Here is a 57021-nt window from a genome sequence, read left to right as displayed (position 1 = left end):
ATATCTGGGAATTCCAAAATCATATAAAGCAAGAAGCGGACCAGCGTAGCTGCCGTGTTCCGCCCATCCGGCAAGAAGGAAGCATGCTGCGGCGCGTGGAAGCGCGCAGATGCCGGTGCGTCGCAGGGCTGGACCGGATCGCTGAATTCTGGTGTCGTGGCGCGCCTTCAACGTCGGTATCCGCATGACTTCCTTCAAGATCATTCGTGCCCGCGCCGAGAAGCGCAAGGGCGGGCCCAAGGCGCTCGACAGGCTGATGCCTGACAAGCCCGACCTGAAGGCGCTCGCAAAACTCGGCGACGATCGCATCCTCGCGGAGATGACCAGGCGGGTGTTTTGCGCGGGCTTCGCCTGGAGCGTGATCGACGCAAAGTGGGGCGGTTTTGAAGACGCCTTCCTGCGCTTCCAGCCAGCCAAGCTCGGCTTCCAGCCCGAAGATTATTGGGAAGCCCTGCTGCGCGACGCGCGGATCGTCCGCAACGGCGCCAAGATCATGTCGGTGCGCGACAACGCCGCCTTCGTGCAGGAGATCGCGAAGGAGCACGGCAGCTTCGGCAAGTTTCTGGTGAAATGGCCGCCGTCCAACGAGATCGGCCTGCTCGATCTCCTGACCAAGCGCGGCAGCCGGTTAGGCGGCAACACCGGCCAGATGCTGCTGCGCTTCGTCGGCTGGGACGGTTTCGTCACCTCGAAGGACGTCGTCGCCTGCCTGCGCGACGCCGGCCTCGACATCGCCGAAGAGGTCAAGTCGAAGGGCGATCTCGCCAAGGTGCAGGCGCAGTTCAACGCCTGGGCGGAAGAGACGGGGCTGCCCTACACCTATCTGTCGCGCATCTGCGCGCTCTCGGTCGGCGATGTCAGGAGCGAGTAGCGGATCATGGACACCGTGTGGCAATCTCGCGCCGTCGGCGCGGCAGATGCCACGCGCGATCACGAAATGCATTTTGGGGGAACATTTGTTCGCAGCACCCGTTCGGGAGATTGAGCCAGACGACACAGGGGAACGCGCGCTCCGGCTCAGTTCCATGAAACCGACATGACAGAAACGGAGCAGCTCATGAAGCTTACATCCGAACAGGTGAAGCAAACCGTCAATCAACTCGGCGCCCAGGTGCTGCCCGACGAACATCCCGCCATGCCCCAGCTCAACAGCATGTTCGGCGAACACACATTCTTTGTCGACGAGACGGGGTTGAAGGTTCTCGAGCCGACCCCGTCGATCAGCGCGGAGCGCGAGACCGGTGAAGTCGTCAGCCTTGCCGACTGGAGCGATGCGGATCTGACGCGCCTGATGGCGCACGAGCCCGAGCCGACCGGCGTGATCGTGGTGTTCGAGCATGTCAGGCACTGAGATCGCGAGGACGAGGGCCGCGTACGGCCCCCATCCGGATCGCCGGTGAGATCAGGAGCGGGTTGAGCGGACGGCGAAGGTCGCCGGGGCCGGCGAAGAGGTTGCGGAAAAAGTTGACAACACTGCCCCAGAAGCCGCCGCCGGCGATCGTCTCGAGCTCCGTCTCCGTCAATTCGCGAGCCATGTTCTGCAGATCGCGCGTACCATTCCGCGCGATGCGAGAAGAATGATGCCGGCCGGGCCGCCATGACGCGGGACACAGAAGAGAACAACCACCCTTCCAGTCCCCTTTGGGGTGCCGAAGGGTGGTCGGATCAGGCGTATGGTGCGTCGCTGATATCACTGGCGCGCCATGGCTGATGAAGATGGGCACTATTCCTTCATTCCTTCGCCGTGGCGCTATGATGCGGCGGCCCGGTTGCGCCCTCCAATCGCCAGGACTGCGATAGGCCGTGATCTGGCACTTCGCCTTCAGAGGCAGCTTTCCTCGCGCGGGGCAGTCACAGGCATTGCCAGGATCATGATCCGGTTTCATACTCTCGTAGAAGCTGGGGTCGCATCGCGACCAGTGCGACCAAGCCGACAAGAGAGCGGTGCCGGCCTATTGGAAAGCGGAGAGGCAGCGATGCTGTTTCGTCTCGCATTTGCCCTTGTGTCGATGGCGGCGCTGCTGGTTGATCCCATTGACGCCGTGTCGCAGGACATGCTGGGCAGCGTCGACCTCAACAGTCCCGAAATGTCAACATCTGAGATGACGCGCGCCGAGGTCGAGGCGCTTCTCAAGGCGGCGCCTCAAGGGCCCGCGGGCCAGCGCTCTGCAGATTTGCAGGGGAAGCGGCTGTCGCGCCTCGATCTTTCGGGGCTCGACTTCTCCGGCAGCAATCTCCGCCTCGCAAAGCTCAACCGGGCAAATCTGAATGGTGCGCGCTTCGACCGAGCCGACCTGAACCAGGCTTGGCTGATCGACGCGGATTTGACAGCGGCATCCCTTGCAAAGGCCTCGCTGCTCGGCACGCAGATGCAGCGCGCCAAGCTTGGCGGCGCCGATTTGAACGGCGCTCGCATCACCGCTGATCTTTCCGGTGCCAGCCTGATCGGGGCCAGGCTTGCCGGCGCCGACTTGAGCGCTGATATGCGCAACCAATCGATGGGCCTGATGCGTGGCGTGCTCAAATCTGCCGATCTCAGGAATGCGGATCTGAGCGGCGCCAATCTCTCGCGCGCCGATTTCGAATTCGCGCAGCTGCAGAACGCCAATCTGGCAAATTGCAACCTCAATCGCGCCAGTCTTGCGGGAGCCGACCTGTCCAACGCCAATCTCGCAGGCGCCGATTTCACCGAGAGCGATCTCGCATCGGCCCTCTTGCCAAGCGCAGCCGCGCTGGAAAAGGCTCGCAATCTGGACAAGGCCCGGAACTTGAACCTGGCGCGGCACCCGTCCGAGTGATCGCAGTGATCCAAAGCCTGGCATTTCAGCCAGCGACTGAAGCGATCTGCGCACCGGCGGCAATGCGCCGGCGACAAGCCCTCAGATCAGGAAACAACGGGTTGAACTGGTAAGCCGAGATCGAAGGATGGCGCACTACGGCCGATGAAGATGGGCACTACTGCTTCGCCGGATGCACAGGCTGGTCCGGTTTCGTTCGATCGCGGTCTTTCGATCAATCCGCGGGGCCGATGAGATGTGCCAGAAACAGGCCATCGCGGCCAAGGCGGGAGACTTGGGACCACTACTCCGGCAGTCCCGCCATCTTCAGACCTTCATAGAAGCGATTGCGCTCCTCCCAGAACGCAGCGTTGCGCGAGGGTTCCGACGCTTTCAGACTGCCGATCGTGTCGTCGGGATGCGTTTTCTGGTATTCGACCAGATTGTTCCTGGCTTGCTCGCCGCGACCGTGCAGGGCATCGATCGCCGCCAACCATTGCCAGGCAAAGCCATTTTGCGCACTACTGATCGTCGCCTGGCGCATGTGCGCGTAGGCTGCCTCATCATGATGCAGGTGGAATTCGGCCATTCCCAGCGTGAAGTGGCCAAGGCTCACCTGTTCGGCATTGAGAGGATCAAGACGGAGCGATAGCATGACCGGCGCGGCTACCTCTTCCGGACGGCCCTGTTGCAGCCTCAGAAAGCCCAGCCGCTGCAGCGCCCGCGGCTGATTCGGATACAGTGACAGCGCGCGTCGAATGGCTTGCTCCGCATCGTCGATCCGACCTTGCGCGGCTAACACCAGGCTTCGCACGTAATTCGCGCGGGGATCGTTTGGCTGCAGTGCCAATGAACGCTCGATCGCTTGCGCGGCAAGCGCGGTCTGGGTGTCCGGCGCCTTGCTCCAGCGGGTCAACACCTCGGTGATGTGACTGAGGGCAAGTCCGGCCAGCGCAGAGGCCGAGTCGGGGTCCATCTGTAGCGCCTGCTCGAACAGGGCGCGCGCCCGCTGCGGCGCTTCTTGCGTATGGAGCCGCTTCAGCAGGCGCCAGCCCTGAAGTGTGGGATCGATGGCGGCGAACGTACGCCCGGCATAAGGCCTGTCGAAGGGCATCTCGGCATCGTCAATGCGTACTTTCAGCTCGTTGGCGATACGGGCCGTAATGTCTCGGCGCCAATCCCATCCCGCCTGTTCAGCGTAGTCGAACCGCCCCGACCACAACAGCGCGCCGGTGGCACTCGTTTGCAGTTTCAGGGCGATCGAAACCGCTTCGCCTTGCCGCTGCAGGCTGCCACTCAAGATGTAGGCGACGCCCAATTGGCGGCCGACGCCTCGTGCATCGCTATCGGGACCGACCAGCGAATGCCCTGGTGGATATCCGATCACGAGCGTGTCGGGCAAACGCGACACCTCGATGGTGAGATCTTCGGTAACGGCCTCGGCAAGGTCAGCAGCGTTCTCTCCGCCAACACCGACAAGCGGCAAAACCGTGATCGTGTTCTTGCTGACGAGGGCGGCATTCTGTCCGCGATGCGGAACCCCGAACCAGAGCGCTCCGGCAAGCGAGACCGTACATACGGCTACCACTGCAGGCAGCCACGGCAACGATCTACGGCGAGAGGGCCTCAGAGGCGATGAGCCCTGCGGGTCGATGGTGCCCGCACGGCGTTCGACCGGTTCATCGGCCGGAGGCGTATCGACAGGGAGGGCGTCCAGCAAATAACCACGGCGAGGCACGGTTTTGATCAGGCGTTGGTCGCCGTCTCCAAGCGCGGCTCGCAGTTCGCTGATGCACTGAACCAGGGAGTCGTCGGTCACCGCCACATCGGGCCAGACCGCTTCAATGAGTTCATCCTTGGTCAACAGCCGGCCGGGATGACGGGCGAGGTAAACCAACAGTGCAAAGCTCTTCGGGCGCAAGGCCATCACGGCGCCGCCGACACGCAATTCGCCACGCTCGAGGTCGACGTCAAAATCGGCAAAGTGAAGCGCGCCACGGGGAATCGGGGCTGGCTCGTCGCCGGCCTCCGCGCTCGGCTTGGTTTTCGTTCCAATTTCGGGGTTCATTCGGCACTCTTTCGGGTGTCGTGGAATCCATGCGCCTAGGCTCGGCAATCGACACACAACGGCGGCGATGCCGACGTCATGCTGGGCCCGCGATGCTAGTCGAAATCGGGGAGCGCGGAAATGGCGGGCGCATCGGCGCGGAGGGAACTAACCAATGACAATGAACCGACGTTTCCTTTTGGGGGCAGCCGCCAGCACCGTCGCAACCGTGACCGCGACACAGTTCACCCCGGCTTTCGGCCAAAAAGCCGCGCACTCGTCCGCTTCCGAGCAACGCCTGGACTACGCCAGTGTGAGCGAGCTGCGGGCCCTTCTGGACGCGCGCAAGATTTCCGCGGTCGAGTTGCTCGAAAACACCCTCGCCAGGATCGGATCGCTCGATTCCCGCATCAATGCCGTCGTGGTGCGCGATTTCGAGCGGGCTCATTCCGCCGCGCTTGGGGCGGATGCCGCGCTCGCCCGCGGCGAACGCCGACCCTTGCTCGGCATCCCGATGACAGTGAAGGAATCCTTCAATATCGAAGGCTTGCAGACCACCTGGGGCTTCCCGTCGGGCCGTGGATGGCGGGCCGCCGAAGACGCCGTTGCGGTCGCCCGCCTCAAGGCGGCAGGAGCGGTGATCCTGGGAAAGACCAATCTCGCCACCGCGATGGCCGATTGGCAAAGCTTCAATGAGATCTATGGAGCAACCAACAATCCCTGGGACCTCACGCGCACGCCCGGCGGCTCATCCGGCGGATCGGCGGCCGCGCTGGCCGCCGGATACGTGCCGCTCGAGCTCGGCTCCGACATAAGCGGCTCGCTGCGAGTGCCGGCACATTTGTGCGGGGTGTTCGCTCACAAGCCCACATCCAATCTGGTCCCGCAGCGCGGCCACGCGCCGCCCCATTCGCAAGCCCTGGCAACCGACCTGACCAACGGACTGGGCGTTTGCGGCCCGATGGCCCGCACCGGTGCCGATCTGTCAGCGGCGCTCGACATCCTCGCCGGCCCCGACGAACAGGAGGCCACCGCCTATCGACTGGTGCTCCCTCCAGCGCGCCACGAGACGCTGAAAGACTTCCGCGTTCTTGTGCTGGACAGTCATCCTCTGTTGCCGGTGGCCGGTGAAATACGCGGGGCACTCGATCAGCTTGCGAGCCGCCTGGCGAAGGCAGGAACAAAGGTTGCGCGGTCCAGCTCGCTGGTGCCTGATCTCGCCGAGTCGGCACGCCTGCATACCCGCATGGTGCGCAACTTTGGCGCGTTCGGCCGGCCTCCCGAATTCTTCAAGACGATTCAGGAGAATGTCGCAGCGCTGAAGCCGGATGACGACAGTCTCAAGGCATGGCGAATGCGCGCGCCACTGCTTAGCCACCACGAGTGGATGGCTGGGGAAATCGCGCGGGCCCGCCTGCGCCAGCAATGGGCTGCCCTGTTCAGGGAATTCGACGTGGTTCTGTGTCCGCCGTTTGCCGTGACCGCGTTCCCGCACGACCAAAAGCCGGATCAGGAGGACCGAACGATCGATATCGACGGCGAGATGCACCCTTATCTGTCGGTGATCGTCTGGGCGACGCTTGCGACGCCTCCGGGCTTGCCCGCGACGGTGATGCCGGTAGGCCGATCGAAGGCAGGGCTTCCTATTGGCGTACAGATCATCGGCCCCTTGTTCGAGGACCGCACGCCACTTGCGTTCGCTCAACTGCTCGAAAGGGAGTACGGGGGATTTGCAAGGCCGCCCGAAATCCCGATTTGATCTGCCCCGCGAGAACGGGTCGGCGCTGGCCTCGAAAAGAATATTAGATCGACATGGCCTGCTGTCGCTTCGGCTTCTTCCACTGATTGCCAGGAGAAAATGCGATGAAAAGGTTTGCTCTACTCATCTACTGCGTATTGCTAATCGGAGCAGCTGTCATGCCGGCTGAGGCCGCGCCGGTTCTGCCTGATGCGATTTCGTTCGAATATTTCGGGCTAAATTTCGCTGGCAACATTAGGACGAGTAGCACGATAGGAACGCTCGACTACGCCGGACAACCCGGCTGCGGTGGTGTCTGCAGCGCAATGACGCAGCTGGGTAGCAGCCCTTCGGTGTCGGCCACGGTTAACGAGGTCTCATTTCAAAGCACGGGCGGCGGAGAGGTTCAAGCCAAGCTGGGTTACTATGTCGAATACACAAATCCAGTCGCCGGAACTTACGCCGTAAACTTGCACTCGACTGACAATCTCTCCGCGCCGGATCTGTCGGCGGTTTCGGCCTCTTTACTTTTTGGACAGGCAGGAGCTTCGACAACTTCTTTCAATAACTTTGCAACTTTGACATTCCAGGAAACGCAGTGCGTTAATAGCTGCCCTTCCGCCGCCCCCAATCCCACAGGAGCGTTTTTACCTGACAATCTGGTCCAGATGGTCGCCAACACACCTTATTTTGTTCAGATGACGGTGTTGCTCGATCCCCGTTCAAGCGGAATACCAATCAGCGGATCGATTGACCCGGTGTTCACAACGGAGAGTCTTGGAGGACGATTCATATTCAGTCCCGGCGTTTTCGACGTTAGTTCCGGCGTCCCCGAGCCTTCCACATGGGCAATGATAATCCTGGGTTTTGCTGGCGTGGGCTTCATGGCGTATCGTCGTCGAACTCACACATTGGCTGCCTGACAGATGGAAATAATCAGCACCTGCATTGACTGTCTGCCGGCCTCTACAAGCCTCGCGATCGACGTATGTATCGCAATGGTCGCGCTTGGAATGGCAGTTTATCGATCCCCGGCTATCCTGCATGTCGTCGAGCCAGAGTTAGCGCTATCTACGCCGGAATCCTTCAAGCTACCGCTTTGAGGTCTTGCTTCCGGTAGGCGGACAGGTTCGATCGATGAACCGGCCGATTTCTGAGCGTTGATGGTGTATGCCAAAATGGCGCGCCACGGCCGATGAAGATGGGCACTACTGTTTTGCCGTGGCGCTATGATGAACCATCCGAATTTGCGAAAAGGCCATCCCAACTTCGCTGTGCCTTCTCGCAAACACTACGCTTGAGGCGCATGGCAGCGAGGTCATGCTCATGTGATCGCCTTAGAGGACTCGATGTTTGCGAACCCTATCCGCTTCGGCGCCAGCGCTCTTGTGATCTCCGGAATCCTGTTCGTGATCTACCCGGCACTTCGCCCGTTCTCCGACGAGAGTTCGCTGCTGGGCGCCGCAGCCTTTGGATCTGGGGCATGGTTAGCTGCGCATATGCTTGCCATTGTGGCGTTTACCCTGTTGCCGCTGGGTCTGCTCGGGCTGCAACGCTCTCTACTCGGGACGTCCGCGGAACGCCTGCTCTTTTTCGCCCTCGTCCTGAGCATAATTGGCACAGGCTTTACGCTGCCGTTCTATGGCGGCGAAGCCTATGGCCTTCATGCGCTGGGGCAGGAAGCGCTGCGGCAGCGCTCTGCCTCTCCGCTCGACCTGGTCGAGGTCATCCGTTCCGGCCCCGGCCTCGCCATGTTCCTTGCCGGCCTGCTGCTCCTTGCCGCCTCCGCAATTGCGACCGCAACGGCGCTTTGGCGCTCCTGTCGCTATCCGAAGGCAAGCGGCGTGCCCTTCGCCGTCGGGATGTCCTTGTACATTCCGCAATTCTTCGGCACACAGCCCCTCCGCATTGCGCATGGATTACTGGTCGCAGTTGGCTGCGTGTGGATCGCCGCGTGTCTTTGGCGGCAAGAGCAGTTGGATCCGGATCGGCAGGGACTCTCCGAGGCGAGGCGGCAATGAATTCCCGCGTAGATTGGCGCGGCACGGCCGACGAAGGTGGTAGTACAGTGACAGCGCACTCAGCTCGACAACTTGCCCGGTTAATCGAAGAACCGGCCGAATTTGGCGGCGATAGCGTATTCCGAAGTGGCGCGCCGCGCCTGGCGATGATGAGAACTACGCATACGCTATAGCCCTCCTTTAAGAAAGTTCGCATCCTAGGTGTGCCGCCAAATCTGCCGATAGCCTCATGGCACGAAGCGGTCTGACGAACGGTGGAATCCCAGCTATCTCCCAACGTTTAAAGGTCTGGAAGGGGGCCGATTCCGGCCTGACAGATTATCGAAACCGCAATGCCAGAGGTGCTGCGCCCCTTCCATGCCCGCGTCCAGAGCGACGAACTGTTAGGTCCAATCGTCGATGCCGATGGACATGATTGAAACGAGCATCTGGATCGCATCGGCGATTTTTGTCTATGGAATATGGAGGTGATGCCGCGTCGCGAACACGATGGCATTGGCGTCTGGACCGCATGACCAAGCGTACGACGTTTGTCGAGGAAGATACGGTATATGTCGAGAACGAGTCGTCTATTTGAACTTATAAGCGTGCTACGGGCACGAAGGATGCCCGTCACGGCCCTCGATCTTGCGCGCGAACTGGGTATTTCGCAGCGGAGCATATATCGAGACATTGAAACGTTGCGTTCGTTAGGAGCGCCTCTCGATGGACAAGCGGGTATCGGCTATTGTTTGAGAGAAGGCTTTTTCCTTCCGGAATTCGCATTTTCATCGGACGAACTGGACGCGTTGATCCTTGGTCTAGGCTGGGTGCGGCAGCGGGCCGATCCTGCCTTGGCACAAGGCAGTGAAAGCGCTTTGGCAAAAATACTTTCCGCCAGAAACAACGGTCCCGCGACAAGCCACGAGCCGCCTGCTCTAGTAACGGCGGCCTCAGCGTCTGAGCTCGTGGACCCTCCGCAGGCCGCACTATTGCGAGATGCGATCCGCCGGCAACGCAAAGTCGCGATCAGTTATGAAGACGCTCAAGGCTCGTTGTCGGATCGCACCATCTGGCCGATCGCTATCGTCTATTTCGACGATGTGCGTGTACTAGCGGCCTGGTGCGAACGCAGATCGGCCTTCCGCCATTTCCGCGTCGATCGTTTGCATGTGAGGACGATTTCGGAGGAGCGCTACCCCGGGCGACGCCAATCGATCATGAAGCAGTGGCGGCAACAGGATCGTGACTGGCGTTCGATCCTGACAGTTTCTGACACGTCGAGACGCTACCAATAGACGCGCGCACTTACTCCCGGCGCCATGTCGAAGGAAAGATAGATGGCCTCATTTTCACCTGTCGCGTTCGACGCCTTCCTGACCGAAGACGCCGATCCACCAGCCGTGATGTTGAATCACCCTCGATTCGAGCCCGATGGCGGCGCGCCTCCGCGGGGGCATGATTTTGCGTAACGCAACCATCTTGGCAGGTTTGGTGGCTTTATCGATCTCGGTTTCTGCACAAGCAGCTCCGGATCCGGCGAAAAGAGGAGCATCAGTTGTGACTAATCACGAAGCCTGGAATTTGTACGAAAAATATCTGAACGCATGGAATACAACTTCGATCGAACAGCGCTTCAAAATAGCCGAAAAAGTCTTGAGCGATAACATTGAATATCTAACTGTCAGACATGATTTGAGCACCGGTCGATCGCTAGTTATTGAGGATATGGCGACGTTTCATGAAAAATTTCCAGGAGGCCATTTTGAAATAGGCGATGTCTCATCGCACCACAATGTAGCTCTATTAACTTGGGTCATCATTCAGGCCGATGGCACGGAGTTTGCTCGAGGACATGACCAGCTCACCGTTGATCGCGACGGAAAGATCTCGAAAATTATTACCTTCGGACCATCTGCAAAAGATCCAAATTAAACTCTAAGAAATAACGCGAGGAGTTTGGTTGCCGCGCCGATCGAACATAAACGGTCGCGCGGCACTTCAAACATCGTGTGTATAAAGGGCATCCCGTCAGGTGGGAGCATCGGAGAAAGCGGCTGCGAAATGATCGCGGTCTATATTGACGCAACCAGCATCCTCTTTGGAGCGTCAACTCTGGAGCCATCAATGCCGCGAGCGGGATTGGCGCTAGCCGCTCAATGATCGCTTGCCAGGTTTTCGGGCCGGAAGCGGTCGGGCGGCAAAGTCCCAATTGCGGCCACTCTGCCGCCGATTGTCGAAACCTCGACCAATGACCGTTTGCCGGATAGCCGCTGACCGCGCTGAACGACTGATATTGGGGCGCAAAGCGGCCACCAACGGTGGACCATGCGTAGGGGCTAAAACGCGGCATTAGAGCCGCAAGCGATACGAACTTTCTATTCGCCGATTGCCGCCGTTTCTACTCTCCTTCACCGCAGGCCGTTTGTCGGGCGCTTTTCGTGCGGGAAACGGCGTAGTTTGGCGTTCTTAAATAGGGCGATTCAGGGGTATTTGGCGCGCTACGGCCGATGAAGATGGGCACTATTGCTTCGCCGTGGCGCTATGATGCCGATGCCAAAAACGCGAGCGGCACGGTGTTCATGCGCGGCGGCTGCCAGCAGCACTGCGCCAATCGGAGGGTTGTGCTGACGAATTAGCAATGGCATAATATGCCATAGCTGTTCCATATTCTCGAATTATCCAAGCGGACGCCAATGCCAACCAGAAACGTTGTGCTGACGAAACGTCAGGAAGAACTCATTGAAACCCTCGTCGAGTCCGGCCGCTATCAGAATGCCAGCGAGGTGTTGCGCGATGGGTTGCGACTGGTGGAGCAACGCGCAGCCGAGGATGCGAGCAAACTGAAAGCCCTGCGGGCAGCCGCTCGCGTCGGCGTAGCTGCATTGGATCGAGGCGAGTTCAAGGAATTTGAAACCGCAGAAGACCTGCACGCTTATTTGAATGATTTCTCAGAGAAGATTATTTCCCGAACATCTGAATAGTCGCCTCATGGCTGAGCAGAAATGGCGTGTTCGTCTCGGCGCTGCCGCAGAGCTCGATTTTGCGAATATCCTGAAATGGACCACCGAGAATTTCGGCCACCGACAGTCGCGAATTTATCGAGACGCGCTCGTTCAGGCGATCGGCGAACTTGTCGAAGGTCCCGACATCGCGAGCTCCAAGGCCCGAGACGAGATCATGCCGGGCCTCCGCACGCTCCACGTCGCGCGACACGGACGTCGCGGAAGTCACTTCCTGATGTATCGGGTAGCAACCAAAAGGGCGATCGAAATCGTCCGCATCCCGCACGACAGAATGGACCTTCAACGCCATATTCCATCGGCCACCGACGAGAGCGGCAAATAGCCCGCCACGCATTGACTGCCGCACGAAGCCCCGCGCAAATCCGAATATCCCGGAGCGCTCTCGCGTAGAGGCATAGAATGGCGCGCCACGGCCGATGAAGATGGGCACTATTGCTTCGCCGTGGCGCTATGATGCCGCAGCCCGGCACGCGCTCCAATCCGCCAATACGCTACAGCCCACGATTTCTCGCTCGGCCGTGGAGGTAGTCCGCGCTTTGCTTCGACAACGATCGTTTGGACCTGATGCCCACAGTGACGCCATGGGCCGGAAAGCAGACAGTTGGGATGTCCGCTTGCTTAATCCGGCGCTCACGGTCAGCCGTGCAGACGGCTGAGCAGGTGAACTCTCATCGCAGCATCCCTTGAGGGAAAGGCTACGAGGCCACCGCCAAACTGATCGGCCGTGTTCGCGTGACGGACGCGCCGTTGCGCTTGCACAGAGAATGGCACGACCCATCCAGTATCGTGATCTTGTCGGGAATCGGGTGGCGTACCGCGGCAGGTTTGGATGAAGATGTTGGATATCTGGTTACTGAGGCGACTACTCGGCTCACGAGCCTAATGCAGCGGCAGGGGATTCAATCAGGAGTAAAGGAGGACGCCGATGCCGAACCCTGTCACTGGCAAGCGATATGGAACTGTCAGTACCGAGAGGCAAAAGGAGATGAGCGGGCTCGAATTCGTCCAGGGGCTCGCAGACGGGACGCTACCCCTTAACATGATCGCCCAGACCTTGGGCTATGACGTGATCGAGGCGACAAAGGGACGTGTTGTTGTCACCGTCGAACCAAGTGATGCTCATCTGAATCCATATGGCACGGTGCACGGTGGTCTTACCGCCACGCTGCTCGACAGCTGCATGGGACTAGCCGTGCAGTCGACTCTCGACAAAGGCTTCGGGCAGACGACGGTCGAGTTCAAGATCTCACTTGTGCGGCCGATTACACAGGCAACAGGGTGGATCAGGGCGGAGGGCATCGTGTTGAACTGCGGCCGCCGGATTGGCACGGCCGAAGGACGGCTTACCGACCGCAACGGGCGCTTGCTCGCTCATGGTACGACCACGTGCCTGATATTCGAGAGCTGACAGCGCCGGCGCGCAGCCCCAAAGGGCCGCCATCCCGGTATCTGTTGAACAGGACATCGCGCTCTCGCTGCAACGATATGACCTACCGGATTCATCACTATCCTACGGAATTGATGGACGTGGCTTACCCGATCGGCGGCGACCGCGTCGTTATCCGGCCGGCCTTGCCGCAGGATCAGGAACTGCTGGTCACGTTCTTCCTTGATCTTTCCGCGGAGGACCGCTGTAGCCGCTTCCTGCACCCCGTGAGCGAAGTTTCACCCGAGTTGCTCCAACAGTTCACGCAAATCGACTATGCCAGCCACCTCGCGCTCATTGCCGAAACATTCAAGAATGGCGACGAGACCATCATTGGTGAAGCGCGCTACGTCCGTGCGGCTGAGCCGTCGTCAGTAGAGATCGCCGTTTCGGTTGCAGCGTCCTGGCGAGGCAAGGGGATCGCCAGGCTAATGCTCACAAAGCTCGAATACCATGCTGCGACCGCAGACGTTTGCCGAATCATCGGCTACACGTTGGACAGCAATGAGAAGGTACTGTTTCTTGCGCGCAAGGCGGGTTTTGCGATCTCGCAGGGCGTGCGCGGTGTGATCCGGCTTGAGAAGGCATTGGTACCGGTCTGCATACGCCCGGCACGTCTGTCCTAGCACCTTGCGTCCGCGATTAGGCGACAGCGAACTCAATTCGACAACTGACGATCAAGGAACCGGCCCATTTTTTGGCGCCAATAGCGCATTCCGAAATGGCGCGCCACGGCCGATGAAGATGGGCACTACTCCTTCGCCGTGGCGCTATGAGATAATCTCCCGTGCGGCGCTGCGGTGCACAGAACTGCGCGGCCACTCGATCCCATGCGGTGCCTAGAGCATGATCCGGAAAAGTGTGCCGCGGTTTTCCGAAAAGATCATGCCCCAAACAACACCTAAGGCGCGATGACGATTCATCCTAATCTCATCGCGCTTTAGGTCACGGATGTAAGTGCAAGCGCTTCACGCTGGCTGCTGCGAAGGTGATGAATTTCTTTACACGCGCCGCCACGAATTTCTGGGCGGGGTAGGCGAAATAGAGTCCGGTCAGTGGCGAGCGAAGAGCTGGCAACACGCGCACCAGCCGCAGCTGGTCTGCGAAGAAAGCCGGCAGAAATCCGATCCCGAGGCCCATGGCGACAAAGGTTCTAACAGTCAGCAGGTCGTCGCAGGTAAGGTCGCCCGACAAATCGATGCCGATCTTCCGGGTTCCCATCAGCATGGGCAGTGGATGGGCCCACGGCTTGCCGAATCCAATCAGGTCGTGGTGCTTGAGGTCTTCCAATTGGGCCGGGACGCCGCGTCGGTCGAGATAGTGTTGGCTCGCGAACAGACCCGACGGGCCCGTCACAAAAGACCTGGTCACCAGGCTTGAATCCCGCAATGGACCGACGCGGATGGCGAGATCGACGCCATCTGCGATCATGTCGACGATCCGGTCGGTGACGATCAACTCGATTTTCACCGTCGGGAAGGCTTCCCGAAACGCGCTGATGATTGGCGGCAGCAGACTCTGCGCGATATCGACAGCCGCCGTAAGCCGAAGCCGTCCTGTCGGGCCTTCTGCCTCTGCCTTAATCTCACCTTCGGCTGCCTCGATCTCACGAAGGCCCAAGCGGCACCGTTCAAAATAGGTCTGGCCCGCTGGGGTGATACGGAGCTTGCGGGTCGTGCGCTGGATCAGGCTGACGCCAAGGCGCTGTTCCAGCGCTGCCACTTTTGCGCTCACTGTGCTTGCGGGCATGCGGAGCCTTCGTGCGGCGCCGGCAAAGCTGCCCGCCTCGATCACCTGGACGAAGACACAGATCTCATCGATGCGCATGGCCTCATTATGCAGAATTATGGATTATAATTCCAGATTATGCCACTTTATGGCAAGACGGCTTCTGCGCAATCTGCTTCACCGGGCAAGGCACTGCGAAGGAGCTGAAGATGAACGGACAGATAGCGCGGGTGACCGTTGCAACCGAGGGCGAGCCGATCGATCCGGGTGTCCGCGTCGGGCACGTCCATCTGAAGGTTGCAGACCTCGAGCGATCGCTCAAATTCTATTGCGGGGTGCTCGGTTTCGGTCTTCACGGGCGGCTTGGTGATGAGGCAGCGTTCCTCGCAGCAGGCGGCTATCATCACCACATCGCGATCAACACCTGGGAAAGCCGGGGCGGTTCGCCGCCGCCAAAGGGATCGACGGGCTTCCACCATGTTGCCTTCGTCTATCCGACGCGGGCCGCGCTCGCCGGCGCACTCCGCCGCCTTCGGGCAGCGGGGATACAACTCACCGGCGCCAGCGACCACGGTGGTACGGAGGCGATCTATCTCTGCGACCCGGACGGCAACGGCGTCGAGCTCTACTGGGATCGACCAGAAAGGGAATGGCCGCGCAATCCCGATGGCTCGTTGAAGATTGTCAGCAAGCCGCTTGATGTCGAGAATTTGGCCGCGGAGGGATTGTCCGAATCCCCGCTTCAGCAAGGATAATCTCAGCCAGTCTCACTCAGGCGTCCGTTGGAGGTCAGCGGCCAGCAAACGTCCCTGAGCCGGCCTGACCCATCGACTGGCAGCGCAGAAACGGACCCTGACACGGGCCGTAGCGTGCTCTGGCGCAAATGGCGCACCCGACACGATTCGAACGTGTGACCTTTGCCTTCGGAGGGCAACGCTCTATCCAGCTGAGCTACGGGTGCAGCGAGGGTTCATGTAGCCGATTGGCGAGGGGTGGGCAACCGGTCTTGCCGCGGCAATCATCGCGCTTTAGGCCGATTTGCGCGGGGCTAGGCCAGGAACTTGACCGCCAACCGGCACATTGTCCCGGCCGAGGCCTGCGAATTCGGCCAGCACGCGCTCGGAGCAGACGACGCGGTTGCGGCCGAGCCGTTTGGCGGCATAGAGCGCCTGGTCGGCCGCACCCAGCAGCCGGTCGGGGCCGCCGTCGGCCCCGCCGGGGATGTGACTGGCGACGCCGACACTGAGGGTCACGAGGCTACCGGCCCCATGGGCGCCATGGGCGATCCGTAACGCCATGACGGCACAGCGGATCTCCTCGGCGATGGCGCAGGCATCGTCGCAACTCATGTCGGGCAGGATCAGCGCAAATTCCTCGCCGCCATAGCGGCTGGCCAGGTCGAGCGGGCGCACCGCATGGCGGCTGACGACGCGCGCGACCTCGCGCAGGCATTCGTCGCCGGACTGGTGGCCGTGCGCGTCATTGAACAGCTTGAAATGATCGACGTCGACGAACAGCAGCGTCAAGGGCTTCTGCGTCCGCTGCGCGCGCGCCCATTCGGTCATCAGCATCTGGTCGAACGAGCGGCGGTTCGACAGTCCGGTCAGCCCGTCCTTGGTGGCGAGCTCCTTCAGCGCCATCTCGGCGCGCTTCTGGTCGGTGAGGTCGCGCAGCGTCTCCACCACGGCGATCAGATTGCCGGCCTCGTCATGGATAGGGCCGGCGTCGATCGCGAGATAGAGCTGGCTGCCGAGCTTTGGCATCACGCACCAGTTCTCCGCGCTGAAGCCGAGCCCGTTGTGGCCGCGCGCGGCGTACTCCGAATAGAATTCCGGCAGCTGTTCGGGCCGGTCGAGCGCGACCAGATCGGCGAGGCAGGGGCGCTTGGTCTCGTAGAAGGCCTGCCAGTGCTTCGTTGTGCCGATCACCTCGGAGGCGGCAACGCCGGTCAGCCTCTCGCACGCCCTGTTCCAGATCACGACGCGGCGCTTGGGGTCGATCACGAAGGTCGGCACCACCAAATGCTGCATCAGCCGCACCGCGTAGGAATCCGCCACGTCGACGGTTTTGGCAGGAATCTTTCCAGCAAGGGTCTTGATGGGTTTTGCCATCTCAGGCCACCGCCGCCACAGGCATGGCGTCGCCCGGGCCGAACAACCCGCGCACTTCGGCCGCAGGCTTCGGTTTGCTGAACAGATAGCCCTGCATCTCCGTGCAGCCGAGCGCGCGCAGCATCTCGCGCTGGGCCTCGGTCTCGACGCCTTCGGCCACCGTGGTCATGTTGCTGGCGGAGGCGATGTTCACCACCGCCTGCACGATCACAGGTGATCCGCCGGAATCGGCGATGTCGGCCACGAAGCAGCGGTCGATCTTGATCTTGTCGAACGGGAAGCGCTTCAGATAGCTCAGCGAGGAATAGCCGGTGCCGAAATCGTCGAGCGCGATGCGCACGCCGATCGAGCGAAGCTGGTGCAGGATCGAGAGCGCCGCCTCGTCGTCGCGAATCAGCACGGCCTCGGTGATCTCGAGCTCGAGCCGCCGCGGCTCAAGCCCGGAGGCGGCCAGCGCGCCCGCAATCCGCAGCGCCAGCGTGTCGCATTTGAGCTGCACCGGCGAGACGTTGACGGCGACGCGTATATGGGCGGGCCAGGTCGCGGCTTCGTTGCAGGCCGTGCGCAGCACCCAGTCGCCGATCTCGTTGATCAGGCCGGTGTCCTCGGCGATCGGAATGAATTCGGCCGGCGAGACCATGCCGCGCTCGGGATGGCGCCAGCGCAGCAGCGCCTCGCAGCCGGAGACCTCGCCCGAATGCAGATTGACCAGCGGCTGGTAATGGATCTCGAAGCCGCCATCGATCAGCGCCTGGCGCAGATCCTGCTCCAGGGTGAGGCGGGCCTTGGCGCATGCATCCATCTCCGGCACGAAGAAGCGGTAGGTGCGCCGCCCTTCCGCCTTGGCGCCGTACATTGCGAGGTCGGCGTTCTTGATGAGCTGGTCGAGATCGGCGCCGTCCTGCGGCGCCAGCGCGATGCCGATGCTGGCGTCGGTGGAGAGCTGGTGGCCGAGGCAGTGATAGGGACGGCGGATCGCTTCATGCAGCCGCGTCACGAAGGACAGCACGTCGGCGGACGATTCGATGCCGGTCTGGATCACGGCAAATTCGTCGCCGCCGAGCCGCGCGATCAGATCGTCCGGCCTGAGGCAGGCGCGAATGCGGCCCGCGATCGCCTTCAGCAGCTCGTCGCCGACATGGTGGCCGAGTGAATCGTTGATGCCCTTGAACTCGTCGACGTCGATATAGAGCAGCGCGAACTGCTCGCCGCTGGCGACCTTCTCCAGCTCGCGCTCGATCTGTTCGCGGAACAGCGTGCGGTTCGGCAGGTCGGTCAGCGCGTCGTAATGCGCCATATGCGCGATCTTGTCATGGGCGCGTCGCCGCTCGGTGACATCCTCGACGACATTGATGAGGTAGCGCGGCTCGCCGGACGTGTCGCGAATGCCGATCCGGGTCGAGGTGATGTAGCGCAGCCCCACGGTCAGGCTCGGCCAGGGATGTTCGTCCCTGAACGATCCCTCGGTCGTCTGCAACGCCTTGCTGTCGTCTTCGTTGACAAGCCTGGCGGTGTCGCCCGGATATATGTCCAAGGGGGTCTTGCCAACGACGGCTTCGCGCGATTGGCCGAACTGCTCTTCGGCGGTACGGTTGATCAGCAGATATTGCCGTGTCCGGGCGTCCTTCACCGTGATCTGTGACGGGATGTGGTCGATGATCTCGCGGAGGAACGTGTAGTTGCGGTCGCGCTCCTGCTCCAGGTTGAGCCGCTCGGTGATCTCCTCGATCGTGGCGACCCATCCGCCCTGCGCGAGCGGCGTGTTGATGACCTGGAAGGCGCGGCCGTTGGGCAATTGATGCGTTCTTGTGGCGACCTTGCCTTCGGCGACGCCCCTCATGACGTCGGCGCAAAACGCTTCGACGTCGCCGCTGAACGCGTTGCGCTCCTTGCGATGGTACATCGCCTGGTGAATATGACAGCCAGGCTTGATGACGTCGTGGGAGAGGCCGAACATGTCGGCATAGCGGCGATTGCAGGTGACGATGTATCCCTCGGCGTCGTACAGGATCAGCCCCTGGGACATGTTGTTGAGGGCGGTGTCGAGCCGGAGTCGCTCCGCCTCCAGCCGCTGCTGGGCCTCGCGGTTCTGCCGGTTGATCTGGCGGATGATCATGAACAGGATCAGCGCGATCACGGCCGCCGAAAGCGTCGCGGTGGTGACCATGAAGCCGGTCTGCTGCCGCCAGTCGGCAAGCGCGGACGCCATGGTGTTAGTGGCCACGATGACCAGCGGGAAATGCGTCAGCGACGCAGCCGAGCCAAGCTTCTCCTCGCCGTCCACGGGGCTCTTGACGCGCAGCGTGTGTTGACCGCCCCGGGCCAGTACCTTCTGCATCAGCGGCGCGCTCTTGTAGCTGGTCCCGACCATCGATTCGACATGCGGGTAGCGCGCCAGCATCACGCCTTCGCGGTCGAACAGCGAGATGGCGGCGCCTTCGGCCAGCGCGACCGAGGCGAAATAGTGTTGATAGCTATCGGGATCGATCCGCCTGACCATCGCGCCGACGAAAGTGCCGTCCGGCAGGCTGAGCCGCCGCGCCACGATCGTGGTCCATTTACCGATCAGGAAGCTGCGGACAGATTCCAGCAGCACCGGCTCCGACATTGGATTCGATTTGAAGGTCTGGAAGTAAGCCCGCGACGACACGTTGATCTTGGGCAGCGGCTGGGCGCGCGACCAGTTGATGATCTCGCCGTCGGCATCGTAGATCGCGATGTCGCCGAGATAGGACACCGCGCCGATCTTGCTCCGCAGCATCCGGTTCGCCTCGGGTCCCGACATGCGCTCGCGGAACATCTGCTGCGAGGTGATGTCCGGCAGGTGCATCTGCCCGATCAAATCGGCGGCGATGACATCGGAATCTTCAAACTGCTGATCGAAGTGCCGTGCGATCAGCTGCACGGTGTTTTCCAGCTCGCGCTCGCGATTGGTCAGCGTGCGCTCGCGAAATTCGCCGACCGCCATTGCGGTCACGGCGAAGATGCCGGCAACCAGCAACGCGCCTGAGAGTGTCAGCCACAGCACCGGGCCGCGCCGCAGGGCAGCGTCCCAGCCGCCTTTCGCGGCCAGGAACATCGCAGCTGCCATCCCTGAAAAAACCTGGCGCATCCCACTCCCCTGGAGGAACAGAAATACTACGGACAGATGGCGCAATGCTTAGGAAAGCCGGTTACCCATGGCTTAAACCGGTTGCGGATTTATACGGATATCCACCCACGCGGGAATCGCGCAGCATCACGCCATGGTTGTACGTCGCTTGCACAAATCGCTGCGCTGCATCGTTAATCGAAGCTTAATGCGAGGCGCCCGCACTCTTGTCGCCGCCGCCATGGCGCAGCCGTCCAACCACGCCGGTCGGGAAGAAATAGACGCTGGCAATGAAGAGTAGCCCGAGCCAGAGCAGCCAGCGGTCGGGATGGAGCAAGCCCGGCAGCAACGGCAGACCGGCCTCGCTCGCTGCCTTGGAGGCGACGCCCATCAGCGATTGCAGATAGTTCTGCGCGAGGATGAAGATGGCGGCGCCGATGATCGCGCCGTAGATCGTGCCCATACCGCCGATCACGACCATCAGGAGAATGTCCAGCATGATGGAGAAGCTCAGCGAGGTGTCCGGGCCGGCATAGCGCAGCCATAGCGCATTCAAGATACCGGCGCCGGCAGCGACCAGCGCCGCGAGGCAGTTGGCGTAGGTGAGATGGAACACGGTGCGGAAGCCGAGCGCCTCGGCGCGAAAGCGGTTCTCGCGGATCGCCTGCAGCACGCGGCCGAACGGTGAGTTCACCACCCGCAGCAGCACGAGGATCATCAGGGCCGAGATCGCGAACACCAGATAGAAGGTCAGGATGCGGCCGTTGATCTCGAAGCCGAAGACGCTTTTGGAAATCAGCACCGTGCCGGGGCGCAGCAGCTCCGGCAGTTGGAAGCTGCGCCCGTCCTCGCCGCCGGTCAGCCAGGAGAGCTGTGAGGCCAGCACCTGGAAGGCGGAGGCGACCGCGAGCGTGATCATGGCAAAGAAGATCGCGGCGACGCGCAGCGAGAACAGGCCGATGGCGAGCGCCAGCAGCGCGGCCAGCGGCAGGCCGACGACGATGCCGGTCGCGACCGCCCCCCAATTCGGACCCATGCCATACAGCGCGATCGCGATCGCGTAGCTGCCGATGCCGTAGAACATGGTATGGGCGAACGACACAGTGCCGGTATAGCCGAGCAGCAAATCGTAGGAGGCGACCAGCGCGGCGAACACGCAGATCTTGGCCGCGACGTTCAGTGCTTTCGCGCCGGGGAACAGGAACGGGGTCGCTGCCAGCGCCAGGATGATGACGAGGAGAACAAGCGTAAGCACGCGGCTCCGCGGCGGATCGCCCGACAGGATCATCATCGGCTGGTCACCGCATAGAGGCCGCGCGGCCGCCACATCAGAATGGCGACCATCAGCAGGATGTTGGAGACGAGGGCGAGTTTCGGCACCAGGAAGCCGCCGTAATTGGCGACCATTGCGACCAGGATCGCGCCGATAAAGCAGCCGCCGATCGAGCCAAGCCCGCCGATGATGACGACGACGAAAATCAAGACCGTGAGCTCGTCGCTCATGGAGGCGTGGACCTGCTCGCGATAGAGCGCCCACATCACGCCGCCGAGGCCCGCGAGCGCTGATCCTGTCATGAACACGCCGAGGAAGAGCCGGCGGATGCGATAGCCGAGCGCCTCGACCATCTCGCGGTTCTCGACGCCGGCGCGGATCAGAAGGCCGAGCTTGGTGCGGTTGAGTACGAGCTGGATCGCGATGAAGACGGCAAGCCCGATCAGCGTCGCCAGCACGCGGTATTTGGCGATCGCGACGTCACCGAAGATGAAGGAGCCGCGCAGCGAGGTCGGCAGCGGCATCGGAATGATCTGCGGCCCCCACAGCGCATAGAGCGTCTGTTCTGCAACAATCAGGCCGCCCGTCGTCATCAGGATCTGCTTCAGGTGCTGGCCATAAACAGGCAGAATCAGCACGCGCTCGACGACCAGGCCGAGCGCGCCTGAGACCGCCATCGACAGCAGCGCCGCCGGCGCCAGCACCGCGAGATTGACCCACAACGAGTCGGCCTGCACCGAGGCCACGAACGGCGCGAACACCAACGTCGCGACATAGGCGCCGACCGCGATGAAAGCGCCGTGACCGAAATTCAGCACGTCCATCAGGCCGAACACCAGCGTCAGCCCGGAGGCCATGATGAAGATCATCATGCCCATGGCGAGGCTTGCCGCGGTCAAGGTCAGCCAGGTGCTGGGCGAGCCGATCAGCGGGATCATGAGAAGCGCGAGCGCGATCGGCAGCAGGATCGGGGCGATGTCGCGCTTCGGCTTCGGCAGCGGATCGGTTGCGGCGAGTTCAGTCACTGATGCGCCTCCAGGCTCAGGCCCAGCAGCCGCTCCTGCAGCGGCACGTCGGCAGCGAGCGCCGCCATCTCGCCGCGATGGACGATGGTGCCATTGTCCATGACCAGCACGCTGTCGCCAAGCTCGCGGGCGGCAAAGAAATTCTGTTCAACAAGGAGAATGGTCGCGCCCTTGCGCTTGATCTCCTTCAGGCACTCGATCAGCGCCATCACGATGGCCGGCGCCAGCCCCTTGGTCGGCTCGTCGATCAACAAGAGCTTGCGCGGCTCGATAATGGCGCGCGCGATGGACAGCATCTGCTTCTGGCCGCCCGAGAGGCTGCCGGCGCGCGACAGCCAGAACCGGCGCAGCGCCGGGAAGAAGCCAAAGATCCAGTCAAGCTGGGTGTCGTCGAGCGGCCCGTCGCGGGCGGCCAGCATGAGATTCTCTTTCACCGTGAGATCGGAGAACACCGCCATGCTCTCGGGTACATAGCCGACGCCGAGCCGGGCGATGTCAGGCGTGGCGCGGCTTTCGATGCGCTCGCCGCCAAGCGTGATCTCGCCGCTGGAGGCCTGCCACAGACCCATGATGGTGCGCAGCGTCGTGGTCTTGCCGGCGCCGTTGCGGCCGAGCAGCATCGTGACCTGCCCCTGCGGGACGGCGAGGTCGATGCCCTGGAGGATGTGGTAGCGGCCGATATGGGTGTGCACCCCGGAGAGCTTTAAGAGGTCGGTCATGCGGCGCTCTCTGAAGCTTTCTTGGGCGCAACGCCAAGATAGGCTTCCTGCACGATCGGCGAGGCGATCACCTCGGCCGGCGGGCCGTCGGCGACAAGCTGGCCGTTATGCAGCACGATGATGCGATCGGCGAGCGAGCGCACCACGTCCATCTTGTGCTCGACCAGCAGGATGATCTTGCTCTTGTCCTGCTTGAGCTGCGCGATCAGGTTCAGCACGACCGGCACCTCGTCAATGCTCATGCCGGCGGTCGGCTCGTCGAACATGAAGACTTTCGGCTCCAGCGCGATCATCAGCGCCACCTCGAGCTTGCGCTGGTCGCCATGCGACAGCGCGGTTGCGGCCACGCCGCGGCGGTTGCCCAGCGCGACCTGGTCGAGGATGGCGTCGGCGCGCGCGATCAAATCGCGGCGGACCATCCAGGGCCGCAGCATGTCGTAATGGGTGCCGTTGGCGGCCTGCACCGCGAGGCGGACATTCTCTTCCACCGTCAGGTTCGGAAACAGATTTGTCAGCTGGAACGCCCGTCCGAGACCCGCACGGGTCCGCAGCGGCGCGGAGTGCTGGGTGATGTCGGTGCCGTCGAACAGGATACTGCCGTGTGAGGCGCGCAGCTGGCCCGAAATCAGGTTGAAATAGGTGGTCTTGCCGGCGCCATTCGGCCCGACGATAGCGGTGAGCTCGTCCGGGCGAAACGTGCAGGTGACGTTGTTGACCGCGACATGGCCGCCGAAGCGGATGGTGAGGTCGCGGGTTTCGAGAGTCGGCGGCATAGGCAGTCCGGCGAATGATGGGGGTGCGACATGTCCACGATCACGCTGCGCTCCCTCCCCCGCTTGCGGGGGAGGGCAGGGGAGAGGGTGTTTCCGCAGGCGAGAACCCCCAAGAGGAGAAAACCCTCACCCGGATCGCATCTGACGATGCGATCCGACCTCTCCCGCAAGCGGGAGAGGTGAAGCACTCAGCGCTTGTTGCGGACGGGAACGTCCATGTCCTCGATCTTCAGCTCCCGCACCGGCTCGAGCACGGCCCAGGCGACGTTCGGGTCGACCTTGACCTTGAAGTGATACATGCTCTGCAGCGCCTGATGGTCTTCCTTGCGGAACACCATCTTGCCCTTGGGCGTGTCGAACTCCATGCCTTCCATCGCCGTGATCAGCTTCTCGGTGTCGGTCGACTTCGCCTTGGTCACGGCGGCGACGACGGACATCGCGGCCGCAAAACCGCCCGCAGTGAAGAAGTCCGGCGGCGCGTTGAAGCGCTTCTGGTGCTCGGCGACGAGCCAGTCGTTCACCGGGTTCTTCGGAATGTCGTAGTAGTAATAGGTCGCGCCTTCCATGCCCGGCAGGCCCTTATAGGCCGCGAGCGCCGGCAGGATGTTGCCACCGGTGGAGAGCTCGATGCCGTAGCGCTTCGGGTCCATGTCCTGGAGCTTTGCCAGCGGATTGCCGGCACCGGCCCAGATCACCCAGATCACCTTGCGGCCGGGCTTGTCCTTCAGCGCGTCGAACAGGCGCTGGCCGACCGCGGTGAAATCCGTGGTGCTGGTCGGAGCATATTCTTCCGCGCCGAGCGTCGCGCCGGTCTTGGCCAATGCCTCCTTGAAGGCGGCGACGCCGTCACGGCCGAAAGCGTAGTCCTGCGCCAGCGTCGCGACGGTGACGCCCTGCTTGCCGATCGCGACTGCGTTCGAGATCGCGTCCTGCGACGAATTGCGCGCGGTGCGGAAGATGTAACGATTCCACTTCTCGCCGGTAATCTGGTCCGCGACCGCCGGCTCAACGATCAGGATCTTCTTGTTCTCCTCGGCGACCGGGAGAATGGCGAGCGCAGCCGCCGACGAGGTCGTGCCGATCGCGATATCGGCCTTGTCGTCCTGATAGGCTTCAGCCAGCGCGGCCTTGGAGAGGTCCGGCTTGCCCTGATCGTCCTTGGTGATGATCACGATCTTGCGGCCGTCGATCGTCATCGTGCCCTTGGTGGCGTATTCGAAGCCCATTTGCAGGCCGGTCGCGGTCTGCTTGGCATAGGCCTCGAGCGGGCCGGTCTTGCCGTAGATCAGCGCGACCTTGAGGTCGTCGGCCTGCGCGGAGGTGGCCGCTGCGAGGGCGAGAATGGTTGTTGTTATGATGAATGGTCGGCGCACGATGGTCCCTCCTGACTAGGATTTATTGGCAATAGCGATTTGCACAGCCCGGCCAACATTGCAATTCGACCTTCCGGCCAACGCTCTGCATGTAAGGCTCTGCATGTAAGGCTCTGTATCATCTTTAAGCCTGCCGCGCAGCGTGTGGCGCACCGCTTTCGGATACTGCGCCCTCGACCTGGCGCCAATCCGACTGCGCCTCCTCGGCGCTCTCGAAAATATGCGGCGCGACGCCGCGCCGCTCCAGCGCCTCGCCGAGCTTGATGCGCAGGAAGCCGGAGGTGGTGTAGCGCGATACGCCGGCATAGAAGCGGTCGACCAGGCTGCGCACCATGGCCGAATAATCGTCGAGCAGCTCCGGCAGGATTGAGAAATTGTCATAATTGACGATGGCGTAGACCCTGCGGCCGAGCGGCGTGAGCTTGGCTTCGACGATGCGCGCGATCTCGTCGATGTCGGCCTTGCTGCGCAGCGGATAGCGCTCCAGATTGACAAAGAACAGGTTCTGCTGCGCGTCGAGCGCGAAGCGCTGGTCAAGCGGGATGGTCAGCAGCCGTTCGCGCAGCTCCATGGGACCGTCACGGAATATACGTGCATCCATCGTCGCGGGATCGCGCGGGATCAGCGGCTTGAAATCCATCAGGCGCAGGACGTCGCGCTCGATGTCGATGCCGGGCGCAACCTCGATCAGTTCGAGCCCGTCGGGGCGCAGTGCAAAGACGCAGCGTTCGGTGACGTAGAGCACGCGCTGCCCGCGCGCTGCCGCAAACGGGCCGCTGAAGGTGACGTGCTCGACCCTGTCGACGAACTTGCGGGAGTGCGCTTCCGCCACGATGGCGAGCTTGCCGCCATCGACCGCGATCTGCTGCTTGCCGGCCGCGAAGGTGCCGACGAACACGACCTCCTTGGCATTCTGGCTGATGTTGATGAAGCCGCCGGCGCCGGCAAGCTTCGGCCCGAACTTGCTGACATTGAGATTGCCGGAACGATCGACCTGGGCGAGCCCGAGAAAAGCAGCATCGAGGCCGCCGCCGTCGTAGAAATCGAACTGATAGGGCTGGTCGATCACGGCCTGGGTGTTGATCGCCGCGCCGAAATCGATGCCGCTCGCTGGGATGCCGCCGATCACGCCGGGCTCCGCCGTCATCGTGATCAGGTCGATGATCCGCTCTTCATTGGCGACCGAGGCGATCCCCTCGGGCATGCCGATGCCGAGATTGACGACGCTATTGGCCTTCAGCTCGAAGGCAGCGCGGCGGGCGATGATCTTGCGCTCACTCAAGGGCATCACCGGGAGCGATGCGGCCCGCACCCGGATCTCGCTGGAATAGGCCGGGTTATATTGCGTGCCAAAGGTCTGCCAGTGGTGCTCGGGCTTGGCCACGACGACGCAGTCGACGAGGATTCCGGGAATCTTGACCTGGCGCGGATTGAGGCTGCCGCTCTCAGCGACGCGCTCGACCTGGGCAATGACGATGCCGCCGGAATTATGCGCCGCCATGGCGATGGCGAGCGCTTCCAGCGTCAGCGCCTCCTTCTCCATGGTGAGGTTGCCGTCGGGATCGCCGGTGGTGGCGCGGATGATGCCGATGTGAATCGGAAACGTCCTGTAGAGCAGGCACTCCTCGCCGCGAAGCGTGATCAGCTCCACCATGTCTTCGGTGGTGCGCGCATTCAGCTTGCCGCCGCCGTGCCTGGGGTCGACGAAGGTGCCCATGCCGACGCGGGTGATGTGGCCCGGCCGGTGGGCCGCGATGTCGCGGAACAGATGCGTGATGACGCCCTGCGGCAGATTGTAGGCCTCGATGCGGTTGGCGATCGCGAGCTGCTGCAGCTTCGGGGCAAGGCCCCAATGGCCGCCGATCACGCGCCGCACCAGGCCTTCATGCGCGAAATGATTGAGGCCGCGATGCTTGCCGTCGCCCTGGCCCGCCGCGTAGACCAGCGTCAGATTGCGCGGCTTGCCCTGCGTGTAGGGGGCGTCGCCTTCGTTGGAGAGATAGAGCTCCTCCAGCGCCAGTGCGATCTCCTCAGCAAAGCCGATGCCGACAAAGCCGCCGGTCGCGACCGTGTCGCCGTCGCGGATCAGCATCACGGCCTCGGCCGCGGTGACGATCTTGCCCTTCTCGGAATGGGGCAAATAGGCCAAGGCAGGATGCTGGCTCACGGCGTTCCCTCCCATGTTTGTCGCGGGCCGCATGCCCTGTTTGTCTTTGCTTGGCTGTGCGGCCGTCGCGGGAGCGGCTCAGCCGCTCCCGCGCCATGATAGTCGCGATCGGCCCGTCAGGCCTGTGCGATCTTGCGCGTTTCCGTCGCGAAATAGACCGATACGATGGTGATGAACGCAAGCGCGATCATGTAGGCCGAGATCGGCCAGGTCGCGGGCGCATAGGCCGTCATCAGGCCGGTGGCGATCAGCGGCGACAGCGCGCCGGCGAAGATCGAGGCGAGGTTGTAGCCGAGCGAGACGCCGCTATAGCGCACCTTGGTGCCGAACAGCTCGGACAGGAAACTCGCCTGCGGGCCGTACATCGCGGCATGGCCGACGGCGAGGCCGAGCACGATCGCGATCCAGGCGTATTGCGGGTTCTTGGTCGCCAGCAGCATGAACAGCGGGAATGACATCAGTGCCGAGAACACCGCGCCGAAGATGTAGACCGGCCGCCGCCCGATCCGGTCGGACAGCGCGCCGAAGGCCGGAATGGTGAAGGTCTCGATCGCGGCTGCGATCAGGACGCCGTTGAGCATGTCCTGCCTGCTCATGCCGAGCGACTGCGTCGCATAGGCGAGCACGAAGGTCGCGTAGATATAGAAGAAGCCGTTCTCGGCAAAGCGCGCGCCCATCGCGAGCAGGATGTTCTTGGGGTACATCCTGATCGCCTCGAGGATCGGCATCGCCACCTCCTCCTCGGTGTCCTTGACCTTCTGGAACTCCGGCGATTCCGCGATGGTGAAGCGGATCCACAGGCCGACCAGCACCAGCGCGATCGAGAACAGGAACGGGAGGCGCCAGCCCCAGGCGAGGAGCTGCGCGTCGGTCAGCATCGAGGACACCACCGAGAATACCAGTGTGCCGAGCACGAGGCCGAGCGGCGCGCCGAGCTGCGGCCAGCTGCCATAAAAGCCCTTTTTGTCCTCCGGTGCATGCTCGACCGCCATCAGCACGGCGCCGCCCCATTCGCCCCCGAGCCCAAAGCCCTGGACCAGGCGGCAGGTGACGAGCAGGATCGCGGCCCAGATGCCGGCGGTCTCGTAGGTCGGCAGGAAGCCGATCGCCGCCGTCGCCACGCCCATGATCAGGAGCGTGAGATAAAGCATGGTCTTGCGGCCGATCTTGTCGCCGTAATGGCCGAACACGAGCCCGCCGAGCGGGCGCGCGATGAAGCCGAGCGCATAGGTCGCGAATGCCAGCAGCGTGCCGACCATCGGGTCGAAGGTCGGGAAGAACAGCTTGTTGAAGATCAGCGCGGCAGCGGTGCCGTAGAGAAAGAAGTCGTACCATTCGATGGCCGTGCCGATCAGGCTCGCAGTTGCGACCGTGACATGGGACGGCTGCTTTGCCCCGAGCTCATTGACGGTGATCGCTCCACTCATTCGGCGTCCTCCCTGTTTGCGAATGCGCATGTGCGGCATGCGTCATTTGTGCAAAGCGAAGAGCAAGGTCCGCGCCAGATGCAGCCGTTTTACGCAAAATGGCTTAAAACCCGGCAATTTCGCTGCCGGCACCGGGACAGAGGCGCATTGCGCGCTGTCAGGAATCCGAGACTCCAGACAAAATGAGTCTCGAAACTCAGACGGAACCTGGCCCCGAATCAAGCCCGAACTTGGCGAGCTTCTTGTAGAAGGTCGCACGCGAGATGCGCAGCATCTTGGCGGCTTCGGAGATCTGCCCGTTGCTGGCGGCGAGCGCCTGCTCGAGCGTGTGCTTCTCGAACTCCGCCTCCGCCTCGGCGTAGGGCACCACGATGCCCGCTGTTCGCACCGTCGAAGCGGGCCTCGCATCCGTGCCGACGGGGAGGATGCGGGCAAAATCATCGCCGGTCAGGCGCCCGGAATCGCTCAGGATCAGTGCGCGTTCCAGGATGTTGCGAAGCTCCCGGACATTGCCCGGCCAGTCGTAGCGGGCGAGCGCCGACAGCGCGCTCGGCGTGATCTTCGCGCTGACATAATCGCCGGAGGCGCTGATGTCGTCGAGCAGCCGGGCGCTGATGTCAGGGAGATCGCCAAGGCAGTCGCGCAGGGGCGGCAGGTCGATCGAGAGCACGTTGAGGCGGTAATAGAGATCGGGCCGGAACGCGCCGTCGCTGACGCGCTTGCGTAAATCGACATTGGTGGCGGCGACCACGCGCACGTCCACCTTGGAGATCTTGTCCGATCCGAGCGGCTCGATCTCGCGCTCCTGGAGCACGCGCAACAGCTTGGCCTGCAATTGCAGCGGCATCTCGCCGATCTCGTCAAGAAACAGCGTGCCGCCGTCGGCGATGCGGAATTTGCCTTCGCGCCCCTTGCGATCGGCACCGGTATAGGCCCCGGGCGCCGCGCCAAAAAACTCCGACTCGATCAGCGTGTCGGGGATCGCAGCGACGTTGACGCTGACAAACGGCTTCTCGGCGCGGGATGATGCGTTGTGAATGGCTTGCGCCAGCATCTCCTTGCCCGTTCCGGTCTCGCCGGTGAGGAGCACGGTGACGTTCTGCCGGGCGGCGCGGCCTGCGAGCTGCTTGGCCTGCGCGATTCCCGGCGTGGCGCCGACGAAGTCGGCAAAGGTGAAGCGTGCCGCGCGGGGGTTCGACAATTGCCGCCGCGCCAGCCGCAAATCGCTCTCGAGCTGCGCGACGCGCGCAAGCAGCGGTTTGAGGCTTTCGAGATGATCATAAAGCACGAAGCCGATTGCGCCGATGATGTTGCGATCCTCGTCCTCGATCGGCATGCGCGTGACCACGAGCTGCTCGCCGCCGAGCTCCATGATGTCGAGCAGGATCGGCTCGCCGGTCTCGACCACCTTCCGCATCAGGCTGTTCGGAATGATCTCCTCGATCGGTCGGCCGATTGCTTCCGCGGTCTGCCTGAGGCCGAGCGAGGCGAGGTACTTCTCATTGACGTAGATGACCCGCCCACCGCGATCGATCGCGATCGCGCCCTCGCACAGATGCTCCAGCCGCTCGAACAGCGTCACCATCGCCCGCGCGCGGACATAGGCGGGATCGCTGAATTTGGAGGAAGAAGGTGACATGGCGTGCCTCGGGGAGGTCCGCCTGTTTATTACAAAAAGCGCAGCAATTTCAAAGGAGGAATTGGAGGCTTGAAACTGGCCCAACTCAGTCGTCCTGGACAAGCGTAGCGAAGCGGAGCGCGGATCCAGGACCCATTACGCCGGGGGGTGGTTTGGCGAAGACTCGTGGTGACCATCTCGCGCCACATCACGCTCTGGGGTAATGGGTCCTGGCTTTCGCCAGGACGACATCGAGAACGAGGGCCGTCTTCGCGCCTCTACCGCCGATGCTCCGCATGTCTGTGATCTATCGCCGTCATCCTGAGGTGGCCGCTTCTTCAGCGGCCCTCGAAGGGCGACGGCCCGGCTGCATCCCGGCCGTTCATCCTTCGAGGCTCGGCCCACGATGCGTTCGCATCGCAGGCTTCGCACCTCAGGATGACGGATCAGGAGCACATTGCGTGATCGAGGAACGCACCCTACCGCCGATACCCGCTCGCCCGCGAATAGCCCTGGCGGTTCTGCTGCATCGGGCGGGCGGACAGGCTGGCGCGGGACTCGCTGGAGGCGGGGGTCGCGAGCTTCAACTCTTCCAGGAAGATCGGGCGGGCGAAATAATAGCCCTGCGCATAGCGGATCTTGGTCGCGGCCTGGAGATAGGCGAGCTCTTCGTAGGATTCGAGGCCTTCGGCGATCACGGTCATGCCGAGCGCTTCGCTCAGGGATTCGATCGCGCGCAAGATGCCCTGGCTGCGCGGGCGCTTATGGATGTCGGTGATGAAGGAGCGGTCGATCTTGATCTCGTCGGCGGTGATGTCGGCCAGCGCCGACAGCGACGAATAGCCGGTGCCGAAATCGTCGATGGAGATGCCGACGCCGAGCTTGCGGAACATCGGCAGGATCTCGGTCTGGAAATGATTCTTGGCGACGAAAGCGTCTTCCGTCACCTCGATCATGAAGCGCTGCGGAAAGCTGGTGTCCTCCAGCGCCTGTGCGAAATTGCGCATGAATTCAGGGGTGCCGGCCTGCTTGGCGGCGACGTTGATGCTGATGGTCGCTTCGGCGCCAAAGGTGTCGTTGATCAGGTCGATCGATTTGACAATCTCGGCGAGCACGAGATGGGTCAGCTCGTCGATCAGCCCGAGCTCGCTCGCGAGATGGATGAATGAACCCGGCGCCTGGATCACGCCCTCGTCGTCACGCAGGCGAACCAGGGCCTCGATGCCCGTCACGGCCTGCGTCCTGATGTCGACCTTGGACTGGAAGGCGCAGCAGAAGCGCTTTTCGAGGATGGCCTGTCGCAGCGACTGCTCGATCTTCATCCGCGCCAGCGCCTCGCGCTCCATGCCGGCATCGAAGAAGGCGGCGGATCCCTTGCCGTTGTTCTTGATACGGTACATCGCGATGTCGGCGTTCTGGCGCAGCATTTCGAAGTTGCGGCCATGGTCAGGATAGAGGCTGACTCCGACGGAGGTCGACGCGAAGACTTCCGAACTATCGATGAAGAACGGTGCGGTCAGCCGCTCCAGAGTCGATTGCATGAATTCGGCGACTTCGTTCTGGCTCTGGATCGGGGAGAGCAGCAGCAGGAATTCATCGCCGGAGATGCGCGACAGCATGTCGGAATCGCGCAGGTCGCGGCCGAGCCGCTTCGACAGCTCGACCAGCAGCGCGTCGCCGACGGCATGGCCGTAATAGTCGTTGATGTGCTTGAAATTATCGACGTCGAGAAAGGCCAGCGCAAAACGCTCACCGCCGCGATCGTGCGCGAGCAGGCTGTTGGCGCGATGCTCGATCACGCGCCGCGAGGGCAGCCCGGTCAGCTCGTCGAAATAGGCCGAGCGAAACAGTTGGTCCTCGAAATTCTTCTGCTCGGTGATGTCGGCGGAGGCCGAGATCAAGAGCTCGCGGCCGTCGAGCTGGACCGGCCGATGGGTGGTCAGCAGCACCTGGCGTGCAGCGCCGTTCTGGTGCGCTTCTTCGGAGATGACTGGCTGTCCGGCCCGCAGCGCGCGCTCACAGGCCTCGCGGCGCTGCGCGAGATCCGGCGACGGTCGGCTGCCGTCCATGCCGAGCTGGGCGGCCGCGACATCGTTAACCAGGAGAAGCTTGCCTTGCGCGTCCTGCACGGTCAGGCCGGCAGGCAGCATTCTAACGATTTCCTTGAGAAATCCGAGCTCGGCTTCACTCGCGCCGTTATATGCATTGTCGTTCATAGAAGTCATGAATCTTGTTGTTTCAGCGCGCCTTTGCAATGAGCGCGATCATGCGCAGTTCCCTCTTAGGTTTGGTTAAGGGGTCGGCAGAAATACGGGGGTGTTGTGGGAGAAACCTGTGGCGTTGCGAGGTACGCAGCCGATCGTCATTAACAGAAGGTCAACAGCGCTTGCGAAAGCGCGAGCGTAGCACGCTAGTCTCTTTCGTTCGAATGGATGCGAGCTGTCGTCGACACCTCTCCCCGCTGGGGAGAGGTGACAAACGTCATTCGCTCTTGGGAATGCGACATTGCATGATGCAATGCAGCCCGGTCTTCAAATACGAGACCTCGGTCTTGCCGTCGAAAGCGGTCAGCGCCGACTTCAGCAGCTTGGTGCCGAAGCCGGGCTCCGAGATCTTGTCGACGCTCGGTCCCTCGGTCTCGTCCCACGTGATGATCAATCGATCGTCGCTGACGGTCCATGACACCTGCAACAAGCCGCGCGGTGAGGAGAATGCACCGTATTTGCCGGCATTGGTGGCGAGCTCGTGAAACATCAGCGACAGCGTCACCGCGAGCTTCGGGGGCAGGAACAGCCGGTCGCCGTTGAGGGTGAAGCGGACATGGCCGTAAGGGCCGAGCTCCGAAATCAGGAGATCACGGATATCGCAGCCGGCCTTGTCGATCTTCGAGATCAAATCATCTGTTGCGGCGAGTGACCGTAGTCGCGGGTCGATGCGGGCCCAGACCTGCGGCTCGTCGTGCAGCACCTGGTGCATCACGGCATGCACGGTCGACAGCTTGTTCTTCAGCCGGTGCTGCAGCTCGTCGACCAGGAGCTTGCGATAGTCTTCCTCCTCGATCAGCCGCTTGGAGATCCGGCGCTGCTCCGCCAGCATCGCGCGATAGTGCTCGACGCCCCAGATGGTCAGCGCGGAGACGCCCCAATAAAGTGTCAGAAGAACGAACCGCGCGCGATCGGCAAACGCATGGTCGAAATTCACGACGACGCCGAGCACGCCGCCGACCAGCGCGGTCACGACGCCGATCCGAAGGCCTCCGAAGGCGGCTGCAAAGAACACGGCCGGGAAGTAGGGCGTGAAGTAGACGTCGGGGCGCACATGCGCGAGCCCCCAGCGCGCCAGGGTCGCGACCAGCACGCAGGCCACCGCGAACGCAATGCTCAGGCCGAGCGATGGCGCCGTCACGCCCTGCCAGCCTTTTCGGAATTCGTCGATCAGCTTCCCCATGCGTGGCCTGGTTGCGATAGAAGTTCGAAAATCGAGAGGTGAGCCATGATGTTACGCATCTCGCATGCGCAAGCAAAGCTTGCCTTGTCGCCAGCCGGCAGGAATAGTGATTGTTGCGGCGCCGATTGTCGTCGTGACGTCATCAATCGGTATCCGCCATTTGGCTTCAACTCATTCGAAAACAGGGACATTCCATGGGCAGGCTTGACGGCAAGGTTGCGGTGATCACGGGTGCGACGAGCGGGATCGGATTGCGCACCGCGGAAGTCTTCGTTGCCGAAGGTGCCAAAATTGTGATCGCAGGCCGCCGTCTACCGGAAGGCGAGGCGCTGGCGAAGCAGCTCGGCGCCGCCTGCGTTTTCCGCCAGACCGATGTGACCGTCGAAGCGCAGATGCAGGCGCTGATCGCGCTTGCGGTGGAAAAATTCGGCCGGATCGATTGCCTCTTCAACAATGCCGGCGGCCCGGCACAGACCGGCGGCATCGAAGGCCTCGAGGTCGAGCGCTTCGACGCGGCGATGGCGACCCTGGTGCGCAGCGTTATGCTCGGCATGAAGCATGCCGCGCCCTATATGAAGAAGCAGGGGTCCGGCAGCATCATCAACAATGGCAGCATCGCCGGCCGTCTCGCCGGCTTTTCGTCGTCCGTCGTTTACGGTGCGGCCAAGGCGGCGGTGATCCATCTCACCAAATGCGTGGCGATGGAGCTCGGCGAGTCCAATGTGCGGGTCAATTCGATCTCGCCCGGCGCGATCGCGACCGGCATCTTTGGCAAGGCGCTGGGGCTATCGACGGAAGCTGCCGAGAAGACGCCGGCGGTGATGCGCGACGTCTACAAGACCGCACAGCCGATTCCGCGCGCCGGCATCCCCGACGACATCGCCCACGCCGCAGTGTTCCTGGCGAGCGACGAATCCAGCTTCATCAATGGCCACGACCTCGTCATCGACGGCGCCATCACCGGCGGCCGCAACTGGAGCCAGCAGCAGCAGGGGTACGTCGCCCTGCGCAAGGCGTTCGATCAGGGGACGTAGCGGCTCCCGGGGGCGGGTGGGGTAGGGTGGGTTAGCGACGCGTAACCCACCAACTTCGTCACCGCGGAGACCAAAGAGGTGGGTTACGCTTCGCTAACCCACCCTGCGAGAGCGAAGCTCACACCGCCTTCACCCGCACCCTTAACCCATCCTTCGGCTTCGGGATCGGCCACATCTGCCAGTCCGGCTTGTAGCCGGGCTCCAGCGACACCTCGATGTTCTGGAGGAAGTGCCGGGCAAAACATTTCGCCTGCATGTAGGCAAAGTGCAGGCCGAGGCACATATGCGCGCCGCCCCCGAACGGCACCCAGGCGAAGCGGTGACGGTTGCGCTGGGCTTCCTCGGTGAAACGCAAGGGATCGAAGCGATCAGGCTCCGGCCAGATGTCCTTCATATGGTGCGTAAAGAGCGGGTTGACGCCGACCGCGGTGCCGGCGGGGACCGTATAGCCCTTGAAGGTGAAATCGCGCATCGCGCGGCGCGGCATCGAGGGCACTGGCGGCTTGATCCGCAGCGCCTCCTTGAACGCCATCTCCGTCAACGGCATCTTTTCGAGATCGTCGAAGCTGCTCGGCGCACCGGGAGCAAGCCCGAGCGCGAGAACTTCCGCGCGCAGCTTGTCCTGCCAGTCCGGATTGGCGGCGAGCTCGCCGATGAAGGACGTCAGCGACGAGGTCAGCGTGTCGTGCGCCGCCATCATCAGAAAGCTCATGTGGTCGATGATGTCCTGGTCGGACAACAGCGCACCGTCCTCATGGGTGGCGCGGCAGAGCTGCGAGAACAGATCGTCGCCGCCGTGATTGCCGCGGCGGAGCGGAATCTGCTCGCGGAAATACGCGACGATGCGCTTGCGTCCGTTGACGCCGCGCGCCATCTGGGTGCCCGGCAGGGGCTTGCGGATCGGGGCAACGGCGGCCGCGACCATGTCGACGAAAGCGCGGTTGATCTCGTCGACCGCCGGCCCGATATCGGCGCCGAGGAAAGATGCTGCAGCGAGATCGAGCGTGAGCTGCTTCATCGCCGGATAAAGCTGCATCTCGCCGGGCTTGGCCTTCCATTGCGCGACGCGTCCGGAGATGCCGCGATCGAGATCGCTCAGATAGGATTTCATCGGCCCGGATTTGAACGCGACCGAAAGCGCCTTGCGGTGCAGCCGGTGCTCCTCGAAATCAAGCAGCATCAATCCGCGCGGAAACAGCAGGCCGAGCACATGGTTCCAGCCATGCGTCGACGAGAACAGCTTCTGTTGGTCGAACATCACGAGCTCGTTGGCCTCGGGCCCGAGCAGCACGATATTGGTCTCGCCGAAAATGTGGGTGCGGTAGACCGGACCGTATTTGGCGCCGCTACGTTCGATGTGGCCTTTGGGATCGGCGAGCACCTGAAAGGTCTTGCCGATGATCGGCCAGCCTTCGTCACCGGGGATGTGCGTCAGCTGGTTGCGCCTGGGCGCGGTGTACTGAAGCACAGGCGAGGCCACATTCTGCATCGACATGACGATTGCTCCGGTTGGCTGACCGAACGGCGCGCGAGCACGACAGAAATGCGGCCCGCGGCAGCTGATCGGGTCAGCATAGCACAGGCCGACATGTTTTGCTTGTGAACGTGGTTACGAGCGTAACGCCGATAAGACCTATTGCTTCGCCGCTTCCTTCTGCAGATCCGGTGCGTTGACGGCGGGAATCGCGACGCGGCCGGGGCCGGTCACCTTCAGCGCCTCGGCGGCCTTCTCGTTCTGCATGATCTTGGCCATCACGGCCTGGCCGGCACGTTCAAAGATCGCGCGGTTCTCGATCACGAACTTTTGCGACTTGCGCAAGCCGTCGATGTAACCGTTGATCTCCGGCACGACGTAACGCGCCACCATGTCCCAGCTCCGGCGCGTCGCTTCCGGATTGGCCCAGTCGTGCACGAAACCGATGATGGCGCCGACGCCGCCGGACACTTCCATCACATTCTTGATGGTTTTGACGAGATCGTCGGGCGTGCCGATGGTGGAGGCCGCGCCTTCGACGAAGGCGGTCTTGTCCACGGCCTCGTCCGGCGAGGAGAACGCCGTGAGGCCCGGCCGCTGCAGCGTGCCGACGTTATACTCGTTGTGCCATCGCATCAGCCCGGCACCGGCTTCCTTGCGCGCCTGCTCGCGGCTCTCGGCGATGTGGAAGGTCAGGAGCACACGCCAGTCGGCGCGGCTGACCGTGGTGCCGTGCTTCCTGGCAGCATCCTCGGCGAATTGCCATTGTTGTTGCAGCGACATCAACCCCTGCGTCGTCATCGAACCCAGCGAGATGATGCCGATGCCGTATTTGCCGGCGAGCGTCATGCCGGACGGCGAGATCTGCGAGGCCACGACGAAGGGCATCTCCTCCTGCAACGGCAAGATCTGCAGCGCGGCGTCGTTCATCGTGAACCAGTCGCTCTTGGCGGTGACGCGCTCGCCATTGAAGAGGCGGCGGATCACGGCGATCGCCTCGTCCTGGCGGTCACGCTGCGTCATCGGGTCGATGCCGAGCGTGTGCGCGTCCGAGGCCAGCGCGCCCGGGCCGGAGCCGAAGATGGCGCGGCCACCGGTCATGTGGTCGAGCTGCACCATGCGCTGGGCGACATTGTAGGGATGATGATAGGGCAGCGACACCACGCCGGTGCCGAGCTTGATCCGCTTGGTGCGCTCGCCGGCCGCGGCCAGAAACATCTCGGGCGAGGCGATCATCTCCCAGCCGGAGGAATGATGCTCGCCGCACCAGAACTCGTCGTAGCCGAGCGCATCGAGCTGCTCGACCAGGTCGAGATCGCGCCGGAACTGAAGCATCGGATGCTCCCCGATCGGGTGATGCGGGGCAAGGAAGGCTCCGAATTTCAGGCGCGCCATGGGGTTCTCTCCGGCTGAATTTTCTGTTTGTTAGGTAGGCGGAGGCTACGTGCCCGATGCCGCGAACGCAATCGCGCGATGTCCCGCATGGCGGAATGCAGCTATGTGCCTGAGAGGCGACCAGGGCCCGCATGGTTCGAGACGCCCGCTTTGCGGGCTCCTCACCATGAGGGTCTGAAACTGCGCCCGCAAAACCAGACCTCATCCTGAGGAGACCGCCGAAGGCGGGCGTCTCGAAGGATGGCCGCAAAGGGACTGCTCGGCCAATTTCGCGAGAAGCTTGCCCTACCGCGTCATCCTGTTCCACGCATCGAGGCCAGCGATCTTGTAGGCCTCCGCCAGCGTCGGATAGTTGAACGTGTTCTGGATGAAATAGTCGATCGTGCCTTTGAGGTTCAGCACCGCCTGGCCGATATGGATCAGCTCGGTGGCGCCTTCGCCCAGAATATGCACGCCGAGCAGGTGACGGGTCTTGGTCGAGAAGATCATCTTCATCATGCCGCTGTTCAACCCCATGATGTGGCCGCGCGAGGTCTCGCGGAAGCGGGCGATGCCGACCTCGTAGGGAATGCCGCGCGTCCGTACCTCTTCTTCGGTGAGGCCCGCGGTCGAGATCTCCGGCACCGAATAGATGCCGTAGGGAAAGAACTCCGGCGGCGCGAGCGGCTCCATGCCGAGCGCGTGGCAGGCGGCGACGCGGCCCTGCTCCATCGAGGTCGAGGCAAGGCTCGGAAAGCCGATCACGTCGCCGGCGGCATAGATATGCGGCACGCTGGTCTGCAGCGTCACGGGATCGACCGTGATGCGCCCGCGATGGTCGACCACGATGCCGGCGGCTTCGAGATTGAGCCGGTCGGTGGCGCCGACCCGGCCCGCCGCGAACAACAGCATTTCCGTGGTGACGTGGCGTCCGTCGGACAGGTTCGTGACGATGCCGCCCTGCGCCGTCTTCTCGATCGAGATCACCTTTGAGCCGAGCCGCAGCGCGACGTTGCGGTCACGCAACTCGTGCATGAACTCGTCGATCAATTCCTTGTCGATGAAGTCGAGGAAGGTCGGTCGCGGCTCGATCAGGGTCACCGGTACATCGAGCGCGCTGAAGATGGTGGCATATTCGACGCCGATCACGCCGGCGCCGATCACAGCCAGGCTGCGTGGCAGTTTTTGCAGTTCGATGATCTCGTCGCTGTCGAGCACGGTCGCGCCATCGAACGGCACATAGTCGGGGCGGAACGGGCGCGTGCCGCAGGCGATCAGGATGAAGGCCGCCGGTACAGTCTTGGTCTCGCCGATCGCGCTCGTGATCTCGACCTCGTGCGGCGAGACCAGACGTGCCTCGCCATTGGCTGTGCGGACCAAATTGCGGCTGAACTGATGCTCGAGCACTTCGACTTCGTGGTCGAGTGTCTTCTGCAGCCGGATCATCAAGTCGCTCGCCGCGATGTCCTGCTTCACCCGGTAGGAGCGGCCGTAGAAGCCGCGCTCGCGCCAGCCGGAGAGATTGAGCACGGTCTCGCGCAGTGTCTTGGATGGAATTGTCCCGGTGTGAACAGAGACGCCGCCGACCCGCCGGCCCTTCTCCACCACCAGCACGGCCTTGCCGAGCTTGGCACATTGCACCGCGGCCCGGCGCCCCGATGGGCCCGAGCCGATCACCACCATGTCGTAGTCGTACATCGGATGAGCTTCCAAACCCCTGCAAAATCAGCGGGAACCGACATGCAGCAATCGAGCCAAGGCAGCAAGTCCAAAGTGCTGATCGAAGGCTGCGCGTTGCAGATCGCGGGCCTTGTCGCGCTCGCGCTCGTAGCAGGCTGTATCGACGCGCTGACGCCGATAGCGCTCGCGCTCATCATGATCATCTTCGGCTACGGCCAAGGCATGGTGATGGCGCTGCTCTCCGGCGCGGTACTCTCGACCGTCAAACCTCTCGCTGCCGGCTCGGCGTCCGGCATCTACGGCACCATAGCGCAGATCGGGAATGCGGCCGGAGTGGCCGCAATCGGCGCGGTCTTCTTTGCGGTGGAAGGGTTGCAATCAGTGCGCGCAGGTTTTCTCGTCTCGCTCTCGCTGTTTGCGGCGTTAATCATGATCAGCGCCGCATTCCTGACGTGGATGCGCCGCGCATCTGCACGAAGTTGAGGCATTGCGGTTAATACGTGCGGATTCCTGCGGGAATCTGCGTGATTCCGGAGTACGGGCAGCACACGGCCTTTTCATTTTGCACTGCAGCAACTATCTGGTCTGGGTAAACGTTGAAAGCCGCCCACCAGGAATTTGCCGTGTCGTTAGCCAAAAATGTCGACCTCTTGAGACGTCTGCCAAGGATGGACGGACTGCGCTTGCCTTACTTTGGCGCGAGCGCCGATGCCTCCAGTCCGCTGGAGGAAGTCACGGGCTTCGGCGACAATCCCGGAGCCTTGCGCATGTTCGCGTTCGTGCCGGCGCAATTGCAGAAGCCGCGTGCGCTCGTCGTCGTGCTGCATGGCTGCGGCCAGACCGCCGCGGCTTACGATCTCGGCGCGGGCTGGTCGACGCTCGCGCGTCACTATGGCTTTGCGCTGGTGATGCCCGAGCAGCAGCGCATCAACAACGGCAACACCTGCTTCAACTGGTTCAATCCGGAAGACACCGCGCGCGACAGCGGCGAGGCGCGTTCGATCCGCGAGATGATCGCGCATATGGTCGAGACGCATCGCATCGATCCCAGGCGTGTCTTCATCACCGGCCTCTCCGCCGGTGGCGGCATGACCTCGGTGATGCTCGCGACCTATCCTGAAGTGTTCGCAGCCGGCGCAGTGATCGCCGGATTGCCCTACGGCATCGCGTCGAATTTGCGCGAGGCACTGGACGGCATGTTTCATTCTCCAGCGCGGCCCGAGCGCGAACTCGGCGATTTCGTGCGTCGGGCCTCGAACCACCGCGGGCCCTGGCCGAAGATTTCGGTGTGGCACGGCGGCGCCGACCGCACCGTCAATCCCGGCAACGCCAACGAGATCGTCAAGCAGTGGCTCGATCTGCATGATCTGCCGATGACGCCGATGGCCGAGACCAATGTCGACGGCTATCCGCGCCAGGCCTGGTGGAACAAGGACGGCGAGACGCTGGTCGAGTCCTACGCCATCACCGGCATGGCGCACGGCACGCCGCTGGGGCTCGCCGATAACGACCAGCGCTACGGCATAGAGGGCGCGTTCTTGATCGAGGCCGGCATCTCCTCGTCCTACCACATCGCAAAGTTCTTCGGGCTCACCGGATGGATTCCGGATACGGCCAAGAAGAAGGCGGAAGCGAAGCCTGCCGCGCCGGCAAAAGCGGTGCCCGCGCGTTCGCCCGCCCCGCATCTCGCCCGCTCGATCCGCGCTGCGGTTGCGGAAGAGGCAGCCGAGTCGAAGCGCGAGGAATCCCGCGGCTTCGATCTCGGCCAGATCATCACGCGCGCGCTGACTGCTGCGGGACTGATGAAGTAGGTCTACTTCGTCGCGCCGATCATCTCGATCGGCGTCACCGTGACCTCGCCGCCGGCGGCCACTTTCCGCGTCATCTCCGTATACGCCTTGAAGAAATCGCGCGATTGCAGCGTTTTTTGCACGGCATCATCAGTGACGCTGGCGAGATGGAAATAGTGGCCGTCGTCGCGGTTCTTCAGGACGCGATAGCTGAGCCGCCCTGTCAGCTCCGGATCGCTGTCGATCGCCTTGATGAAGCGGCCGATCTCCTGGTGCCAAGCCTCGGTCGTACCGTTCTTGAATTCGTACTTGATCATGAAGTGCTTCATGTGACGCTCCCTGTTCGTCATGTGCACCATCATCTGCGGCTTACACGCCATCCCGCAAGTATGGACAAAATTGATAGTATGGACTTTTTCAGCGTCGCTCTTATCCTCTGAGCCTTGGATGGAGGAGACGACATGCCCAAGGCAGTCCCGGCGCGCAGCTGCCCCGTCGCGGCATTCCAGAAAATGATCAGCGGCAAGTACAAGCTGCGCATCGTCTGGGACCTCAAGGACGGCCCGCGCCGCTACGGCGAGATCCGCAGCGGCCTGCTGCGCGGCACGTCAGGCAGTGCCGAGATCACCCCGCGCGTGCTCAGCCGTGAATTGAAGGCGCTGACCGCGAGCGGCCTGATCGACCGCAAGGACTTCGGCGAGGTGCCGCCGAAGGTCGAGTATCGCCTCACCCGCAAGGGCAAGAGTTTTGTGCCGGTCGTCGCGGCAATCCGTGAGTGGGGTGAACGCAATCTCGGCGAAGTGGCGCCGCTGGCGGACGCCGCCGAATAAAACCTACATCTCGCCGGTGATGAACGGATTGGTCATCCGCTCCTGACCGATGCTCGAGCCGGCGCCGTGGCCGCAGATGAAACCGACATCGTCGCCGAGCGGCAAGAGTTTCGTCATGATCGAGTTGATCAGCGTGGCGTGGTTGCCGCCGGGCAAATCGGTGCGTCCGACCGAGCCCGCGAACAAGACGTCGCCGACATGGGCAAACCGCAGATCCTTGTTGAAGAACACCACGCTGCCCGGCGAGTGGCCAGGGCAGTGGAAAATGTCGAACGTCAACCCGCCGATCGACACGGTTTCGCCTTCGTCGAGCCAGCGGTCCGGCTCGAAATTGCGCACCCCCGTCATGCCGAAACGCGCGCCGCTCTCGACCACGTTGTCGAGCAGATATTTGTCCGCGACATGCGGACCCTCGATCGGCACCTTCAGCGCATCGCGCAATTCCGCCGCGCCGCCGACATGGTCGATATGACCGTGGGTCAGCCAGATCTTTTCCACGGTGACGCCGCTCTGCTTGATCGCCTCGAGAATCTTCGGCACGTCGCCGCCGGGATCGATCACCACGGCCTTTTTGCTGGGCTCGTCCCAGATGATGGTGCAGTTCTGCTCGAACAGCGTCACGGGGACGATGATCGCGCCGGCCTTGGCTAGTTGCGTGTCGTTTTGCTCGGTCATGGGCTCACAATGCCGATTTTTGCTGCGCCGCCAAGCAAAATAGTCGTGGCCCGGCCGGGGAACAGTCGTACGCGCTGTCACACGGCCGTCCCAATTCGCGTGGCTGTTTGAACCGGGACGTTGCTTCCGCGTTCTCTCGCGCGAGGCGCAGATTTTTGGGTGGGTTTTCCAATATGGCTCAGGGCGGCGAGAACTGGTGGCGCGACGGCATCTTCTATCAGATCTATCCGCGCTCGTTTCAGGACAGCGACGGTGACGGCGTCGGCGATCTCGCCGGCATTTTGCGGCGGCTGCCTTATGTGAAATCGCTCGGCGTCGACGCGATCTGGCTGTCGCCGATCTTCCCCTCGCCGATGACCGATTTCGGCTACGACATCTCCGACTATACCGGCATCGATCCGCTGTTCGGCGCGATGGCGGATTTCGACGCGCTGATCGCGGCCGCGCATGAGGCCGGCCTGAAGCTGATCCTCGATCTTGTGCCGAACCACACCTCCGACCAGCATCCCTGGTTCGTCGAGAGCCGGTCCTCGCGCGACAATCCCAGGCGCGATTGGTACATCTGGCGCGATCCTGGCTCCGATGGCGACGTACCGAACAACTGGCTGTCCGAATTCGGCGGCAGCGCATGGCAGGTCGACGCCGCGACGGGTCAATATTACTACCACGCCTTCCTGGCCCAGCAGCCGGACCTCAACTGGCGCAACCCCGAGGTCCGCGCCGCGATCTACGACGTGATGCGGTTCTGGCTGGAGAAGGGCGTCGACGGCTTTCGCGTCGACGTGATCTGGCACCTGATCAAGGATGCCGAGTTTCGCGACAATCCGCCGAACCCGCATTATGTCGAGGGCCGGCCGCCGAACGAAAAGATCCTCACTCAATACTCCACCGACCAGCCGGAGGTGTTTGACGTCATCGCCGAGATGCGGCGTGTCACCAATGCTTATGATGCGCGCGTGCTGATCGGCGAGGTCTATCTGCCGCTGCACCGGCTGATGGCCTATTACGGCAATGATCTCACCGGCGCGCAGATGCCGTTCAATTTCGCGCTGCTCTCGACCTTCTGGAGTGCGCGCTCGATCGAGAAGATCATTGACGACTACGAGAAGGCATTGCCGAAGGGCGCCTGGCCGAACTGGGTGCTCGGCAATCATGACCGTCCGCGCGTCGCAAGCCGCGTCGGGCCGGAGCAGGCCCGCGTCGCCGCCATGCTGCTACTGACCTTGCGCGGCACGCCGACGCTCTATTATGGCGACGAGATCGGCATGCATCAGCTTGCGATCGCGCCCGAGGATGTCCGCGATCCCTTCGAGAAGAACGTCCCCGGTATAGGCGTCGGGCGCGACGGCTGCCGCACGCCGATGCAGTGGGATTCGTCCAACTTCTCCGGCTTCTCGGAGGTCAGGCCGTGGCTGCCGCTGCCAGAGGATCATATCCGCGAGAACGTCGTCAATCTCGACGCCGACACGCGCTCGATCCTCAGCCTCTACAAGCGGCTGATGGCGTTGCGGAAGAGTTCACCGGCGCTGGTCGGAGGCGACTATCATCCGATCACCGCGCAAGGCGATTTACTCGTGTATCGCCGCGAGGCCGAGGGCCGGGCGCTCATTATCGTGCTCAATCTCGGCCCTGAGCCGATCGCGGTCACCACCAGCGCGATCCGCTTCGGCAGCGAGATATTGCTGTCGACGTTTCTGGATCGCGAGGGGGAGCGGCTGGAGGGAGTGCTGGATCTGCGCGGGAATGAGGGCGTGATCGTGATGCCGCGGACCTGAATGGAAGGGTAAAGCGCCAGCGTCATTCTCCAATGTCGTCCTGGACAAGCGAAGCGCAGATCCAGGACCCATTACCCCAGGAAGCAGTTTGGCGAAGACGCGTGGTGAGCAGCTCGCGTTACAACGACCCCTCGGGGCAATGGGTCCTGGCTTTTCGCCAGGACGACAGCGGAGGAATCGGCTAATCTCTCCCCATGGACAGTCCCGCCCGCAACATCGCCCTCGTGCCGCCGCTGGACCGTCGCCAGTCGGAAACTGCGCTCGCGATCGCGCGCGGCACGGCGCGGCTTTTACGCTCGCTCGGTTTTTCCTGCATCAGCGAATTGCCGCTGCCGTCAGGCCGGCGCGCCGATCTCGCCGCGTTGAACGAGCGCGGCGAGATCTGGATCGTCGAGATCAAATCGTCAGTCGAGGACCTGCGCGCCGATCAGAAATGGCACGAATACCGCGCGCATTGCGACCGGCTGTTCTTCGCCTTCACGCAGGATCTGCCGTGCGAGATTTTTCCTGAAGACACCGGCCTGATCATCGCGGACGCCTATGGCGCGCACATGCATTGCGAGGCGCCCGAGCACAGGATCGCAGCCGCGACGCGGAAGCAGATGACGGTGCGGTTTGGAATGGCGGCAGCGCTGCGCATCAACCGCCTGATCGATCCGCAGGGGCACGCAGATTTTTGGGAGTAGAATGGTCTCGTGTCCCGGACGCGCTGCAACGCCTTAGCGTTGCTGCGCAGAGCCGGGACCCAGAAGGCAGTGGTTCAAGCTGAGGCATGGGCCCCGGCTCAGCAGCGCATCACTTCGTGCTGCGCTGCGTCCGGGGCACGAGAGCGGTGAAAATTACCTTGGCGCGCGCTTCGCCAAAATCCGCTGCAGCGTACGCCGGTGCATGTTGAGGCGACGCGCCGTCTCCGAGACGTTGCGGTTGCACATCTCGTAGATGCGCTGGATGTGTTCCCAGCGCACGCGGTCAGCTGACATCGGGTTCGCGGGCAGCTCGGATTTGTCCGTGCTGGTCGAGAGCAATGCTGCAACGACGTCGTCGGCATCGGCGGGCTTCGAGAGATAATCGATCGCGCCCATCTTCACCGCGGTCACGGCGGTGGCGATGTTGCCATAGCCGGTCAGCACGATGGCGCGGGCCTCGGGGCGCTTCTTCTTCAGCGCGGAGACGACGTCGAGACCATTACCGTCGCCGAGACGAAGATCGACCACGGCGAAGGCCGGCGCGGACTTGCCGATCTGCGCAAGGCCATCCGAGACCGTGTCACATGACGTCACCGCAAAGCCGCGTGTCTCCATGGCGCGCGACAGGCGCTCCAGGAACGGCTTGTCGTCTTCCACGATGAGAAGCGAGCGGTCGGTCTGTTCGTTCAGTTCGGCGATGGCGTTCAAGGTTTTGTCCTCTCTCCTGCACATCTACATATGGCGTCGCAATCAAGCGGTGCCAAGGCCGCCGATAGTCGATCGGCCCTTCAGTGCGACGCAAGGTCGCGGCCTATCCTATTGTTTCTTCGAGGCTCTCGATAGCCTCAAAACGCTCCCGTGGCCATGCGATCTGCACCACTGCACCGTGTTCCGGAAAGGTCCGATTGGTAAACGAGACCTTGGCGCCGGTACGTTCGAGCAACGTGCGGGCGATGAACACGCCGAGCCCCAGCCCGCCACCGGCATCCTGGGCGCGCCGCCGCGACAGATAGGGCTCGCCGATCCGGTTCATGAGATCGGGCGGAATGCCGGGACCGTCGTCCGAGATCACGATCTCGATCGTCTCATTGTTCCACCACGCATTCACCTCCACCGTAGAGTTGGCGAAATCGACCGCGTTCTCGACGATGTTGCCGACACCATAGAGCACTGCCGGATTGCGCGATCCGACCGGCTCGGCCGTGGCGGCGATCGCGATCCGCACTTTGATGTCGACGCCGAAATCGCGGTGCGGTGCCACCACTTCTTCGATCAGCTCCGACAGCTTCATGCGGTCGAACGGTGCGCCGGTGGAGGATAGCTGGGTGATTTTGCTCAAAATATCGCGGCAGCGTTGCGTCTGCTCGCGCAACGTCTTCAGGTCCGCCGCGAAGACCGGATCCGTCACGGTCTTTTCCAGCTCGCGCGAAATCAGGAAGATGGTCGCAAGCGGTGTGCCGAGCTCGTGCGCGGCGGCGGCGGCCAATCCGTCGAGCTGGGTCAGGTGCTGCTCGCGCGTCAGCACCAGTTCGGTCGCGGCCAATGCGTCGGCAAGCTTGCGCGCCTCCTCGGTCACCTGGAACGAGTAGAGACTGGTGACGCCGATTGCGAGCACGATCGAAAGCCAGACGCCAAGAAGATAGATCGGCGGCAGCACCACGGGGTCTTCGGAGTCCCATGGCAGCGGAAAATGAAAGAAGAACAGGATAGAGGCGCAGGCCACGGCCAGAACGCCGATGCCAAAAGTCAGCCGGGCCGGCAAGGCGGTGGCCGAGATCAAGACGGGAGCAAGGAACAGGAAGGAGAACGGGTTCTGCAATCCGCCGGTGAAGAACAACAGCCCGGCCAGTTCCATGATGTTCAGCGCCAACAGTCCGGCGGCCTGGAGCGGCTCCAGTCGCTGCATCGGGTTGGCGACGGTCTGCAAAGCCAGATTGAGCGCCGCCGACAGAGCGATGATGCTGACACAGGGGACGATCTCGACCTCGAACTCGAGCCCCTGCGCCACGATGAAGATCGCGGCGAGTTGGCCCAGCACCGCGAGCCAGCGCAGCCGCAGGATGGTGTCCAGGCGGATGTGTCGTTGCGACGGGCGGAAGTCGGAAGCAGCAGTCTCGGTCATCTCAGCCAATCTAGCGGTGCGCGTGTCCGATCACAAACACGCTGGCCCGCACGGTCCATGGGGGCGGAAGTCCCTGACATCAAGTCTTGTTACATCAAGTCTTGCGCTCTACGCGGCAATGGCCGAAGAACGCCTCTAGCATGACTGAGAACGACAATGCTGCAAGTCGGCCGACTGTCGCGGACAGCACATTGTCCGCGGCGATCGAGGTCGATCGCCTCGTCAAGGTCTACAAGCAGACCCGCGCGGTGGACGGCATCTCCTTCACGCTTCCCCGCGGCAGCATCACCGGGCTATTGGGCGGCAATGGCGCCGGCAAGACCACCACCATTGCGATGATCATGGGGCTGGTGCTGCCGACGTCCGGCCGCGTCCGCGTGCTCGGGCACCGGATGCCGGAGCAAAGCGCCGCGGTGCTGGGGCGGATGAATTTCGAGAGCCCCTATGTCGACATGCCGATGCGGCTGACGGTGCGGCAGAACCTGACCATTTTCGGTAAGCTGTATGCGGTGAAAGGCCTCACCGACCGCATCGCAAAGCTGGCCGAGGATCTCGATCTCAACGATTTCATCGACCGCGCCAATGGCAAACTCTCCGCCGGGCAGAAGACCCGCGTCGCGCTGGCGAAGGCGCTGATCAACGAGCCCGAGCTGTTGCTGCTGGACGAGCCGACCGCCTCGCTCGACCCTGACACGGCCGACTGGGTGCGGGCGCATCTGGAGCGATACCGCAAGGACAACAACGCCACCATCCTGCTGGCGTCGCACAACATGCTCGAGGTCGAGCGGCTCTGCGACCGCGTCATCATCATGAAGCGCGGCCGCGTCGAGGACGACGACACGCCTGACGCCATCATGGCCCGCTACAACCGCACCACGCTGGAGGAGGTGTTTCTGGACGTCGCGCGCGGACGGACGAATGGTGCCAGAGAGGAGGCGGGGCGATGACTGATGTCACCCTCCACCGCGGCATCTCCGTCCAGCGCATCGGCGCGATGATCCTGCGCTACTGGTATCTCCTGATGTCGTCCTGGCCGCGGCTGCTCGAACTGCTGTACTGGCCGGCGCTCCAGATCATTACCTGGGGCTTTCTTCAGCTCTACATTGCGCAGAACGCCAATTTCTTCGCGCGCGCCGGCGGCACGCTGATCGGCGCCGTCATCCTCTGGGACATCCTGTTCCGCGGCCAGCTCGGCTTCTCCATCTCCTTTCTGGAGGAGATGTGGGCGCGCAACCTCGGCAACCTCATGATGAGCCCGCTGAAGCCGATCGAGTTTCTGCTGTCGCTGATGGTGATGAGCTTGATCCGGCTCGCGATCGGCGTCATCCCGATGACGCTGCTGGCGCTGGTGTTCTTTCACTTCAATGTCTACAGCCTGGGCTTGCCGCTGATCGCCTTCTTCTGCAACCTGATCTTCACCAGCTGGTCGGTCGGCATCTTCGTCTCGGGCTTGGTCTTGCGGAACGGCCTTGGCGCCGAAAGCATCGTCTGGACCCTGATGTTCGCGATCATGCCGCTCGCCTGCATCTATTATCCGGTCGGCGTGCTGCCGCCCTGGTTGCAATATGTCGCCTGGTCGCTGCCGCCGACCTACGTATTCGAAGGCATGCGCGCGCTCCTGATCGAGAAGAGCTTCCGGATCGACCTGATGCTGGATGCGCTGGCCATCAACGCAGTGCTGCTGGTTGCATCTTTTGGGGCATTCCTTGCCCTTTTGCGCAGCGCCAAGAACAACGGTTCATTGCTCTCGGGCGGCGAATAGCGTCACTTTCCCGTGGATTCATGCTGGTTTTATCGATTTCACTACGTAGATGTACGGAACCATGCATTGACGCGATATTACGCATTCGGCAGTATGTTGCGATGCGAAGAGGAATTGATCATGCCCATTGGTGAGTTCGGCGGCGCACCGCCCCTGGCGAGTGAAGGCAGTCCGGTCCTGACCACGCCGATGTACTGGATGTACGAGATGGCGCATGCCTCTCTTAATCCGGCGCGTGCCGTCACCGATGCGACCAGGCTGCTGTTTCAGAATCCCCTGAACCCCTGGGCGCGCACCAAGGTTGGCAAGTCCGTTGCCGCGGCCTGCGAATTGTTCGAGCGCACCACGCGCCGCTACGGCAAGCCGGAATGGGGCCTCGACGACACCGAGGTCAATGGCATCCGCGTCCCAGTCGAGGTCCGCTCGGTCTGGGAAAAGCCGTTCTGCAATCTGCTCTATTTCGATCGCAAGTTCGCTCGCCCGTTGCGCAGTCCGCAGCCGCGCGTGCTGATCGTGGCGCCGATGTCCGGCCACTACGCGACCCTGCTCCGCGGCACGGTCGAAGCGTTCCTGCCGGCGCATGAGGTCTACATCACCGATTGGGCCGATGCCCGCATGGTGCCGCTCAGCGAAGGCCGCTTCGATCTCGACGATTACATCGACTACGTCATCGAGATGCTGCACGTCCTTGGCGGCAACACCCATGTCATCGCGGTTTGCCAGCCGTCCGTGCCCGTCGTCGCCGCCGTCTCGATCATGGAAGCGCGCCGCGATCCCTTCGTGCCGACGTCGATGACGCTGATGGGGGGGCCGATCGACACCCGTCGCAATCCGACCGGCGTGAACGACCTCGCCCAGCAGCGCGGCATCGACTGGTTCCGCAACCACGTCATCACCAAGGTGCCATTTCCGCATCCGGGCATGATGCGCGACGTCTATCCGGGATTCCTGCAGCTGAACGGCTTCATCAGCATGAATCTCGACCGGCACATGGATGCGCACAAGCAGCTCTTCGCCAATCTGGTGAAGGGCGACGGCGACCTCGTCGACAAGCATCGCGACTTCTACGATGAATATCTCGCGGTGATGGATCTCTCCGCCGAGTATTATCTGCAAACCGTCGACACCGTGTTCGTGAAGCACGCGCTGCCGAAGGGCGAGATGACCCATCGTGGAACTCGCGTCGATCCCTCCAAGGTCACGCGCGTCGCGTTGATGACGGTCGAAGGCGAGAACGACGACATCTCGGGTCTCGGTCAGACCGAAGCAACGCACGGATTGTGCAGCTCGATTCCGGATCATCGCCGCGTTCATTACGTCCAGAAGGGCGTCGGACATTACGGCGTGTTCAACGGCTCGCGCTTCAAGTCGGAAATCGTTCCGCGCATCCATGATTTCATGGTCTCCGCTGCGACTCCGAGCGCAACACAGGCGCTTGCGGCCGAATAATTGCGTTTTTCGGCTTTCCCGTCGAAAATTCAGGGCCCTGCCGGAGGCTTCGGGAGGGCCTGGTTCCCGCTAGATTCGAGGTATTTAGGTAGCTTTATAGGAGTGAGTCACGCCTCACCCCTTGGGGGTGCCGCATGCGTCCAGCGGGGGCGAAAAATTTGGGTTCCAACCCCAGTCTGTAGGGTCTCCCGGACGCCAGACCCCTGTATATTGGGCAAATGATTTGTTTTTGCGCCGGACGCTTTCCTTGGCGGCGGTTATGGCAGAATCCGGGCGAACTCTTGCTCCCCGGACTGACAGACATGGCCACTCGTGCGCTCCTCTACCGTCGGCCCCACGAACCGAAGACCCTTCTCATCACCCATGGATCGCAATTCTTTGCGATTCGGCTGCGCAGGCACCGCCGAGCGCGCCGATACACGCTCAGAATCCATCCGAGCGACCGCGAAGCGATCCTCACGATTCCGCCGCGCGGCACGCTCGTCGAAGCAAAGGACTTTGCGCAGCGCCACGGCGCGTGGATCGCGGCGCGTCTCGGTCGCTTGCCGAAGGCTGCACCGTTCCAGCATGGCACAGTGATACCGCTCCGTGGCGTTTCCCATCGCATCGTGCATCGCACCGGCGCGCGCGGCACGGTGTGGACCGAAATTCGCGACAGCGGTGAACGCATTCTCTGCGTCGCCGGCGGGCTCGATCATGTCGATCGCCGCGTCAGCGACTTCCTGAAGCGCGAGGCGCGTAAGGATCTGCAGCGTTCAGCCCAGACCCACGCCGCCGAGCTCGGCGTCAAGGTGAAGCGGCTCTCGATCCGCGATCAGTCCAGCCGCTGGGGCTCCTGCACCTCGGCCGGCTCGCTGTCGTTCTCCTGGCGCCTGATCCTCGCGCCGCCCTACGTGCTCGACTATCTCGCCGCGCATGAAGTGGCCCATCTCGTCGAGATGAACCACTCGGCGCGGTTCTGGCGCGTGTGCGGCAAGGTCTGTCCGTCAATGGAGCGTGCCAAGAAGTGGCTCGACACCTACGGGAACGATCTGCACCGGTACGGGGTCGAGGATTAGGGCTGGCTCTATCCTAACGATCAGCCGTCGTCCCGGCGAAGGCCGGGACCTATAACCACAGGGCGTGGTTTGACGAAGACTAGTCGTTCGGTACGCCTACGTTCTGCCGTCGATAAATAACGCGGTATGGGTCCCGGCCTCCGCCGGGACGACACCGAGGGTGGGGCGAAGGCCGCGCAGTTCGTGTGACTCCCGCACGCGCGGCGACGATTGCGCGGCACGCTCGTTTTCCTCCGCCGCATCAAACCCTTCTGACAACCCACCGCGCATCACGCCGCCTACTGTGCATGGGGTTGTTTTCGCGCTTTTGTTTTGAGCCACGACAACCTCAGGCCGAAGCTCACCGATTTCCGCCAAACAGCCGGTCCATCAACCAGCCATCAAGCCCTGCGGCTGCTTCCGGCCGGACATTGGCGCGCGTCGGTGGTGGTGCGCGATAGCCGCCATTGCCGACCGGCGCCGATGCGGGCCCGGGTGCGGCCGCCGCCTGCGTCGGCGGCGACACCTGCGAGGAGATCTGCACGAGATTCGATGGGCCCCAGGTGGCTTGCGAGTTCGGCAGGGCGGCTACCGGCACGCCCTCGTGCGCGATGCGCATGAAGCGGGTCCAGACTTCGACCGGCAGGCCGCCGCCGGTCGCCTTTTTGGTCGGCGAGTTGTCGTCATTGCCGAGCCAGACGCCGGTGACGAGGTTCGACGTGTAGCCGATGAACCAGGCGTCGCGGTAATCCTGGCTGGTGCCGGTCTTGCCGGCTGCCTGCCAGCCCGGGATCTCGGCCTTCTTGGCGGTGCCGGAGATCAGCGTCTCCCGCATCATCGTGTTCATCATGCCGACATAGCGCGGCTCGATCACCTGGTTGTGCTCGTCCGCCTGGCGCATGTAGAGCAGCTTGCCGTCGAGCGTCCTGATCCGCGTCACCACATGCGGCGCCGCCGCGAAGCCGCCATTGGCGAACGGTGCATAGGCGCCGACCATCTCGACCACGGAGACTTCCGAGGTGCCGAGCGCGATCGAGGCGTTGGGCTCGAGTTTCGACGAGATGCCGAGCCGGTGCGCGGTGCGCACCACGTTCTTCGGCCCGACCTCGAGGCCGAGGCGGATGGCGACGGTGTTGAGCGACATCGCGAGTGCCTGCGTCAGCGTCACCGCGCCGAAATATTCATGGGTGTAGTTCTCGGGCTTCCAGCCCTTGACCTCGATCGGTGCGTCCTGGCGGACGGTGTCGGGCGTCAGCCCTTGCTCCATGGCGGTCAGGTAGACGAACGGCTTGAATGAGGAGCCCGGCTGGCGTTTTGCGGTGACCGCGCGATTGTACTGGCTGTCGGAGTAGTTTCGCCCACCGACCATGGCGCGCACCGCGCCGTCGGGCGTCATTGCCACCAGCGCGCCTTGGCTGACGTTGAACTTCACGCTCTTGGCCGCGAGCTCGTCGATGACGGCGGCTTCCGCCACGGCCTGGAGTTTTGGATCGATCGTGGTCTCGACCTTGATGCTGTCGTCGATCTGGCCGACCAGGTCGTCCAGCACCTCGCCGATCCAGTCGGCGACGTAATTGACGGTGCCGGCGCCGACCGGCTTCACATTGTAGGAGGGGTGGCCGATCGAGGCCTGGGCCTGCGCCTCGGTGATGAATTTTGCATCCGCCATCGCCGCGAGCACGATTTTCGCGCGCGCTTCCGCACCTTCCGGATTGCGGTTCGGCGCAAGGCGCGAGGGCGATTTGACCAGGCCAGCCAGCATCGCGGCTTCCGCGATCGTCACGCTCCTGGCCGGCTTGCCGAAATATTTTTGCGCGGCGGCTTCGACGCCGTAGGCGCCGGAGCCGAAATAGACGCGGTTGAGATAGAGCTCCAGAATCTCGTTCTTGGAATGCTTGCGCTCCAGCCAGATCGCGAGCTCCGCCTCCTGCAGCTTGCGCGCCATGGTGCGCTCCTGGGTCAGGAACAGGTTCTTCGCAAGCTGCTGCGTCAGCGTCGAGCCGCCCTGCGACACGCCGCGATGGAGCACGTTGGTGATGAGGGCGCGCAGGATGCCAACCGGGTCGATGCCGAAATGCGAATAGAAGCGGCGGTCTTCAATCGCGATGAAGGCCTTGGGCAGATAAGGCGGCAGGTCCTTCAGCGGCACGTTGGCGCCGGCCATCTCGCCGCGCTGTGCCAGCATGCTGCCGTCCATGCCGACGATCTGGATCGTCGGCGGGCGTTTTGGAATTTCGAGCGACTGGATCGGCGGCAGATGCGCGCCGACCCAGATCACGACGCCGATCACGGCGATCAGGCCCCACAGGCTCAGCACGGCGCCCCAATAGACCAGGCGGCCGAGGCCCGCTCTGATGGATGATTTCGACCGGCGCTTGGCGCCGTTGCGGCTCGGTTGCGCCTTGGGCTCGCGCGGCGGCTCGTCGTCGGACGTATCGGCCTTGCGCTTGCTGGAGGATTTCTTCCGCTTGTCGTCGCCGCCGCCGGGAATGCGATCCGCCGCCGTCAGGCGCAGATCGGCGAGCGCCGCGGGCAAGCCGAACAATGGTTCTTTCCGCCCACCCTTTTTCTTTGCCGACCCCATACGCAAACGCCCGGTCATCCCGCCCCGCCGCACGCTAGCGGTCGCTGTTTAAGGCCCGGTTACCCGGTCGTTAACGCGTGATTAGGAGGTGCGGCATTCGCCCGCCGCAGTTCCGCGCGCGGCGCGGCGAAGCTAGGATCGGCGGCACATAAAGAAGAGGGAACTCTTATGGGCCACATCGATCCGACCAAGGAAATCTTCGCGCAATTCCGGGACAACGACCGCCCCGGCCCGATCCACATGCTTAATCTGGTGCGGCTGCGCAAGAACGCGGCCTATCCCGATGGCCGCAAGGCCAGCGGCGCGGAAGCCTATGCGGCCTATGGTCGCGAAAGCGGCCCCGTGTTCGAGCGCCTCGGCGGCCACATCGTCTGGCAAGGCAGGTTCGAGCTGATGCTGATCGGCCCGCAGGACGAGCGCTGGGACCACTGCTTCATCGCCGAATACCCAAGCGTTGCCGCCTTCGTCGAGATGATCCGCGATCCCGTCTATCGCGAAGCAGTCAAGCACCGCCAGGCCGCGGTGGAGGATTCGCGCCTGATCCGGCACGCGGTGCTGCCGGTGGGTAAGAACTTTGGGGAGATACCGGCGTAGGCGCTCCCAAACAAAATCGGCGGCCCGCAGGCCGCCGATTGGATTTCAGAGCTCGGTGGCTAGCCCGCCGGACCCGCATCCTCCAGGATCGGGCCGAACAGCTCCCAGCGCTCGCCGTTGAACTTCATCATCTGCATCTGCTTGTTGACGCGGTAGTCGTTCGGCCCGGTGTTGATCTTGATGCCGGGCAGCGCGAAGCTCGGGGTGAAGTCCTTGATGTTGGCGACCTGCTTCATCACGTTTTCACGTGACAGATCGTCGCCGCACTGTTTCAGCACCTGCGTTAGCAGCTCGGCCACCGAATAGGCGTAGGTGTTGACGGTGTTGAGCTTGTCGCCTTCGGGGAAATATTTGTCCATGAAGGCGAAGAAGGCTTTCACGCCGGGATCGTCCTTCCACTGGGGATCGCTGGGCTCCTTGCCGTATTGGGTCGAAATGATGCCTTTGGAGATGTCGAGACCGGCCGGCTTCAGCGTCGCCGAGATCGGGCTCGCATTGATGTCGAGGATATGCACCGGTGTCCAGCCGAGCTCGGCGACCTTCTTGATGGCCTGCGCCGCGAACTTCGGTGTCGAGGCATCGTAGAAAAGATCGGCGCCCATCGACTTCAGCTTGACCACCTGCGAATCCACCGTCGGATCGGTGACCTCGTAGGAGACCTCGCCGACGATCATGCTGGCGGCCTTGTCGCCGAGGCCGCTCTTGAGGCCGGCGAGATAGTCGCGGCCCATGTCGTCGTTCTGGTAGAGCACGCCGATCTTGGCGTTGGGATGCTCCTTGAGAATGTACTTGGCGTAGATGCGTCCCTCGGACACGTAGTTGGGATTATACGCGATGGTCCAGGGATAGTTTTGCGGATCGTTGAAGCGCGCAGCGCCAGTCGAAGCCAGCAACTGCGGGATCTTCTTGCCGTTGAGATATTTCTGCACGGCGGCGTTTGCCGCGGTGCCGATGATCTGGAAGGTGAACAGCACCTCGTCGCCTTCGACGAGCTTGCGAACCTGCTCGACGGTCTTCGGCGGCGAATAGGCGTCGTCATACTGGATCAAATTGATCTTGCGGCCGTTGATGCCGCCCTGATCGTTGATCATCTTGAAGTAGGCGGCCTGCGTCTTGCCGATATTGGCGTAGACGGAATAGGCGCCGGAGAATGGCACGGTCTGGCCGATCTTGATCTCGGTGTCGCTCGCGCCGGTGTCGTATTTCTTCTGGGCGAGGGCTGGACTGGTGGAGAACGCGAAGGCAAGCGCCACCGTGGCAGCTAAGAAAGCTTTGCGATTGTTCATGTTGGGTTGTTCCTCCTGGCGGAATTTTCGGCCGATGGTCTTTTCCGTCGATTGCAACGGTCGCCATCGCTGTCGAAGATTGTGGAGGAAGGCGAGGTGCCGCGCAAGGATCGCGGCACGGCGCTGGAGCGTCTCAGGCGAGAAACAGCGCAATCAGGGCGGTTGCGGCCGGTCGAGCTCCCCCAAAAGCGTCAGCTTTCGGGTGGACGTTAGCATGGCCGGCATGGAAAGTGCGACGCGTGTTTCGATGCAAGGTATCGCAAATGGCTGCTCGACCAACCAGGACTCCCGAACGTTTCGGCCTCGATCGGCTGGCGACGCCGATCGGGCTCGCGTTGCTCGTCACTGATGCCGACGGCGCGCTGCACGCACTCGACTGGGACGACTACGAGTACCGCATGCGCGAACTCCTGCGCCTGCATCATGGCGCGGTGGAGCTGGTTGATCGGCCGGCGCCGACGGCGATGAAGACTGCGCTGTCGGCTTACTTCGAGGGAGATCTCGGTCAGCTCACACGGATCGAATGGCGGATCGCCGGCACGCCGTTCCAGCAAAAGGTCTGGACTGCGCTCGCGAAAATTCCCGCCGGCACCACGATGAGCTACGGTGCGCTCGCGGCAAAGATCGAGATGCCCAAGGCCATTCGCGCCGTCGGCCACGCCAACGGCTCCAACCCGATCAGCGTGGTGTTGCCGTGCCATCGACTGATCGGCGCCGACGGTTCGCTAGTGAAATATGGCGGCGGCCTCGAACGCAAGCGCTGGCTGCTGCGGCATGAGGGCGTGGAGGTTTAGCCGCCTGTCATTCCGGGGCGCGCGAAGCGCGAGCCCGGAATCCATCAGGCCCGTCGACGGTCCCGGTAAATGGATTCCGGGCTCGCCGCTATGCGGCGCCCCGGAATGACGAGAGGCCTCACGCCGCCGGCTGGATCGCCTTGTCGCCGGCCATCACATGGCTCAACGCGCTCTTGATCGCGGCCTGGCGGGTCGGCGCGTTGATCTGCGCGCCGAGCAGGTCGGTGACGTAGAACACGTCGCGGGCGCGCTCGCCGAAGGTCGCGACATGGGCCGAGGCGATGTTGAGGTTGAGCTTCGAGATCGCGG

50 protein-coding genes, 1 tRNA gene and 1 pseudogene (1 of these 52 only partly in view) are annotated in these 57021 nt (G+C 62.7%); 26 read left to right on the top strand and 26 right to left on the bottom strand.

The features are described 5' to 3' along the window. Positions 1 to 184: 184 nt before the first annotated feature. On the top strand, positions 185 to 871 hold the full coding sequence (locus YUA_RS0115240) for a DNA-3-methyladenine glycosylase I (RefSeq protein WP_027531488.1): 687 nt from the start codon (positions 185 to 187) through the stop codon (positions 869 to 871). 186 nt (positions 872 to 1057) lie between these two features. Beyond that, positions 1058 to 1351, top strand: a complete 294-nt coding sequence (locus YUA_RS0115235) for a hypothetical protein (protein ID WP_027531487.1) — start codon at positions 1058 to 1060, stop codon at positions 1349 to 1351. Here the strand turns inward: YUA_RS0115235 and YUA_RS0115230 are convergent. Then, positions 1341 to 1535, bottom strand: coding sequence for a ComC/BlpC family leader-containing pheromone/bacteriocin (locus YUA_RS0115230; RefSeq protein WP_027531486.1), 195 nt, complete (start codon positions 1533 to 1535; stop codon positions 1341 to 1343). The genes YUA_RS0115235 and YUA_RS0115230 overlap by 11 nt on opposite strands. Before the next feature lie 441 nt (positions 1536 to 1976). On the opposite strand from YUA_RS0115230, the gene YUA_RS0115225 reads away from it, so the two are divergent. Further along, entirely contained in the window at positions 1977 to 2798 is an 822-nt protein-coding gene (locus YUA_RS0115225; RefSeq protein ID WP_027531485.1) for a pentapeptide repeat-containing protein, read from the top strand. A 283-nt stretch (positions 2799 to 3081) separates the two neighbouring features. On the opposite strand, the gene YUA_RS0115220 is transcribed toward YUA_RS0115225, so the two are convergent. Continuing rightward, complete coding sequence (locus tag YUA_RS0115220) at positions 3082 to 4845, bottom strand: transcriptional regulator (protein WP_027531484.1); 1764 nt, start codon at positions 4843 to 4845, stop codon at positions 3082 to 3084. Between the two features lie 208 nt (positions 4846 to 5053). On the opposite strand from YUA_RS0115220, the gene YUA_RS0115215 reads away from it, so the two are divergent. The 10 genes and pseudogenes from YUA_RS0115215 to YUA_RS0115170 all read left to right on the top strand — a co-directional run bounded on the left by YUA_RS0115215 (position 5054) and on the right by YUA_RS0115170 (position 13640). Then, positions 5054 to 6583 (top strand): amidase, encoded by a 1530-nt coding sequence (locus YUA_RS0115215; protein WP_245285173.1) that lies wholly within the window; start codon positions 5054 to 5056, stop codon positions 6581 to 6583. An 803-nt stretch (positions 6584 to 7386) separates the two neighbouring features. After that, positions 7387 to 7485: pseudogene (locus YUA_RS52550) on the top strand (PEPxxWA-CTERM sorting domain-containing protein); the annotation flags it as partial. 426 nt (positions 7486 to 7911) lie between these two features. Then, positions 7912 to 8583 (top strand): hypothetical protein, encoded by a 672-nt coding sequence (locus YUA_RS44020; RefSeq protein ID WP_051383188.1) that lies wholly within the window; start codon positions 7912 to 7914, stop codon positions 8581 to 8583. 551 nt (positions 8584 to 9134) lie between these two features. Further along, entirely contained in the window at positions 9135 to 9860 is a 726-nt protein-coding gene (locus tag YUA_RS0115200) for a YafY family protein (protein ID WP_027531481.1), read from the top strand. A 136-nt stretch (positions 9861 to 9996) separates the two neighbouring features. Continuing rightward, positions 9997 to 10497, top strand: coding sequence for a nuclear transport factor 2 family protein (locus YUA_RS48180; protein ID WP_084292580.1), 501 nt, complete (start codon positions 9997 to 9999; stop codon positions 10495 to 10497). Between the two features lie 575 nt (positions 10498 to 11072). Continuing rightward, positions 11073 to 11201 carry a hypothetical protein gene (locus YUA_RS52315; RefSeq protein ID WP_256375367.1) on the top strand — a complete coding sequence of 43 codons (129 nt, stop codon included), beginning with the start codon at positions 11073 to 11075 and terminating at the stop codon, positions 11199 to 11201. Positions 11202 to 11258: 57 nt separating this feature from the next. Next, positions 11259 to 11546 (top strand): type II toxin-antitoxin system ParD family antitoxin, encoded by a 288-nt coding sequence (locus tag YUA_RS48175; protein ID WP_084292578.1) that lies wholly within the window; start codon positions 11259 to 11261, stop codon positions 11544 to 11546. After that, positions 11506 to 11910 (top strand): type II toxin-antitoxin system RelE/ParE family toxin, encoded by a 405-nt coding sequence (locus YUA_RS48170; protein WP_371259883.1) that lies wholly within the window; start codon positions 11506 to 11508, stop codon positions 11908 to 11910. Before YUA_RS48175 ends, YUA_RS48170 begins: the two co-directional genes overlap by 41 nt. Before the next feature lie 603 nt (positions 11911 to 12513). After that, entirely contained in the window at positions 12514 to 12996 is a 483-nt protein-coding gene (locus tag YUA_RS0115175) for a PaaI family thioesterase (protein WP_027531478.1), read from the top strand. Between the two features lie 77 nt (positions 12997 to 13073). Further along, a complete protein-coding gene (locus YUA_RS0115170) occupies positions 13074 to 13640 on the top strand; it encodes a GNAT family N-acetyltransferase (RefSeq protein WP_027531477.1) in 567 nt (188 codons plus the stop codon). Between the two features lie 319 nt (positions 13641 to 13959). Here the strand turns inward: YUA_RS0115170 and YUA_RS0115165 are convergent, their stop codons facing one another. Beyond that, complete coding sequence (locus tag YUA_RS0115165; RefSeq protein WP_051383187.1) at positions 13960 to 14841, bottom strand: LysR family transcriptional regulator; 882 nt, start codon at positions 14839 to 14841, stop codon at positions 13960 to 13962. Between the two features lie 110 nt (positions 14842 to 14951). Here YUA_RS0115165 and YUA_RS0115160 point away from each other — a divergent pair, with 110 nt between their 5' ends. Continuing rightward, positions 14952 to 15497 carry a VOC family protein gene (locus YUA_RS0115160; RefSeq protein ID WP_051383186.1) on the top strand — a complete coding sequence of 182 codons (546 nt, stop codon included), beginning with the start codon at positions 14952 to 14954 and terminating at the stop codon, positions 15495 to 15497. Positions 15498 to 15626: 129 nt separating this feature from the next. Here the strand turns inward: YUA_RS0115160 and YUA_RS0115155 are convergent. The 13 genes from YUA_RS0115155 to YUA_RS0115095 all read right to left on the bottom strand — a co-directional run bounded on the left by YUA_RS0115155 (position 15627) and on the right by YUA_RS0115095 (position 33766). Beyond that, positions 15627 to 15703, bottom strand: a tRNA-Arg gene (locus YUA_RS0115155). A gap of 67 nt (positions 15704 to 15770) precedes the next feature. Further along, positions 15771 to 16853, bottom strand: coding sequence for a diguanylate cyclase (locus tag YUA_RS0115150; protein ID WP_027531474.1), 1083 nt, complete (start codon positions 16851 to 16853; stop codon positions 15771 to 15773). Position 16854: 1 nt separating this feature from the next. Continuing rightward, entirely contained in the window at positions 16855 to 19965 is a 3111-nt protein-coding gene (locus YUA_RS0115145; RefSeq protein ID WP_027531473.1) for an EAL domain-containing protein, read from the bottom strand. 184 nt (positions 19966 to 20149) lie between these two features. Next, positions 20150 to 21235, bottom strand: a complete 1086-nt coding sequence (locus tag YUA_RS0115140) for a branched-chain amino acid ABC transporter permease (RefSeq protein WP_027531472.1) — start codon at positions 21233 to 21235, stop codon at positions 20150 to 20152. Continuing rightward, on the bottom strand, positions 21232 to 22242 hold the full coding sequence (locus tag YUA_RS0115135; RefSeq protein WP_027531471.1) for a branched-chain amino acid ABC transporter permease: 1011 nt from the start codon (positions 22240 to 22242) through the stop codon (positions 21232 to 21234). The genes YUA_RS0115140 and YUA_RS0115135 overlap by 4 nt, the downstream gene beginning before the upstream one ends. After that, positions 22239 to 22961 (bottom strand): ABC transporter ATP-binding protein, encoded by a 723-nt coding sequence (locus YUA_RS0115130; protein WP_027531470.1) that lies wholly within the window; start codon positions 22959 to 22961, stop codon positions 22239 to 22241. The genes YUA_RS0115135 and YUA_RS0115130 overlap by 4 nt, the downstream gene beginning before the upstream one ends. Beyond that, a complete protein-coding gene (locus tag YUA_RS0115125; RefSeq protein WP_027531469.1) occupies positions 22958 to 23734 on the bottom strand; it encodes an ABC transporter ATP-binding protein in 777 nt (258 codons plus the stop codon). Before YUA_RS0115125 ends, YUA_RS0115130 begins: the two co-directional genes overlap by 4 nt. 188 nt (positions 23735 to 23922) lie before the next feature. Further along, on the bottom strand, positions 23923 to 25107 hold the full coding sequence (locus tag YUA_RS0115120) for a substrate-binding domain-containing protein (RefSeq protein ID WP_027531468.1): 1185 nt from the start codon (positions 25105 to 25107) through the stop codon (positions 23923 to 23925). 124 nt (positions 25108 to 25231) lie between these two features. Next, a complete protein-coding gene (locus YUA_RS44015; protein WP_035971046.1) occupies positions 25232 to 27274 on the bottom strand; it encodes an acyl CoA:acetate/3-ketoacid CoA transferase in 2043 nt (680 codons plus the stop codon). Positions 27275 to 27390: 116 nt separating this feature from the next. Next, positions 27391 to 28701: an MFS transporter gene (locus YUA_RS0115110; protein WP_245285171.1), complete on the bottom strand. Its 1311-nt coding sequence runs from the start codon at positions 28699 to 28701 to the stop codon at positions 27391 to 27393. Between the two features lie 196 nt (positions 28702 to 28897). Next, a complete protein-coding gene (locus tag YUA_RS0115105) occupies positions 28898 to 30340 on the bottom strand; it encodes a sigma-54-dependent Fis family transcriptional regulator (RefSeq protein ID WP_027531466.1) in 1443 nt (480 codons plus the stop codon). A 458-nt stretch (positions 30341 to 30798) separates the two neighbouring features. Further along, the gene (locus tag YUA_RS0115100) at positions 30799 to 32535 is read right to left on the bottom strand and encodes a bifunctional diguanylate cyclase/phosphodiesterase (RefSeq protein ID WP_027531465.1); all 1737 of its coding nucleotides are present in this window, start codon (positions 32533 to 32535) and stop codon (positions 30799 to 30801) included. 265 nt (positions 32536 to 32800) lie between these two features. After that, positions 32801 to 33766, bottom strand: a complete 966-nt coding sequence (locus YUA_RS0115095) for a sensor histidine kinase (protein WP_027531464.1) — start codon at positions 33764 to 33766, stop codon at positions 32801 to 32803. Positions 33767 to 33960: 194 nt separating this feature from the next. Here YUA_RS0115095 and YUA_RS0115090 point away from each other — a divergent pair, with 194 nt between their 5' ends. Next, a complete protein-coding gene (locus YUA_RS0115090) occupies positions 33961 to 34800 on the top strand; it encodes an SDR family NAD(P)-dependent oxidoreductase (RefSeq protein ID WP_027531463.1) in 840 nt (279 codons plus the stop codon). Positions 34801 to 34918: 118 nt separating this feature from the next. On the opposite strand, the gene YUA_RS0115085 is transcribed toward YUA_RS0115090, so the two are convergent. The 3 genes from YUA_RS0115085 to sthA form a co-directional block, all read right to left on the bottom strand. Continuing rightward, positions 34919 to 36295 (bottom strand): cytochrome P450, encoded by a 1377-nt coding sequence (locus tag YUA_RS0115085; protein ID WP_027531462.1) that lies wholly within the window; start codon positions 36293 to 36295, stop codon positions 34919 to 34921. Positions 36296 to 36433: 138 nt separating this feature from the next. Beyond that, a complete protein-coding gene (locus tag YUA_RS0115080; RefSeq protein ID WP_027531461.1) occupies positions 36434 to 37669 on the bottom strand; it encodes an LLM class flavin-dependent oxidoreductase in 1236 nt (411 codons plus the stop codon). A gap of 285 nt (positions 37670 to 37954) precedes the next feature. Next, the gene (gene sthA / locus YUA_RS0115075) at positions 37955 to 39346 is read right to left on the bottom strand and encodes a Si-specific NAD(P)(+) transhydrogenase (RefSeq protein WP_027531460.1); all 1392 of its coding nucleotides are present in this window, start codon (positions 39344 to 39346) and stop codon (positions 37955 to 37957) included. A gap of 42 nt (positions 39347 to 39388) precedes the next feature. On the opposite strand from sthA, the gene YUA_RS0115070 reads away from it, so the two are divergent. Continuing rightward, on the top strand, positions 39389 to 39811 hold the full coding sequence (locus tag YUA_RS0115070) for a hypothetical protein (RefSeq protein ID WP_027531459.1): 423 nt from the start codon (positions 39389 to 39391) through the stop codon (positions 39809 to 39811). 140 nt (positions 39812 to 39951) lie between these two features. Then, complete coding sequence (locus YUA_RS0115065; protein WP_027531458.1) at positions 39952 to 41139, top strand: PHB depolymerase family esterase; 1188 nt, start codon at positions 39952 to 39954, stop codon at positions 41137 to 41139. Between the two features lie 2 nt (positions 41140 to 41141). Here YUA_RS0115065 and YUA_RS0115060 read toward each other — a convergent pair whose 3' ends face one another. After that, the gene (locus YUA_RS0115060) at positions 41142 to 41447 is read right to left on the bottom strand and encodes a hypothetical protein (protein WP_245285170.1); all 306 of its coding nucleotides are present in this window, start codon (positions 41445 to 41447) and stop codon (positions 41142 to 41144) included. A gap of 132 nt (positions 41448 to 41579) precedes the next feature. Here YUA_RS0115060 and YUA_RS0115055 point away from each other — a divergent pair, with 132 nt between their 5' ends. Then, complete coding sequence (locus YUA_RS0115055; RefSeq protein ID WP_027531456.1) at positions 41580 to 41948, top strand: helix-turn-helix domain-containing protein; 369 nt, start codon at positions 41580 to 41582, stop codon at positions 41946 to 41948. Positions 41949 to 41951: 3 nt separating this feature from the next. Here YUA_RS0115055 and YUA_RS0115050 read toward each other — a convergent pair whose 3' ends face one another. After that, a complete protein-coding gene (locus tag YUA_RS0115050) occupies positions 41952 to 42623 on the bottom strand; it encodes an MBL fold metallo-hydrolase (protein ID WP_027531455.1) in 672 nt (223 codons plus the stop codon). Positions 42624 to 42796: 173 nt separating this feature from the next. Between YUA_RS0115050 and YUA_RS0115045 the strand changes: the two genes are divergently transcribed. Continuing rightward, positions 42797 to 44398 carry an alpha-amylase family glycosyl hydrolase gene (locus YUA_RS0115045; RefSeq protein ID WP_027531454.1) on the top strand — a complete coding sequence of 534 codons (1602 nt, stop codon included), beginning with the start codon at positions 42797 to 42799 and terminating at the stop codon, positions 44396 to 44398. 194 nt (positions 44399 to 44592) lie between these two features. Further along, positions 44593 to 45084, top strand: coding sequence for an MmcB family DNA repair protein (locus YUA_RS0115040; protein WP_027531453.1), 492 nt, complete (start codon positions 44593 to 44595; stop codon positions 45082 to 45084). A 153-nt stretch (positions 45085 to 45237) separates the two neighbouring features. Here YUA_RS0115040 and YUA_RS0115035 read toward each other — a convergent pair whose 3' ends face one another. Both YUA_RS0115035 and YUA_RS0115030 read right to left on the bottom strand, forming a co-directional pair. Further along, positions 45238 to 45792, bottom strand: coding sequence for an ActR/PrrA/RegA family redox response regulator transcription factor (locus tag YUA_RS0115035; protein WP_027531452.1), 555 nt, complete (start codon positions 45790 to 45792; stop codon positions 45238 to 45240). A 103-nt stretch (positions 45793 to 45895) separates the two neighbouring features. Beyond that, on the bottom strand, positions 45896 to 47206 hold the full coding sequence (locus YUA_RS0115030; RefSeq protein ID WP_027531451.1) for an ActS/PrrB/RegB family redox-sensitive histidine kinase: 1311 nt from the start codon (positions 47204 to 47206) through the stop codon (positions 45896 to 45898). 140 nt (positions 47207 to 47346) lie between these two features. On the opposite strand from YUA_RS0115030, the gene YUA_RS0115025 reads away from it, so the two are divergent. The 4 genes from YUA_RS0115025 (at position 47347) to YUA_RS0115010 (ending at position 51475) form a co-directional block, all read left to right on the top strand. Next, positions 47347 to 48153 carry an ABC transporter ATP-binding protein gene (locus YUA_RS0115025; RefSeq protein WP_027531450.1) on the top strand — a complete coding sequence of 269 codons (807 nt, stop codon included), beginning with the start codon at positions 47347 to 47349 and terminating at the stop codon, positions 48151 to 48153. Then, the gene (locus tag YUA_RS0115020) at positions 48150 to 48968 is read left to right on the top strand and encodes an ABC transporter permease (RefSeq protein WP_027531449.1); all 819 of its coding nucleotides are present in this window, start codon (positions 48150 to 48152) and stop codon (positions 48966 to 48968) included. The genes YUA_RS0115025 and YUA_RS0115020 overlap by 4 nt, the downstream gene beginning before the upstream one ends. Positions 48969 to 49088: 120 nt before the next feature. After that, positions 49089 to 50417 (top strand): polyhydroxyalkanoate depolymerase, encoded by a 1329-nt coding sequence (locus tag YUA_RS0115015; protein ID WP_027531448.1) that lies wholly within the window; start codon positions 49089 to 49091, stop codon positions 50415 to 50417. A gap of 218 nt (positions 50418 to 50635) precedes the next feature. Further along, positions 50636 to 51475: a M48 family metallopeptidase gene (locus YUA_RS0115010; RefSeq protein WP_027531447.1), complete on the top strand. Its 840-nt coding sequence runs from the start codon at positions 50636 to 50638 to the stop codon at positions 51473 to 51475. 340 nt (positions 51476 to 51815) lie between these two features. Here YUA_RS0115010 and YUA_RS0115005 read toward each other — a convergent pair whose 3' ends face one another. Beyond that, entirely contained in the window at positions 51816 to 54038 is a 2223-nt protein-coding gene (locus YUA_RS0115005; RefSeq protein WP_027531446.1) for a transglycosylase domain-containing protein, read from the bottom strand. Between the two features lie 168 nt (positions 54039 to 54206). Between YUA_RS0115005 and YUA_RS0115000 the strand changes: the two genes are divergently transcribed. Next, a complete protein-coding gene (locus YUA_RS0115000) occupies positions 54207 to 54632 on the top strand; it encodes a DUF1330 domain-containing protein (protein ID WP_027531445.1) in 426 nt (141 codons plus the stop codon). A gap of 59 nt (positions 54633 to 54691) precedes the next feature. On the opposite strand, the gene YUA_RS0114995 is transcribed toward YUA_RS0115000, so the two are convergent. Continuing rightward, positions 54692 to 55918 carry an ABC transporter substrate-binding protein gene (locus tag YUA_RS0114995; protein WP_027531444.1) on the bottom strand — a complete coding sequence of 409 codons (1227 nt, stop codon included), beginning with the start codon at positions 55916 to 55918 and terminating at the stop codon, positions 54692 to 54694. Positions 55919 to 56181: 263 nt separating this feature from the next. Between YUA_RS0114995 and YUA_RS0114990 the strand changes: the two genes are divergently transcribed. Then, positions 56182 to 56712 carry a methylated-DNA--[protein]-cysteine S-methyltransferase gene (locus YUA_RS0114990; RefSeq protein ID WP_027531443.1) on the top strand — a complete coding sequence of 177 codons (531 nt, stop codon included), beginning with the start codon at positions 56182 to 56184 and terminating at the stop codon, positions 56710 to 56712. Between the two features lie 118 nt (positions 56713 to 56830). Here YUA_RS0114990 and YUA_RS0114985 read toward each other — a convergent pair whose 3' ends face one another. Further along, positions 56831 to 57021, bottom strand: the end of a protein-coding gene (locus YUA_RS0114985) for a [protein-PII] uridylyltransferase (RefSeq protein WP_027531442.1). The gene runs 2599 nt beyond the window's last position; 191 of the gene's 2790 nt are visible here — the last part of the coding sequence; its start codon lies off the right edge, out of view — the gene reads right to left on this strand; its stop codon occupies positions 56831 to 56833.

Source organism: Bradyrhizobium sp. WSM3983 (assembly GCF_000473045.1).
Taxonomy (GTDB): Bacteria; Pseudomonadota; Alphaproteobacteria; order Rhizobiales; family Xanthobacteraceae; genus Bradyrhizobium.
Note: the sequence above shows the minus strand (reverse complement) of the source record. Positions and strands in the feature narration are given on the sequence as shown.

Excerpts from the sequence above, each read along its gene's own strand:
- YUA_RS0115240 (WP_027531488.1), top strand. The coding sequence starts at position 185 with ATGACTTCCTTCAAGATCATTCGTGCCCGCGCCGAGAAGCGCAAGGGC.
- YUA_RS0115235 (WP_027531487.1), top strand. The coding sequence starts at position 1,058 with ATGAAGCTTACATCCGAACAGGTGAAGCAAACCGTCAATCAACTCGGC.
- YUA_RS0115230 (WP_027531486.1), bottom strand. The coding sequence starts at position 1,535 with ATGGCTCGCGAATTGACGGAGACGGAGCTCGAGACGATCGCCGGCGGC.
- YUA_RS0115225 (WP_027531485.1), top strand. The coding sequence starts at position 1,977 with ATGCTGTTTCGTCTCGCATTTGCCCTTGTGTCGATGGCGGCGCTGCTG.
- YUA_RS0115220 (WP_027531484.1), bottom strand. The coding sequence starts at position 4,845 with ATGAACCCCGAAATTGGAACGAAAACCAAGCCGAGCGCGGAGGCCGGC.
- YUA_RS44020 (WP_051383188.1), top strand. The coding sequence starts at position 7,912 with ATGTTTGCGAACCCTATCCGCTTCGGCGCCAGCGCTCTTGTGATCTCC.
- YUA_RS0115200 (WP_027531481.1), top strand. The coding sequence starts at position 9,135 with ATGTCGAGAACGAGTCGTCTATTTGAACTTATAAGCGTGCTACGGGCA.
- YUA_RS48180 (WP_084292580.1), top strand. The coding sequence starts at position 9,997 with ATGGCGGCGCGCCTCCGCGGGGGCATGATTTTGCGTAACGCAACCATC.
- YUA_RS52315 (WP_256375367.1), top strand. The coding sequence starts at position 11,073 with ATGAAGATGGGCACTATTGCTTCGCCGTGGCGCTATGATGCCGATGCC.
- YUA_RS48175 (WP_084292578.1), top strand. The coding sequence starts at position 11,259 with ATGCCAACCAGAAACGTTGTGCTGACGAAACGTCAGGAAGAACTCATT.
- YUA_RS48170 (WP_371259883.1), top strand. The coding sequence starts at position 11,506 with ATGATTTCTCAGAGAAGATTATTTCCCGAACATCTGAATAGTCGCCTC.
- YUA_RS0115175 (WP_027531478.1), top strand. The coding sequence starts at position 12,514 with ATGCCGAACCCTGTCACTGGCAAGCGATATGGAACTGTCAGTACCGAG.
- YUA_RS0115170 (WP_027531477.1), top strand. The coding sequence starts at position 13,074 with ATGACCTACCGGATTCATCACTATCCTACGGAATTGATGGACGTGGCT.
- YUA_RS0115165 (WP_051383187.1), bottom strand. The coding sequence starts at position 14,841 with ATGCGCATCGATGAGATCTGTGTCTTCGTCCAGGTGATCGAGGCGGGC.
- YUA_RS0115160 (WP_051383186.1), top strand. The coding sequence starts at position 14,952 with ATGAACGGACAGATAGCGCGGGTGACCGTTGCAACCGAGGGCGAGCCG.
- YUA_RS0115150 (WP_027531474.1), bottom strand. The coding sequence starts at position 16,853 with ATGGCAAAACCCATCAAGACCCTTGCTGGAAAGATTCCTGCCAAAACC.
- YUA_RS0115145 (WP_027531473.1), bottom strand. The coding sequence starts at position 19,965 with ATGCGCCAGGTTTTTTCAGGGATGGCAGCTGCGATGTTCCTGGCCGCG.
- YUA_RS0115140 (WP_027531472.1), bottom strand. The coding sequence starts at position 21,235 with ATGATGATCCTGTCGGGCGATCCGCCGCGGAGCCGCGTGCTTACGCTT.
- YUA_RS0115130 (WP_027531470.1), bottom strand. The coding sequence starts at position 22,961 with ATGACCGACCTCTTAAAGCTCTCCGGGGTGCACACCCATATCGGCCGC.
- YUA_RS0115125 (WP_027531469.1), bottom strand. The coding sequence starts at position 23,734 with ATGCCGCCGACTCTCGAAACCCGCGACCTCACCATCCGCTTCGGCGGC.
- YUA_RS0115110 (WP_245285171.1), bottom strand. The coding sequence starts at position 28,701 with ATGAGTGGAGCGATCACCGTCAATGAGCTCGGGGCAAAGCAGCCGTCC.
- YUA_RS0115105 (WP_027531466.1), bottom strand. The coding sequence starts at position 30,340 with ATGTCACCTTCTTCCTCCAAATTCAGCGATCCCGCCTATGTCCGCGCG.
- YUA_RS0115100 (WP_027531465.1), bottom strand. The coding sequence starts at position 32,535 with ATGAACGACAATGCATATAACGGCGCGAGTGAAGCCGAGCTCGGATTT.
- YUA_RS0115095 (WP_027531464.1), bottom strand. The coding sequence starts at position 33,766 with ATGGGGAAGCTGATCGACGAATTCCGAAAAGGCTGGCAGGGCGTGACG.
- YUA_RS0115090 (WP_027531463.1), top strand. The coding sequence starts at position 33,961 with ATGGGCAGGCTTGACGGCAAGGTTGCGGTGATCACGGGTGCGACGAGC.
- YUA_RS0115085 (WP_027531462.1), bottom strand. The coding sequence starts at position 36,295 with ATGTCGATGCAGAATGTGGCCTCGCCTGTGCTTCAGTACACCGCGCCC.
- YUA_RS0115080 (WP_027531461.1), bottom strand. The coding sequence starts at position 37,669 with ATGGCGCGCCTGAAATTCGGAGCCTTCCTTGCCCCGCATCACCCGATC.
- sthA (WP_027531460.1), bottom strand. The coding sequence starts at position 39,346 with ATGTACGACTACGACATGGTGGTGATCGGCTCGGGCCCATCGGGGCGC.
- YUA_RS0115070 (WP_027531459.1), top strand. The coding sequence starts at position 39,389 with ATGCAGCAATCGAGCCAAGGCAGCAAGTCCAAAGTGCTGATCGAAGGC.
- YUA_RS0115060 (WP_245285170.1), bottom strand. The coding sequence starts at position 41,447 with ATGAAGCACTTCATGATCAAGTACGAATTCAAGAACGGTACGACCGAG.
- YUA_RS0115055 (WP_027531456.1), top strand. The coding sequence starts at position 41,580 with ATGCCCAAGGCAGTCCCGGCGCGCAGCTGCCCCGTCGCGGCATTCCAG.
- YUA_RS0115050 (WP_027531455.1), bottom strand. The coding sequence starts at position 42,623 with ATGACCGAGCAAAACGACACGCAACTAGCCAAGGCCGGCGCGATCATC.
- YUA_RS0115045 (WP_027531454.1), top strand. The coding sequence starts at position 42,797 with ATGGCTCAGGGCGGCGAGAACTGGTGGCGCGACGGCATCTTCTATCAG.
- YUA_RS0115040 (WP_027531453.1), top strand. The coding sequence starts at position 44,593 with ATGGACAGTCCCGCCCGCAACATCGCCCTCGTGCCGCCGCTGGACCGT.
- YUA_RS0115030 (WP_027531451.1), bottom strand. The coding sequence starts at position 47,206 with ATGACCGAGACTGCTGCTTCCGACTTCCGCCCGTCGCAACGACACATC.
- YUA_RS0115025 (WP_027531450.1), top strand. The coding sequence starts at position 47,347 with ATGACTGAGAACGACAATGCTGCAAGTCGGCCGACTGTCGCGGACAGC.
- YUA_RS0115020 (WP_027531449.1), top strand. The coding sequence starts at position 48,150 with ATGACTGATGTCACCCTCCACCGCGGCATCTCCGTCCAGCGCATCGGC.
- YUA_RS0115015 (WP_027531448.1), top strand. The coding sequence starts at position 49,089 with ATGCCCATTGGTGAGTTCGGCGGCGCACCGCCCCTGGCGAGTGAAGGC.
- YUA_RS0115010 (WP_027531447.1), top strand. The coding sequence starts at position 50,636 with ATGATTTGTTTTTGCGCCGGACGCTTTCCTTGGCGGCGGTTATGGCAG.
- YUA_RS0115005 (WP_027531446.1), bottom strand. The coding sequence starts at position 54,038 with ATGGGGTCGGCAAAGAAAAAGGGTGGGCGGAAAGAACCATTGTTCGGC.
- YUA_RS0115000 (WP_027531445.1), top strand. The coding sequence starts at position 54,207 with ATGGGCCACATCGATCCGACCAAGGAAATCTTCGCGCAATTCCGGGAC.
- YUA_RS0114995 (WP_027531444.1), bottom strand. The coding sequence starts at position 55,918 with ATGAACAATCGCAAAGCTTTCTTAGCTGCCACGGTGGCGCTTGCCTTC.
- YUA_RS0114990 (WP_027531443.1), top strand. The coding sequence starts at position 56,182 with ATGGCTGCTCGACCAACCAGGACTCCCGAACGTTTCGGCCTCGATCGG.